This is a genomic window from Burkholderia sp. MSHR3999, assembly GCF_000833595.1.
GTDB lineage: Bacteria > Pseudomonadota > Gammaproteobacteria > Burkholderiales > Burkholderiaceae > Burkholderia > Burkholderia ubonensis.
The window spans coordinates 1423170-1479593 of the sequence record NZ_JRFO01000007.1; the positions used below are offsets into that span (position 1 = coordinate 1423170).

The 56424-nt window shown below is 65.8% G+C and carries 53 protein-coding genes (2 of these 53 running past the window's edge); 21 read left to right on the top strand and 32 right to left on the bottom strand.

What is annotated here, in order from left to right; translation table 11 throughout:
• Nucleotides 1–382, top strand: partial view of a hypothetical protein gene (locus KY49_RS29770; RefSeq protein WP_042587920.1) — the final stretch only. The gene continues 668 nt to the left of window position 1, outside the view; the window shows 382 of its 1050 coding nt (coding positions 669–1050); its start codon lies beyond the left edge, outside the window; the stop codon is at nt 380–382.
• A gap of 81 nt (nt 383–463) precedes the next feature.
• Here KY49_RS29770 and KY49_RS29775 read toward each other — a convergent pair whose 3' ends face one another.
• From KY49_RS29775 to KY49_RS38855, 18 genes are all read right to left on the bottom strand, one after another.
• Complete coding sequence (locus KY49_RS29775; RefSeq protein WP_042587921.1) at nt 464–1909, bottom strand: NAD-dependent succinate-semialdehyde dehydrogenase; 1446 nt, start codon at nt 1907–1909, stop codon at nt 464–466.
• A gap of 85 nt (nt 1910–1994) precedes the next feature.
• Nucleotides 1995–3314 carry a c-type cytochrome gene (locus KY49_RS29780; RefSeq protein WP_042587922.1) on the bottom strand — a complete coding sequence of 440 codons (1320 nt, stop codon included), beginning with the start codon at nt 3312–3314 and terminating at the stop codon, nt 1995–1997.
• Between the two features lie 14 nt (nt 3315–3328).
• Nucleotides 3329–5548 carry a xanthine dehydrogenase family protein molybdopterin-binding subunit gene (locus KY49_RS29785; RefSeq protein ID WP_042587923.1) on the bottom strand — a complete coding sequence of 740 codons (2220 nt, stop codon included), beginning with the start codon at nt 5546–5548 and terminating at the stop codon, nt 3329–3331.
• Nucleotide 5549: 1 nt separating this feature from the next.
• Nucleotides 5550–6005, bottom strand: coding sequence for a (2Fe-2S)-binding protein (locus KY49_RS29790; protein ID WP_010093993.1), 456 nt, complete (start codon nt 6003–6005; stop codon nt 5550–5552).
• A 62-nt stretch (nt 6006–6067) separates the two neighbouring features.
• Nucleotides 6068–6370: a putative quinol monooxygenase gene (locus tag KY49_RS29795; protein ID WP_042587924.1), complete on the bottom strand. Its 303-nt coding sequence runs from the start codon at nt 6368–6370 to the stop codon at nt 6068–6070.
• Between the two features lie 78 nt (nt 6371–6448).
• Nucleotides 6449–7492: an NADP-dependent oxidoreductase gene (locus tag KY49_RS29800; protein WP_042587925.1), complete on the bottom strand. Its 1044-nt coding sequence runs from the start codon at nt 7490–7492 to the stop codon at nt 6449–6451.
• Between the two features lie 137 nt (nt 7493–7629).
• The gene (locus KY49_RS29805) at nt 7630–8250 is read right to left on the bottom strand and encodes a TetR/AcrR family transcriptional regulator (RefSeq protein ID WP_042587926.1); all 621 of its coding nucleotides are present in this window, start codon (nt 8248–8250) and stop codon (nt 7630–7632) included.
• A 126-nt stretch (nt 8251–8376) separates the two neighbouring features.
• Nucleotides 8377–8814, bottom strand: coding sequence for an Lrp/AsnC family transcriptional regulator (locus KY49_RS29810; protein ID WP_042588844.1), 438 nt, complete (start codon nt 8812–8814; stop codon nt 8377–8379).
• Entirely contained in the window at nt 8814–9740 is a 927-nt protein-coding gene (locus KY49_RS29815) for a homocysteine S-methyltransferase family protein (protein ID WP_042587927.1), read from the bottom strand. Before KY49_RS29815 ends, KY49_RS29810 begins: the two co-directional genes overlap by 1 nt.
• 104 nt (nt 9741–9844) lie before the next feature.
• The gene (locus KY49_RS29820; protein WP_042587928.1) at nt 9845–11014 is read right to left on the bottom strand and encodes a trans-sulfuration enzyme family protein; all 1170 of its coding nucleotides are present in this window, start codon (nt 11012–11014) and stop codon (nt 9845–9847) included.
• Between the two features lie 44 nt (nt 11015–11058).
• A complete protein-coding gene (locus KY49_RS29825; protein ID WP_080403982.1) occupies nt 11059–11754 on the bottom strand; it encodes an ABC transporter permease in 696 nt (231 codons plus the stop codon).
• 13 nt (nt 11755–11767) lie between these two features.
• The gene (locus tag KY49_RS29830; RefSeq protein WP_042587930.1) at nt 11768–12445 is read right to left on the bottom strand and encodes an ABC transporter permease; all 678 of its coding nucleotides are present in this window, start codon (nt 12443–12445) and stop codon (nt 11768–11770) included.
• Nucleotides 12446–12517: 72 nt separating this feature from the next.
• The gene (locus tag KY49_RS29835; RefSeq protein WP_042587931.1) at nt 12518–13297 is read right to left on the bottom strand and encodes a transporter substrate-binding domain-containing protein; all 780 of its coding nucleotides are present in this window, start codon (nt 13295–13297) and stop codon (nt 12518–12520) included.
• Nucleotides 13298–13328: 31 nt separating this feature from the next.
• The gene (locus tag KY49_RS29840) at nt 13329–14126 is read right to left on the bottom strand and encodes an ABC transporter ATP-binding protein (protein ID WP_042587932.1); all 798 of its coding nucleotides are present in this window, start codon (nt 14124–14126) and stop codon (nt 13329–13331) included.
• Between the two features lie 80 nt (nt 14127–14206).
• A complete protein-coding gene (locus KY49_RS29845) occupies nt 14207–15637 on the bottom strand; it encodes an aldehyde dehydrogenase family protein (RefSeq protein ID WP_042587933.1) in 1431 nt (476 codons plus the stop codon).
• Entirely contained in the window at nt 15634–16713 is a 1080-nt protein-coding gene (locus KY49_RS29850) for a homoserine dehydrogenase (protein WP_042588845.1), read from the bottom strand. The genes KY49_RS29845 and KY49_RS29850 overlap by 4 nt, the downstream gene beginning before the upstream one ends.
• 151 nt (nt 16714–16864) lie before the next feature.
• The gene (locus tag KY49_RS29855; RefSeq protein ID WP_042587934.1) at nt 16865–17362 is read right to left on the bottom strand and encodes an Lrp/AsnC family transcriptional regulator; all 498 of its coding nucleotides are present in this window, start codon (nt 17360–17362) and stop codon (nt 16865–16867) included.
• A 31-nt stretch (nt 17363–17393) separates the two neighbouring features.
• Nucleotides 17394–17759: a hypothetical protein gene (locus tag KY49_RS38855; protein ID WP_231636540.1), complete on the bottom strand. Its 366-nt coding sequence runs from the start codon at nt 17757–17759 to the stop codon at nt 17394–17396.
• 189 nt (nt 17760–17948) lie between these two features.
• Here KY49_RS38855 and KY49_RS38860 point away from each other — a divergent pair, with 189 nt between their 5' ends.
• On the top strand, nt 17949–18326 hold the full coding sequence (locus tag KY49_RS38860; protein ID WP_231636542.1) for a hypothetical protein: 378 nt from the start codon (nt 17949–17951) through the stop codon (nt 18324–18326).
• On the opposite strand, the gene KY49_RS29865 is transcribed toward KY49_RS38860, so the two are convergent.
• Complete coding sequence (locus tag KY49_RS29865; RefSeq protein ID WP_042587936.1) at nt 18302–19222, bottom strand: LysR family transcriptional regulator; 921 nt, start codon at nt 19220–19222, stop codon at nt 18302–18304. The genes KY49_RS38860 and KY49_RS29865 overlap by 25 nt on opposite strands.
• Before the next feature lie 81 nt (nt 19223–19303).
• Between KY49_RS29865 and KY49_RS29870 the strand changes: the two genes are divergently transcribed.
• The 8 genes from KY49_RS29870 to KY49_RS29905 all read left to right on the top strand — a co-directional run bounded on the left by KY49_RS29870 (nt 19304) and on the right by KY49_RS29905 (nt 26782).
• Complete coding sequence (locus KY49_RS29870) at nt 19304–20254, top strand: ketopantoate reductase family protein (protein ID WP_042587937.1); 951 nt, start codon at nt 19304–19306, stop codon at nt 20252–20254.
• A complete protein-coding gene (locus tag KY49_RS29875; RefSeq protein WP_042587938.1) occupies nt 20251–20643 on the top strand; it encodes a VOC family protein in 393 nt (130 codons plus the stop codon). Before KY49_RS29870 ends, KY49_RS29875 begins: the two co-directional genes overlap by 4 nt.
• A gap of 2 nt (nt 20644–20645) precedes the next feature.
• Nucleotides 20646–21104: a MaoC family dehydratase gene (locus KY49_RS29880; protein ID WP_042587939.1), complete on the top strand. Its 459-nt coding sequence runs from the start codon at nt 20646–20648 to the stop codon at nt 21102–21104.
• Nucleotides 21104–22327 carry a CaiB/BaiF CoA transferase family protein gene (locus KY49_RS29885; protein WP_042587940.1) on the top strand — a complete coding sequence of 408 codons (1224 nt, stop codon included), beginning with the start codon at nt 21104–21106 and terminating at the stop codon, nt 22325–22327. Before KY49_RS29880 ends, KY49_RS29885 begins: the two co-directional genes overlap by 1 nt.
• On the top strand, nt 22324–23157 hold the full coding sequence (aroE, locus tag KY49_RS29890; protein WP_042587941.1) for a shikimate dehydrogenase: 834 nt from the start codon (nt 22324–22326) through the stop codon (nt 23155–23157). The genes KY49_RS29885 and aroE overlap by 4 nt, the downstream gene beginning before the upstream one ends.
• A gap of 19 nt (nt 23158–23176) precedes the next feature.
• Nucleotides 23177–23620: a type II 3-dehydroquinate dehydratase gene (aroQ, locus tag KY49_RS29895; protein ID WP_010094012.1), complete on the top strand. Its 444-nt coding sequence runs from the start codon at nt 23177–23179 to the stop codon at nt 23618–23620.
• Nucleotides 23621–23966: 346 nt separating this feature from the next.
• Nucleotides 23967–25394 carry an MFS transporter gene (locus KY49_RS29900; protein ID WP_042587942.1) on the top strand — a complete coding sequence of 476 codons (1428 nt, stop codon included), beginning with the start codon at nt 23967–23969 and terminating at the stop codon, nt 25392–25394.
• Between the two features lie 137 nt (nt 25395–25531).
• Nucleotides 25532–26782, top strand: a complete 1251-nt coding sequence (locus KY49_RS29905; protein WP_042587943.1) for an MFS transporter — start codon at nt 25532–25534, stop codon at nt 26780–26782.
• A gap of 8 nt (nt 26783–26790) precedes the next feature.
• Here KY49_RS29905 and KY49_RS29910 read toward each other — a convergent pair whose 3' ends face one another.
• The 4 genes from KY49_RS29910 to KY49_RS29925 form a co-directional block, all read right to left on the bottom strand.
• Nucleotides 26791–27819 carry a DNA-binding protein gene (locus KY49_RS29910; RefSeq protein ID WP_042587944.1) on the bottom strand — a complete coding sequence of 343 codons (1029 nt, stop codon included), beginning with the start codon at nt 27817–27819 and terminating at the stop codon, nt 26791–26793.
• Between the two features lie 173 nt (nt 27820–27992).
• On the bottom strand, nt 27993–29177 hold the full coding sequence (locus KY49_RS29915) for a porin (RefSeq protein WP_042587945.1): 1185 nt from the start codon (nt 29175–29177) through the stop codon (nt 27993–27995).
• Nucleotides 29178–29232: 55 nt separating this feature from the next.
• Nucleotides 29233–31650, bottom strand: a complete 2418-nt coding sequence (locus KY49_RS29920; protein WP_042587946.1) for a glycoside hydrolase family 31 protein — start codon at nt 31648–31650, stop codon at nt 29233–29235.
• A 19-nt stretch (nt 31651–31669) separates the two neighbouring features.
• Nucleotides 31670–32965, bottom strand: a complete 1296-nt coding sequence (locus KY49_RS29925; RefSeq protein ID WP_042588846.1) for an MFS transporter — start codon at nt 32963–32965, stop codon at nt 31670–31672.
• Between the two features lie 471 nt (nt 32966–33436).
• On the opposite strand from KY49_RS29925, the gene KY49_RS29930 reads away from it, so the two are divergent.
• Complete coding sequence (locus KY49_RS29930) at nt 33437–34945, top strand: sensor domain-containing diguanylate cyclase (RefSeq protein ID WP_042587947.1); 1509 nt, start codon at nt 33437–33439, stop codon at nt 34943–34945.
• 22 nt (nt 34946–34967) lie between these two features.
• Here the strand turns inward: KY49_RS29930 and KY49_RS29935 are convergent, their stop codons facing one another.
• Nucleotides 34968–35636, bottom strand: coding sequence for a hypothetical protein (locus KY49_RS29935; protein ID WP_042587948.1), 669 nt, complete (start codon nt 35634–35636; stop codon nt 34968–34970).
• A 379-nt stretch (nt 35637–36015) separates the two neighbouring features.
• Between KY49_RS29935 and KY49_RS29940 the strand changes: the two genes are divergently transcribed.
• On the top strand, nt 36016–36471 hold the full coding sequence (locus KY49_RS29940) for a CHRD domain-containing protein (RefSeq protein WP_042587949.1): 456 nt from the start codon (nt 36016–36018) through the stop codon (nt 36469–36471).
• Between the two features lie 56 nt (nt 36472–36527).
• On the opposite strand, the gene KY49_RS29945 is transcribed toward KY49_RS29940, so the two are convergent.
• Entirely contained in the window at nt 36528–39281 is a 2754-nt protein-coding gene (locus tag KY49_RS29945; RefSeq protein WP_042587950.1) for a UPF0182 family membrane protein, read from the bottom strand.
• A gap of 225 nt (nt 39282–39506) precedes the next feature.
• Here KY49_RS29945 and KY49_RS29950 point away from each other — a divergent pair, with 225 nt between their 5' ends.
• Entirely contained in the window at nt 39507–39926 is a 420-nt protein-coding gene (locus KY49_RS29950; RefSeq protein ID WP_042587951.1) for a DUF1810 domain-containing protein, read from the top strand.
• 34 nt (nt 39927–39960) lie between these two features.
• On the opposite strand, the gene KY49_RS29955 is transcribed toward KY49_RS29950, so the two are convergent.
• From KY49_RS29955 to KY49_RS29965, 3 genes are all read right to left on the bottom strand, one after another.
• Complete coding sequence (locus KY49_RS29955; RefSeq protein ID WP_042587952.1) at nt 39961–40413, bottom strand: hypothetical protein; 453 nt, start codon at nt 40411–40413, stop codon at nt 39961–39963.
• A 70-nt stretch (nt 40414–40483) separates the two neighbouring features.
• Nucleotides 40484–40690 carry a hypothetical protein gene (locus tag KY49_RS29960; RefSeq protein ID WP_042587953.1) on the bottom strand — a complete coding sequence of 69 codons (207 nt, stop codon included), beginning with the start codon at nt 40688–40690 and terminating at the stop codon, nt 40484–40486.
• A gap of 44 nt (nt 40691–40734) precedes the next feature.
• Complete coding sequence (locus tag KY49_RS29965; protein ID WP_042587954.1) at nt 40735–41313, bottom strand: class I SAM-dependent methyltransferase; 579 nt, start codon at nt 41311–41313, stop codon at nt 40735–40737.
• A 432-nt stretch (nt 41314–41745) separates the two neighbouring features.
• On the opposite strand from KY49_RS29965, the gene mdtD reads away from it, so the two are divergent.
• The 3 genes from mdtD (at nt 41746) to KY49_RS29980 (ending at nt 45932) form a co-directional block, all read left to right on the top strand.
• Nucleotides 41746–43149: a multidrug transporter subunit MdtD gene (mdtD, locus tag KY49_RS29970; protein WP_042587955.1), complete on the top strand. Its 1404-nt coding sequence runs from the start codon at nt 41746–41748 to the stop codon at nt 43147–43149.
• 11 nt (nt 43150–43160) lie between these two features.
• On the top strand, nt 43161–44354 hold the full coding sequence (locus KY49_RS29975) for a tyrosine-type recombinase/integrase (RefSeq protein ID WP_156162637.1): 1194 nt from the start codon (nt 43161–43163) through the stop codon (nt 44352–44354).
• Between the two features lie 516 nt (nt 44355–44870).
• Nucleotides 44871–45932 (top strand): extracellular catalytic domain type 2 short-chain-length polyhydroxyalkanoate depolymerase, encoded by a 1062-nt coding sequence (locus KY49_RS29980; protein WP_230380814.1) that lies wholly within the window; start codon nt 44871–44873, stop codon nt 45930–45932.
• Between the two features lie 117 nt (nt 45933–46049).
• Here KY49_RS29980 and KY49_RS29985 read toward each other — a convergent pair whose 3' ends face one another.
• Together KY49_RS29985 and KY49_RS29990 are read right to left on the bottom strand one after the other, a co-directional pair.
• Entirely contained in the window at nt 46050–47177 is a 1128-nt protein-coding gene (locus tag KY49_RS29985) for a pepsin-like aspartyl protease (protein ID WP_060208770.1), read from the bottom strand.
• 821 nt (nt 47178–47998) lie between these two features.
• Nucleotides 47999–49585, bottom strand: coding sequence for an isocitrate lyase (locus tag KY49_RS29990; protein WP_042587958.1), 1587 nt, complete (start codon nt 49583–49585; stop codon nt 47999–48001).
• Between the two features lie 442 nt (nt 49586–50027).
• On the opposite strand from KY49_RS29990, the gene KY49_RS29995 reads away from it, so the two are divergent.
• The 5 genes from KY49_RS29995 (at nt 50028) to KY49_RS30010 (ending at nt 54148) form a co-directional block, all read left to right on the top strand.
• Complete coding sequence (locus tag KY49_RS29995; protein ID WP_042587959.1) at nt 50028–51716, top strand: purple acid phosphatase family protein; 1689 nt, start codon at nt 50028–50030, stop codon at nt 51714–51716.
• Nucleotides 51717–52047: 331 nt separating this feature from the next.
• Entirely contained in the window at nt 52048–52338 is a 291-nt protein-coding gene (locus tag KY49_RS37840) for a hypothetical protein (protein WP_143134536.1), read from the top strand.
• 189 nt (nt 52339–52527) lie between these two features.
• Nucleotides 52528–53286 carry a hypothetical protein gene (locus KY49_RS30000; protein ID WP_042587960.1) on the top strand — a complete coding sequence of 253 codons (759 nt, stop codon included), beginning with the start codon at nt 52528–52530 and terminating at the stop codon, nt 53284–53286.
• An 81-nt stretch (nt 53287–53367) separates the two neighbouring features.
• Nucleotides 53368–53628: a hypothetical protein gene (locus tag KY49_RS30005; protein WP_010094057.1), complete on the top strand. Its 261-nt coding sequence runs from the start codon at nt 53368–53370 to the stop codon at nt 53626–53628.
• A gap of 220 nt (nt 53629–53848) precedes the next feature.
• Nucleotides 53849–54148 carry a DUF4148 domain-containing protein gene (locus tag KY49_RS30010; RefSeq protein WP_042587961.1) on the top strand — a complete coding sequence of 100 codons (300 nt, stop codon included), beginning with the start codon at nt 53849–53851 and terminating at the stop codon, nt 54146–54148.
• A gap of 80 nt (nt 54149–54228) precedes the next feature.
• Here the strand turns inward: KY49_RS30010 and KY49_RS30015 are convergent, their stop codons facing one another.
• Together KY49_RS30015 and KY49_RS30020 are read right to left on the bottom strand one after the other, a co-directional pair.
• On the bottom strand, nt 54229–55989 hold the full coding sequence (locus KY49_RS30015) for a diguanylate cyclase domain-containing protein (RefSeq protein WP_042587962.1): 1761 nt from the start codon (nt 55987–55989) through the stop codon (nt 54229–54231).
• Nucleotides 55986–56424, bottom strand: partial view of an ABC transporter substrate-binding protein gene (locus KY49_RS30020; protein WP_042587963.1) — the 3' end only. It continues 686 nt past the right edge of the window; only the last 439 of its 1125 coding nucleotides appear in the window; its start codon lies beyond the right edge, outside the window; the stop codon is at nt 55986–55988. Before KY49_RS30020 ends, KY49_RS30015 begins: the two co-directional genes overlap by 4 nt.

The window sequence follows — 56424 nt, forward strand, 5'->3', positions numbered from 1 at the left end:
CAATCTCGAGAACTACATGCTGATGGACCTGGCCGACGTGAAGAAAGCCACGCCGGAGCAAATCATCGGGGGCCACTGCGTGCCGAATGCCGGGTCCTGCCAGAACCGCGGCGAGTCGCAGAACGGCAAGCACCCGATCGCGTGGGGCGGAGCGCAGGAAACCATGATGGTGAACGGCTGGGGCCAGGCGGCAGGCGCCAATAGCCCCTTCGGCATGACGTTCGAAGGCAATCTGTCGTCCGAGTGGGCGGTCGCGAAAGGAAAGGCCACAAGCGCGAAGGTCGCCCAATGCGGCGCAGTTCCGCCAACCTACGGAAATCTGCCCCCCGACCAGCAGAGCGCAGTGAGAGCCGTCTTCGAGGGCATTCTGCCGACCCGCTGAGGTTCGCCGCCGGTCGACGCGCCAAGAAAACGCCGCCGCCCCCTACGCGGAAGCGGCGGCGTCACCACGCTCGACCGGTTGTCAAACCGCCATCACCGTCACCGACTTCGTCACGAGATACGGCTCGAGCGCCTCCGGCCCGCCTTCGGACCCATAGCCCGAATCCTTCACGCCGCCGAACGGCATTTCGGGCCACGGCGTCGCCGGCTGGTTGATCCACAGCATCCCCACTTCGAGACGCTGCGTGAGCAGATGCACGTTCGCGAACGAGCGCGTGAACGCATACCCGGCGAGCCCGTACCGCAGCCGGTTCGCTTCCGAGATCGCGTCGTCGAGCGAATCGAAGCCGCGAATCGCGGCGACTGGCCCGAACGGCTCGTTGTTGAACACGTCCGCGTCGAGCGGCACGTCGGCCAGCACCGTCGGCGCGAAGAAGTTGCCTTCCGTGCCGATCCGCTCGCCGCCCGTCTCGACGCGTGCGCCGACCGCGCGCGCGTTCTCGACGACCGACGTCATCGCGGCGATCCGGCGCGCGTTCGCGAGCGCGCCGAGCGTCGTGCCCTCGTCGAGCCCGTTGCCGACCTTCAGCCCTTGCGCATGCTTGACGAGCGCGCGCGTGAATTCGTCGCGGATGCTGTTGTGCACCAGGAAGCGGGTCGGCGAGATGCACACCTGCCCCGCGTTGCGGAATTTCGCGCCGCCGGCGGCCTTCACCGCGAGCGCGACGTCCGCATCCTCGGCGACGATCACCGGCGCATGCCCGCCGAGCTCCATCGTCGCGCGCTTCATGTGCTGGCCCGCGAGCGCGGCCAGGTGCTTGCCGACCGGCGTCGAGCCGGTGAACGTCACCTTGCGGATCACCGGATGCGGAATCAGGTACGCGGAGATCTCGGCCGGATCGCCGTACACGAGGCCGATCACGCCGGCCGGCACGCCCGCATCGACGAACGCGCGCAGCAGCGCGGCCGGCGACGCCGGCGTCTCCTCCGGCGCCTTCACGAGGAACGAGCAGCCGGTCGCGAGCGCGGCGCTCAGCTTGCGCACGACCTGGTTGACCGGGAAATTCCACGGCGTGAACGCGGCGACCGGGCCGACCGGCTCCTTCACGACCGTCTGCTGCGCGCCGAGGTTGCGCGGCGGCACGATGCGGCCGTACACGCGCCGCCCTTCGTCGGCGAACCATTCGATGATGTCCGCGGCCGCCAGCACTTCGAGGCGCGCCTCGACGAGCGGCTTGCCCTGCTCCTGCGTCATCAGCTGCGCGATGCCGTCCGCGCGTTCGCGCACCAGCGCCGCCGCCTTGCGCATCGTCGCCGCACGCTCGTGCGCGGGCACCCGGCGCCACTGCTCGAAGCCGCGCTGCGCGGCGGCCAGCGCGCGGTCAAGGTCGGCGATGCCCGCATGGGCCACCTTGCCGATCACCTTGCCGGTCGCCGGGTTGACGACGTCGATCGTCTTGCCGCTCGCGGCATCCGTCCATTCGCCGTTGATCAGGAGTTGCGTATCCGTATAAGTCACGTGAGCCATCCAGACACCCCTACGTTTGCGTCGAAAAAGGTGCGCCGCCTCGCGAACGAGCGCGCACCGGTTAACCGAAATCCGACCCGCGCGCTCAACGCGCCGCCTGGGTCGCCTTGCGGAGCTTCGCGACATCCGCCGCCTGCACGGCCGGCGCGCCGTTGTTCCAGCCGGCGCGCATGAACGTCAGCACGTCGGCGATCTGCCGGTCGGTCAGCACGTTCGAGAACGCCGGCATCGGGTACGCGGACGGCACGCCGTCGATCACCAGCGTCTCGCTGCCGTTGAGCGTCACGTTGATCAGCGACGCCGCATCCTGCTCCAGCAGGTTCGGATTGCCGGCGAGCGGCGACAGCAGCGGCGCGTAGCCGCGCCCGTCGACGCCGTGGCAATGCAGGCAGTAAGCGTTATACACCTTCGCGCCCGGATCGTTCGCCGGCCGGCCCAGCGCGACCTGGGTCGCCTTCGGGTCGTAGCGGTACGGCGGCGCGCCGTTCCCGCCCGCCGCCGGCAGCGACTTCAGGTAGCGGGCCATCGCCGTCAGGTCCTCGTCGGTGAGCGCCTGCGTGCTGTGGTTGATCACGCTCACCATCGAGCCGAACGCGGTCGCATGCCGGTTCGCGCCGGTCTTCAGGAACTGCGCGACGTCCGCCTCGCTCCAGCGGCCGAGCCCCGTATTGTGCTCGCCCGTCAGGTTCGACGCGAACCAGTTGTCGATCGGCGCGCCCGACAGGAACGCCGCGCCGCCCTCGTCGAGCGCCTTCTCCTGGAACCCGACGCCGCGCGGCGTGTGGCACGACCCGCAATGCCCGAGGCCCTGCACGAGATACGCGCCGCGATTCCACATCGCGTCCTTGCCCGGCTTGTCCGCATAGGCAGCCGTGTCGAGGAACACCGCGTTCCACAGCTTGAGCGGCCAGCGCAGGTTCAGCGGCCACCGGATGTCGGACGCGCGGTTCGGCTGCTTCACGGGCTCGACGCCGTTCATGAAATACGCATAGAGCGCCTTCACGTCGTCGTCCTTCAGCTTCGCGTACGACGGATACGGCATCGCCGGATACAGGTTGTGGCCGTCCTTCGCGACGCCTTCGCGCAGCGCGCGCACGAAGTCGCCTTCCGTGTAGCGGCCGATGCCCGTGTCCGGGTCGGGCGTGATGTTGGTCGTGTAGATCGCGCCCATCGGCGTGTCCATCTTCAGGCCGCCGGCGAACGGCGCACCATCGTGCGGCGCGGTGTGGCAGGCCACGCAGTCGCCCGCCTTCGCCAGATACGCGCCGCGCGCGACGAGCGCCGCGTCGGGCGTCGCGGCCGGTGCGGCCGGTGCGGCGGTGGCGGCCGCCAGCGCGACGGCGACTGTGACGGCGGCCGCACCGAACGCCTTCGCGGCGCGCGCCAGGGGTGTGATTTGAATCATCCGGGTCCTCGATGTCAGGCGGTTTTCAGCTGGTTGCCGACCGGCAGCTTGCGCACGCGCTTGCCGGTCGCGGCGAAGATCGCGTTCGCCAGCGCGGCCGCGAGCGCCGCGGTGCCGGGCTCGCCGATCCCGCCCGGCGCTTCGCCGCTTTTCACGATGTGCACGTCGATCGGCGGCGTCTCGTTGATCCGCAGCATCCGGTAGTCGGTGAAGTTGCTTTGCGCGACGCGGCCGTTCTCGATCGTGATCTCGCCGTACAGCGCGCCCGTGATCCCGAAGATGATCCCGCCCTGCACCTGCGCGTCGATCGTGTCCGGATTCACGGCCATCCCGCAGTCGACCGCGCACACGACGCGCTTGACCTGCACGTCGCCGTCGTCCACCGCGACGTCCACGACGATCGAGAAGAAGCTGCCGAACGCGTGCATCACCGACACGCCGCGCCCCTGGCCCGTCGGCAGCGGCGTGCCCCAGCCCGCGGCCTTCGACGCGACGTCGAGCACGTTGCGCGCACGCGGCGACTTGCCGAGCAGCGCGCGGCGGTACTGCACCGGGTCGGTCTTCGCTTGCGCGGCGAGCTCGTCGATGAAGCTCTCGACGACGAACGTGCCGCGCGTCGGCCCGACGCCGCGCCAGAACGCCGTCGGCACGTGGCGCGGCTCCTGCCGCACGTAGTCGACGAGCTGGTTCGGCAGGTCGTACGGCAGCTCGGCCGCGACCTCGACCGCGTCCGGATCGACGCCGTCCTTCACCGCGGGCGGCGCGAAGCGCGCGAGGATCGACGAGCCGACGATCCGGTGCCGCCACGCGATCGGCCGGCCGTTCGCGTCGAGGCCGGCCGAAATCCGGTCGTAGTAATACGGCCGGTACATGTCGTGCTGGATGTCTTCCTCGCGGGTCCACACGACCTTGACGGGCGCATTGACCTGCTTCGCGATCTTCACCGCCTGCGCGACCATGTCGATCTCGAGCCGGCGGCCGAAGCCGCCGCCGAGCAGATGGTTGTTCACGACGATCTTCTCGCGCGGGAAGCCGGTGATCTGCTGCACGGCGTCGAGCGCGCGCGTCGGCACCTGGGTGCCGACCCAGATCTCGCAGCCGTCGGGGCGCACGTGCACCGTGCAGTTGACGGGCTCCATCGTCGCGTGCGCGAGCAACGGCTGCTCGTAGACGGCGTCGACGCGCGTCTTCGCGTTCGCGAATGCGCGGTCGACGTCGCCGTCCTTGCGCGCGACGGCGCCCTTGCCGCTGTCCGCCGCCCGCGCGTGATCCGCGGCGATGTCCTTCGTCGACACTTTCGCGCCCGCGCCTTCGTTCCATTTCACGACGAGCGCCGACGCGCCGCGCTTGGCCGCCCACGTGTGGTCGCCGACCACCGCGACCGCGTCGTCCGCGCGCACGATCCGGCGCACGCCGCGGATCTGCCTGGCCGCCGTGTCGTCGACGCTCGCGACCGTGCCGCCGAACACCGGGCTGTTGACGATCACCGCAACCAACATGCCCGGCAGCCGCACGTCGAGCCCGAACCGCGCGGTGCCGTCGACCTTCTCCGGCGAATCGAGCCGCTTGACCGGCTTGCCGACCAGCTTGAAATCCGCGGGCTTTTTCAGCGCGACGTCCTTCGGCACCGGCAGCTTCGCCGCGGCGTCCGCGAGCTGGCCGTACGACGCGCGCCGTCCGCTCGGCGGGTGCAGCACCTCGCCGTTCTCCGCGCGGCAGGCTGCCGGATCGACGCCCCACTGTTTCGCCGCCGCGCTGACGAGCAGCGTGCGCGCGGTCGCGCCCGCCCGGCGCATCGGCTCCCACGCGTAGCGGATCGACGTCGAGCCGCCGGTGAGCTGGCCGCCGAGCAGCGGGTCGAAGAACAGCTTCTCGTTGGGCGGCGCGTGGTCGAGCGTCACGTTCGACAGCGGCACTTCCAGTTCCTCGGCGATCAGCATCGGCAGCGACGTGTAGACGCCCTGCCCCATCTCGACCTTCGGCATCACGAGCGTGACCTGCCCGTTGCGGTCGATCTGCACGAACGCATTCGGCGCGAACACGCCGGGGCGCGGCGCTTCGTTCGCATCGCCGCCGATCACCGAGCGGCGCGCGTCGCCGCCCGCCGCCGGCACGCTGAAGCCGAGCAGCAATCCGCCGCCCGCCGCCGCGCCGAGCGTCATGCCGAACTTGAGGAACGTGCGGCGCGACACGCCCCCGCCTGCCTGGCCTGCTTCGATCAGTCCTCGTGACATGTCAGGCCTCCTTCGCGGCCTGCTTGATCGCCGCGCGAACCCGGTTGTAGGTGCCGCAGCGGCAGATGTTGCCGGCCATCGCGGCGTCGATGTCGGCGTCGCTCGGGTGCGGGTTCGACGCGATCAGCGCGGCGGCGGCCATCACCTGGCCCGACTGGCAATAGCCGCACTGCACGACGTCGAGCTCGCGCCACGCCTGCTGCACCTTGCGCCCGGCGGGCGTCGCGCCGACCGCCTCGATCGTCGTGATCCTGCGCTCGCCGACCGCCGCGACCGGCAGCACGCACGCGCGCGCCGCGACGCCGTCGAGATGCACGGTGCACGCGCCGCACTGCGCGATGCCGCAGCCGAATTTCGTGCCGGTCAGGCCGACGAGATCGCGCAGCACCCAGAGCAGCGGCATGTCGGCGGGCGCGTCGACCGCATGGACTGCGCCATTGATGTTCAGGTTGATCATTCAGCCTCCGGGCTGGCGTAGTGTGGGGACGGCGCGCCGCGCGCGCCGGGGGGGCGGACAGCTTACGACTGCACGGCGTCGAGCGCCGCCAGCACCTTCACGACCGGCGGCTGCGCGAGCCATTCGCCGGCCTTGGCACGATAGGCGATGTAGTGCGGGCTCGCGCGGTGCGCTTCGAGCGCCGCCGCGTCCTCATAGACCTCGAACAGGTCGAAGCCCGGCGAACCGTCCGCCTGGCGGAACAGGTCGTAGCGCAGGTTGCCCGGCTCGGTACGCGTCGCGGCGACGAGGCTGCGCAATTCGGTCTCGACCGTCTGCGCATGTTCGGGTTTCGGGATCAGGCTGGCGATGACGTAGACAGGCATGTTGTTTCCTTCTTTCCTTCGTTGAATCGGGATGGACGATACCGCGCGCCGGGCCGGCGCGCGGCGTGGGACATGGGTTCAGGCCAGCTCGTCGGGGCCGACGCGCACGACGACCTTGCCGAAGTTCTTGCCGGCGAGCAGGCCGATCAGCGCCTCCGGCGCGGCGGGCAGACCGTCGACGACGTCCTCGCGCGCCTTCACCTTGCCGGCGGCGACCCACTCGCCCATGTCCTTCAGGAACGCGGCATAGCCCTCCGCAAAATGATCGAGGATGATGAAGCCCTGCATCCGGACGCGCTTCCTGAGCAGCGTGGACGTGAGCAGCGGCAGGCGATCCGGGCCCGCCGGCAGCGCGGTGTCGTTGTAATGCGCGATCAGCCCGCACACCGGCACGCGCGCGCCGATGTTGAGCAGCGGCAGCACCGCATCGAACACCGCGCCGCCGACGTTCTCGAAATAGACGTCGATGCCGCCCGGGCACGCGTCCGCCAGTTTGCGCGCAAAATCCGCGTCGCGGTGATCGACGCACGCGTCGAAGCCGAGCGTCCCGGTGACGTACGCGCATTTGTCCGCGCCGCCGGCGATGCCGACCACGCGGCAGCCCTTCAGCTTTGCGATCTGCCCGACGACGGCGCCGACCGCGCCGCTCGCGGCCGCGACCACCACGGTTTCGCCGGCCTTCGGCTCGCCGATCTTCAGCAGCCCGTGATACGCGGTGAAGCCCGGCATCCCGAGCACGCCGAGCGCGTACGACGGGTGCGCGAAGTCGCGGCCGAGCGGGAACAGGCCGGCGCCGTCCGACAGCGCGTAGTCCTGCCAGCCGCCCATGTCGACGACGAGATCGCCCGCGCGGTACGCCGGCAGGTTCGACGCCACGACCTGGCTGACGGTCCCGCCGACCATCACGTCGCCGAGCGCCACCGGCGGCGCATAGGACGGCGCGTCGCTCATCCGGCCGCGCATGTACGGGTCGAGCGACAGCCAGATCGTGCGCAGCAGGACCTGGCCCGGCCCGGGCGTCGGCACCGCGCCGGTTTCGGTGCGGAAGTTGTCCGGCGTCGGGGCGCCCGCCGGGCGCGAATTCAGGACGATCCTGCGGTTTGCGGTCTTGCTTTGCGACATGAAACCTCCGTCAATGGGGATGCGTGCTCTCGCACGATCCGGTCAGGAAAGGGACCCGGCGACATCGCCGATTCAGGTAAAGTAGACCAGTCGTCTATTATCGGGACATAAAACAAGGCGCGCAATGCGCGCCTCGCTTACTGCCACGCTCCGTTGCCGGCCGACTGCGGCAGATTCAGCATCCGCAGCGTCGCGGCCATCGCGGTTTCGAGCGGCTTGCGGTCGCGGTGGATCTTCTCCAGCAGCGTCGCGCCGAGCCACAGCTCATACAGCGTCGCGGCGGTGTGAGACGGATCGTCGATCCCGTGCAGCGAACCGTCGGCGAGCCCCGTTTCAATGCCGGCCGCGAGCCGCTCGATGATCTGCCCGGTGCCGCGCCGCAGGACCGAACGCATCGCTTCGGACAGATCCGCCACCTCGGCGCCGAGCTTCACCGCGAGGCACTTGCCTTCCGGATCGTCGTTGCACTGCGTGCGCAGCCAGTTGTTCCAGTAGGTCATCAGGCGCGCGGCGCCCGTGCCCGGCTGCCGCACCAGCAGGTTGTCGAGATGATCGAGATAGCCTTCGAAGTACGCTTCGAGCAGCGCTTCCCCGAACGCCTCTTTCGAGCCGAAGTAATGATAGAACGAGCCCTTCGGGATGCCCGCCGCGGCGAGAATCTCGTTCAGACCGACCGCCGAAAACCCCTTGTGGAGCATGATCGGCTTCGCGATATTCAGGATGTGCTGGCGGACTTCCGCGCCTGAAGATGCATTCATGATGGCGTATGGTAGCAACGATTAGACCGGTCGTCTAGCAATGTGCAACCGGCATTTTGAGTCGCACTTTACCTGATCCCCGATGGGTTCCCAATGCCCGGCGCCGTTCTTATTGCGCCGGTTTAGTCACCGCTTGTGGACAACGGAGTCGAGCACGAAGCTAGTCGTCATGTTTTGCACACCGTCCATCGCACTGATCGTCGCCCAGATGTCGCTGATGCGCTCGTGCGTAGCCGCCTCTATCTGCACCAGCAAATCGACCTCGCCGCTGAGGACCGCGCAGTCGCGCACCTCGGCGATCCGCTTGAGTGCGGCAAGCACGTCCGCGCCGCGCATCCGGTCCTTGCGATAAACGAGCATCACGGCACGCACGGGCACGATATCGTCGGGCAACGCGAGCCGCACCGTATAGCCTGCAATGATCTTCAGCGCTTCGAGCCGGTCGATCCGGTTCCGGACCGCCTGCCGGGACAGACCGATCCTGTCGGCCAGCACCGCGAGCGGAATCCGCGCATCGGCACACAATGCGTCGATTATTTTCTGGTCCAGACCGTCGATCTTCATCAGCCGCACCCGGTGTGCCCGGCGCCGCGCGCGTCGACCGCGCCGCGCAATGCCGCGATGTGGTCGGGGCCAATTCCGCAACACCCGCCGACGATCCGCGCGCCCAGCTCAAGCCACTGCTCTGCCCATCTTGCATAACCGGGCGGATCGATGTCGCCGCGCAAACCGTGGAGCTCCTCGTTCGCGCGCGCGTCGGCGCGCTGAGGCGGAAACGCATTCGCATATGCGCCGATCACGAGCGACGTTCCCGTTCGCGCGAGCATGCGCTGCACCGTCCCCATCGCCGCACCCATCGCTTCCGGCTGGCTGCAATTGAACAGCAGCGCGGTCGCGCGCGCGGACACGGCGGCGTCGATCGCTTCGTCGAGCGTCTGTCCCGATCGCAGTACCGGCGTGGCGCCCGCGTCGACGTCGTCGCGCAGCGTGAACGAGACCCAGAGCGGCTTCGGATTTTCACCTAGCGCGCGCCGGACCGCGCCGATCTCGTCGGTCAGGCTCTGCGTCTCGGCCAGCCAAAGGTCGACGTATGGATCGAGCCCATCGACGAGCGTCGCCAAGATCGCATCCGCGCGCGCCGCGTCGAACAGGTCGGGCCGGTAGGAGCCGCCGGTCGGCGGAAGCGATCCTGCGACGCGCACGGGCCGCCCCGCGCGATCGGCGGCTTGCCGCGCGAGTTGCCCGGCAAGTGCCGCGAGCGCGACACCGTCGCAACGGAACCGCTCCTCGCCGATATGGAACGGCACGACCGCATAGCTGTTCGCGGTGATCACGTCGGCACCCGCCGCGACGAATGCGTCATGTGCAAGGCTGACGTAATGCGGCGCTTCCATCAGCGCGAGCGCTGACCACTCCGGCTGTCTGAATGGCGCGCCCATCCGCGCCAGTTCGCGCCCCATGCCGCCGTCGAGTACCGTGATGTCATGCATAGTCCGTGCTCCGTCGTTGCAATCCGCGCATCTCGCGCCCGAATCGATTCAAAGGCCGACGCGCCGCGCGTGGGGCGTCGATCGAGCGTGCGCGCGGGTCCGTGTCAGATCTGCTCCAGTGCTTGCGCGATATCGCCAATCAGGTCGTCGATATGCTCGATGCCGACCGAATAGCGGATGAAATTGAGCGGGATGTCGGCCGCGCGCATCTGCTCCGCCGACATCGTGCCCGCCCACATGGATGCCGTATGGATCGCGAGCGAATCGACGCCGCCGAGATTGCCTGCATTCAGCGGCAAGCGCAGCGCCTCGACAAAGCGCTGCGCTTCGTCATAGCCTCCCCGCACGCCGAACGCGACCACGCCGCCGAAACCGCGCATCTGCCGGCATGCGAGCCCATGCTGCGGATGGCTGCGCAGGCCCGGATAGAACACGCGCTCGATCTTCGCGTGCGCTTCGAGGAATTCGGCGAGCGCCTGAGCATTCGCGTTGATCCGCTCGATGCGCATCGGCAGCGTGCGCAGCCCGCGCAGCAGCAGCCACGCGTCCATCGGGGACAGCACCGAGCCGAGCGTAATGTGCGTATGCCAGATCTGGTCGGCGAGCACGCGGCTCGTGCAGATCACGCCGCCGGTCAGGTCGTGATGGCCGCCCAGATACTTGGTCGCGCTGTGCACGACGATGTCGACACCGAGCCGGTGCGGCTGCTGGTTGACCGGCGACGCGAACGTGTTGTCCGCGAGTGTCAGGATGCCGCGCGCCCTTGCGATTTCAGTCACCGCGGCGATGTCGGTCACGAACAGCAGCGGATTGACCGGCGACTCGAGCACGATCAGCCGCGTGTTCGGCCGAATCGCCCGATCGAACGCGGCCGCATCGGTCTGGTCGACGAACGTCACCTCGACGCCGAACCGGCGCAGCATGTCGTCGAGCATTTTCGTCGTGCTCATGTAATGACGCGTCTGGCCGACGACGTGATCGCCGGCCTTCACGACACTGAGGATCGCGGTCGCGATCGCGCCCATGCCGGATGCCGTGACGAGCGCGGTCTCGGTGCCCTCGAGCTCCGCCATGACCGCCTTCACGCGCTCGTGAACCGGATTGCCGTAGCGGGTGTAGTTGCGCGGATGCTGCGGCACGCTCGACATCTCCGCGAATTCCTCGCTGCCGGCTGCCTTGAACACCGCCGAATAGTGGATCGCCGGCGCGACCGACTTCTCGTCGGTCACGTCGCGGTCCGCAGCCAGAGCCAGCGTTTCAAGCCTGTATCCCATTTCGTCCTCGGATCGTTCGTTGTGTCGCGTTCATGCGGCGCCCGTCAAGCACGCACGCTGCCCAGATGGCGATTCAGCAGACCTTCGACGCGTTTGAGCACGGTCGAAAGCACAGCCGTGATACCGACGTACACGATGCCGGCCAGCATCAGCGCGTCGGTCGTGTAGGTTTCGATGGAGATGCGTCGCGCGACACCGGTCAGGTCGAGCACGGTGATCGTGCTGGCGAGCGCAGTCGACTTCAGCTGCAGCACGATCTCGTTGCCGAGCGTCGGTGCGACAATGCCGATCGCGCGCGGGACGATCACGAACCAGGTGAGCATGAAGCGGCTCATCCCGAACGCGAGCGCGGCTTCCTTCTCGCCGGCGGGGACGCCGGCGATCCCGCCCCGGATGTCTTCCGCCATGTAAGCCGCGAGGTTGAGCGTCAGCGCGCACAACGCACACGAGAACGATCCGCCGACCAGCAGCCACAGAGGCGATGCACGCACGAAAGAGAACTGCGCAAGCCCGTAATACAGCACGAAAATCTGCACCAGCAGCGGCGTGCCGCGAAACACCGACAAGAACAGGCGGCTCGGTGTCGACAGCCACCGGCTCGCTGACGTACGCGCGACAGCCAACGGCACCGCGAGCGCGAACGCGAGCGTGCATGACAGCACCAGCAGCTCGAGCGTGATCCATATGCCGCGCGCGACGTCCGGGCCGGACTGCACGATGAGGGAAAGAAAGTCGTTCATCACATGGCCCTCGTCAGGTGCGTTTTGCGTAACCGCGGCCCGCGATACGCTCGAGCCACGCGAACACGGGGTTTGATGCGGCGAGAAAGCCGAAATAGACGATCCCGACCGTCACGTAGAAGACGAATGGCTGCTTGGTGAACTGCGCGGCGATGTTGGCCTTGCGCAACATGTCCTCGAGCCCGACGATGGATACCAGAGACGTGTCCTTCAGCAAGTTCTGCCACATGTTGTTCAGGCTCGGCAGGCAGATGCGCCACGCCTGCGGCAGACGCACGTACCACAGTGCCTGCAGGCGTGTCATCCCGTACGCGCGCGCGGCCTCGATCTGTCCGGCCGGCACCGCGATGAACGCGCCGCGGAACATCTCCGACGAGTAGGCGCCGAACACCACGGCGAGCGCGATCACGCCGGCGGAGAACGGGCTGATGACAAAGGCGCCATCGAATTGCGCGTTGAGCAGATGCGACAGCCCGAAGTAGCAGATCAGCAGGATCAGGAACTCGGGAATGCCGCGCAGGAAATTGGTCAGCGCATACGTCGCATGTCTGAGCCAGCCCATGCTCGACAATTTTGCCGATGCCCCGGCGATGCCGAGCAGCATGCCGACGCACAGCGCGGCGACTGCAAGCTCCAGCGTGACGAGCGCGCCGGCCGCGATCTGCGCGCCGTAGTTCACCAAGATGTCCATCGTGATATCGCTCCGTGTGAGGCCGGAAGCGCGCAGGTCGCCGTGCGGCGACCGCGCGGTCCCGATGCGCGGTTATTGCGGCGCGATGCTGAACGGGAAATAGCGCTTGTTGGCGGCGGCGAACGTGCCGTCCGCCTGCACCTGCGCGATGCCCTTGTCGAACAGCGCCTTCAGCGGCGCGTCGCCCTTGCGTACCGCGATCGCCGTACCGTCGCCGAAGATCTCCGCATCGGCGATCGGCTTGCCGACGAAGTCGAAGCCTCCCTTCCTGCCGGCCTTCGTCAGCCAGTCGTACGCGACCGTGTTGTCGGCAATCACCGCGTCGACACGCCCCGCCTCGAGATCGAGCCACGCCTCGTCGAGCGTCTGATAGACCTTCACGTTGATCCCCGACTTGCTCGCCGGCAGGCGGCGGCGCAGATAGGATTCGTGCGTCGATGCCGTCTGAACGCCGATCGTCTTGCCACGCAGCGCGGCGGCGTTATCCGTGATACCCGAGCCTTGCTTCGCGACGAGCTGCACGGGCGCCGTCGTGAAAATGCGCGTGAAGTCCACCGACTGCTCACGCTCCGGCGTCTTCGACATTTGCGCGAGTACCGCATCGATCTGCTTCGCCTTGAGCGCCGGAATCAGCGCGTCGAAATCCATCGTCACCCACTGACACTTGACCTTCATCGTGTCGCACATCCTCTTGCCGATGTCGATCTCCATGCCCTGCAGCTTGCCGGACGCATCCTTGTATTCGAACGGCGCGTAATCGGCGAGCGTGCCGATCCGCACGACCTGCTCGGCATGCGCGCCCGATCCGAGCAGCGCCGCGCCCACGCACAGCGACTGAAGCAGCTTCTTCATGGTTTCCCCTCCGGTTGGCATTGAATCCGCATCAGATGATGCTGGACAGAAACTTCTGGAAACGCGGCGATTTCTGGCTCGCGAACACCTCATCGGGACTGCCGTCTTCCTCGATTCGTCCCTGATGGACGAACACGACGCGGTTCGCGACTTCGCGCGCAAACCCCATCTCATGCGTGACGACGAGCATCGTGCGTCCCTCATCGGCCAGCGAGCGCATCACTTTCAACACTTCGCCGACGAGCTCGGGATCGAGCGCGGACGTCGGCTCGTCGAACAGCATCACGTCGGGGTCGGTCGCGAGTGCACGTGCAATCGCGACGCGCTGCTGCTGGCCGCCCGAAAGCTGGTTCGGATAGTGATCGCACTTGCCGGCGAGGCCGACCCGTTCGAGCATCGCGATCGCCTTGTCGCGTGCGTCGCGCTTCGGCACGCCGAGCACGCGCACCGGCACGAACATCACGTTCTGCAGCACCGTCATGTGGGCCCAGAGATTGAACTGCTGGAACACCATCGCGAGCTTGCGGCGCACGCGCATCACCTGCTGCGCATCGGCCGCGACGAGCCCGCCGTCGCGGCCTGCCTGCTTCAGCGCGAGCGTTTCGCCGTCCACGCAGATCCGGCCACGGTCGGGCATTTCCAGCAAGTTGATGCACCTGAGGAACGTACTTTTGCCCGACCCGCTGCTGCCGAGGATCGACACGACCTCGTGATTCTTCGCGGTCAGCGAGATGCCCTTCAGCACCTCGACACCGCCGAACGACTTGTGAATATCCTCGACCACCAGCGCGTCCGCCGCCGGCTTGCATGCAGGAATTGCTGCTGGCATCCTCGACTCCTTCCTCGATACGTTGCTCACACTGCTCCGGTTCGCGCCGCGCCGGCGCGCCAGGCGCCGGCGCTTGCGCATCAGCTCGACAGCCGCCGGTTGCGCCTGAAGCAGACCACCTTCGGCTGCGTCATTTCCGTCATCGCGAACCGAACGCCTTCGCGGCCCAGCGACCCATGCTTGAATCCACCGAACGGCATGCCGTCGAAGCGGTAATCAGACGAATCGTTGATCATCACGCCGCCCGCCTGCAGGCGCTCGGCCGCGCCGAGCGCCACCTCCAGGCGGCTGGTGAACACGCCTGCATGCAGGCAGCTCTCCGACGCGTTGGCCGCGTCGAGCGCCTGCTGCAGGTCGGTGAATTTCTCGATCGTCACGACCGGCGCAAATACCTCGTCGGTCCATACACGCGCGTCGTGCGGCACATCCGCGAGCACCGTCGGTTCATACAGCGCCCCGCGCCGCCGATGGCCGCTCAGCACTGTCGCACCGCCCGAGACTGCTGCGTCGACCCAGCGTTCGATACGGATCGCCTGTTCCTCGCCGATCATCGGCCCCATGTCGGTCGCATCGTCCAGTGGATCGCCGACGACCATCCTGCCGGTCAGTTCGACGAAATACCGGACGAACGGCTCGTACGCGGCCTCGGCGACGAAGATCCGCTGCGTGCCGATGCAGTTCTGTCCCGCCGCCCAGAACGCGCCCGACACGCAGGATTCGGCGGCATCCTTCAGGTCGCAGTCGGCCATGACGATCACCGGCGCATTTCCGCCCAGGTCCATCGCGACCTTCTTGAGTCCCGCATCGCGCGTGATGGCTTCGCCGGTCTGCGGGCCGCCGGTAAAGGTCACCATCCGGATCCGCCGGTCGCGCACCAGAGCGGACGCGATATCCGCGCCGCCATGCACGATCTGCAGCGCGTCGCGCGGCGCACCGGCTTCCCACATGACCTCGACGAGCGCCTGTGCGGACAGCGGCGCGAGCAACGAGGGCTTCAGGATGACCGCATTGCCGGTTGCGATCGCCGGCCCGAGCTTGTGTGCGACGAGGTTCAGCGGGTCGTTGAAGGGCGTGATCGCGAGAATCACGCCCAGCGGTTCCAGCGTGTAGTAGCCACTGCGATCCTCGGAGCCCGGATACCCGTCGAACGGGATCGTCTCGCCGGTGAGTCGTTTCGCTTCCTCGCCTGACAGGCGCAGCGTGTTCACGCAGCGCGCGACTTCCTTGCGGGCCTGCCGCAGCGGCTTGCCCGCTTCGAGCGCGATCGTGCGTGCAAATTTCTCCGCTTGCGCCTCCACGCTCACGGCTGCGCGAAACAGGATGTCGGCCCGGCGGCTGCGTGGCATGGACGCGGCTGCACGCGCGCCTTCGAGCGCGCGCTCGACGAGGACCGGCGCCGCGTCGGCACGCGACAGGCGAACCTGGCCGACGATCGAGCCGTCATACGGCGACCGAACATCGGCTACGCCGGCTCCCGTGCAGTCGGTTATCACCACATCGCGCGCGCTCATGCGGCCACCTCGTGCGAGGCTGCGCCAATCCTGTCCGCCAGCTCGATCAGGTCGGAGAGGATCGCAAACGCCGTTTCCTCGCGCCCCGCACCGGGCCCGCTGATCGTCACCCCGCCGAGCACGTCGGTGTCGAACGTGATCGCGTTCGTCACGCCGCTCGCGGCAAGCAACGGATGGCCGGCCGGCAGCTTGCGCGGTTCGACGCTCGCGGTGACGGTGCCGTCCGGATGGCGCATGGCCGATCCGATCAACCGCCAGGACATGCGCTCCGCCGCCGCCGCGCGCACGTCGTGCTCGGTCAGCTCGACGATGCCGCGGCACCTCACGTCGCCACGCTCGAGGCCGGCATTCCACAGCGCGTTCGCCAGAATGACGACCTTCAGCTGTACGTCCGAACCGTTGACGTCGGCCGCCGGGTTCGCCTCCGCATAGCCGCGCTGCTGCGCATCCCGGATCGCCGCATCGAAGCTCGCGCCGGCCTCGACCTCACCGAGCACGAAATTCGACGTGCCGTTCAGGATGCCGGCGAAGCCGTTGATGTCGCAGCCGCGCAGCGCCGTCGCGAGCTGCCGCAGCACCGGCGTGCCGCTCATCACCGTGCCCTCGTACATCACACAAGCACCCGATTGCGCGGCGATCCGCGCCAGTGCCGGCTGTGCGAGCGCGATCGGCCCCTTGTTGGTCGTGATCACGTGCTTGCCGCATTCGAGCGCGGTACGGCAATGCGACAGCGCCGGCTCACCGGTGTTCGGGTCAGTGAAGGTCGCCTCGATGACGACATCCACGTGTTCCGATGCAATAGCCTTCAGCACGGCGCCGAGACCGACATCCGGCGACACCAGCGTGCCGGGATCGCGGCGCAGTGCCTCGGCGTCGACGCCCCGCCGAGCGGTTTCGTCGAGGACGTCCAGCGCGATGCCGCGGGGATTCGTCGCGATCCCGAGCCGCAGGTCGGCGACCATCGTCACCGACACGTCGAGTCCCGTCGCACACAGCATCGCGCGTTTCTTCTTGAGCAGTTCGACCAGTCCCTGATTGACTCCGCCGAAACCGACCAGTGCCAGTTTGAGTTCCATCTTGATCATCTCCTGTTCATTGACTACAGGACATAGATTAGTTATGCGAATCGATCATCAAATTAGACGTTTTGACCAATTCAGGTGCTCACCCGTTGCGGTTTGTCACGCGGGACGGGCGGATCGGCCGTCGCCGCGCGAACCGCCCGCGTCAGGCGGCAGACGGATCGTCGTCGCTGTCCTTGTCGACCGGCACGAACATCCCGACCTTGACCGCGCTCAGCACGACATTCGTGTTGATCCGCCGGATCATCGGATTGCTCTGCATGATCCGCGCGGACAGCCGGTCGTACGCCTCGACGTCGGGTGCGGTGATGATCGCGATCAGGTCGACGGAGCCGGTCACGTAGTAGATCTGCTGGATTTCGTCATGCGCCTTCGACCACTCGCGGAACCTGGCGACCGTCTCGTAGTTTTCGCGTTCGATCTCGATCGCGGCGATGAATGTCATGGGTCGGCCGACCGCCGCGCGATCGACCACCGCGATTTCCGCCGAAATGATCTTTTCGGTGCGCATGCGCTTCAGCCGCTTCTGCACGGCCGACGTGGACAGACCGATCCGTTCGGCAATGGCATCCGCAGTCGCGGTGCAATCGCGTTGGACGATAGTCAGGATCTTGCGGTCGAAGGTGTCGAGTGCGTCGGTCATGGCGTGGCCTGCCGGAGAACGGGTGCTTGCGTCAAAGATAGAAAGGTCGGACCGATCTGAGCCCGACCAGATGCCGGACGCGGTCGAACGCGGTGACGAGCGTTTCGCGCCACTGCGCCACTGGCCCGCGGATGCATACGGGTGCGAAATGGATCGTATCCACACCTGCGGGAATACGGAACGGTCGCTCGATGCCATCGTCCGATTCGGTCACGAGTGCAGTGCCGTCGACTTCCGTCAGGCTCATCAACAGATGAGCGGGTGCAGTCGCACCAAGCAGGTCGCGCAGAGGCGACACGTTCGCGGACAACTGCTCGAGCAGCGGCAGTTCGTACGCGCCGGGCCACCAGGTGTCGTGCTCGTCCAGCCACGGGCCGACGCCCGGCATTCCGACCATCTCGAGTATCCGGTCCGCGCCGAGATGCGCATAGGCTCGACACCGACCGGTCCCGTCGGTCGAAGAACGCGCCAGCCAACCGCCGGCGCTCGCGACAGGGTCCGTCAACACGACGTTCGCAGGCTTCAATCGACCGAGCATTCCAGCCGCGCTTGCAGCGGATCGGTGTCCTTCGCAGGACCTCTGCGCGTGATCCGGGACGATCCGGCACACCCACTTGGGCCCATCCTGCAAGGCGGCGGGGACGTCGCCGGCCCGGACTTGAGCGGTTCGCCTGCGGGCGTGTTCAACGATGACGATTGGCGTGTCCGGCATACGACTCTCTCGTGCTTGCGGGGCCGCGTCGCAGCGATGCTGGCGCGCTTCGCGGATTGGCTGACGATGTTGGGGCTGGAGAAATCATATCGTCTCGATGCGACCAAAAAAATCTCAACCGCATGGAACATCGACGCAAAACGTCGAAAAACACGACTCTCCGGACGTTTCGCATCCAATCAGACGCCGGCCGGTCCGGCGTCTATCGCGAACGCCGAAGCCGCAGGTCAATGCGAAGCACCGAACAGTTGAATCACGACGCCGCGCAGCCACCGGTTGCCCGCCTCATGGTGATATCGCGCATGCCAATGCTGCCGTACCGCGAAACTGTCCACCGGGATCGGGCACGCATGAACCGCCAGATCGCTGGCCTGAGCCAGTGTCTCGCCGATATGACGGGGTAGCGTCGTGATCAGGTCGGTCGTCTGGACGATCGCCCCCAAACCCAGAAAACCCGGCAACTCCAGCACCACGTCGCGCTCGATGCGCGCCTGCCGCAGCGCCTGCTCGAGAAGTTGCGCGCCCGTTCCCGCCGTAATGGCGACATGTCCTTCCGAACGATACTGCTTTGCCCCGAGGCGACCGTGAATCCTCGGGTGATGCCGGTTGGCCAGGCATACCCAGTCCTGGTCGTACAGCTTCTGCTGGTAAATGCCGCCGCCGAGCCACGGCACATAGCCGATCGCGAGATCGGCTTCGCCGGATTCGAGCGCGCGTTCCGTATTGCCGTCGATCCGTGCGGCTTCCAGCCGGACGCCGGGCGCCTGCGCACGGACATGGGCCAGCAGCCGCGGAAGCAGCGTGACGTGGCTCGCGTCGGTCATGCAGATGCGAAACCGTCGCTGGGCCGTCGCAGGATCGAACGCGATCTCCCACGCGGTGAAGCGCCGCAGCGACTCGAGAATTTCCCGACATGGCCCGATCAGCGCGTCGGCTTGAGGGGTCGGCGCCATGCCGCCGGGCGTTCGGATGAAGAGCGGATCGTGCAGGTATTCCCGCAAGTGCCCGAGCCAGATGCTGACCGTCGGCTGGCTCTGGCCCAGTTGCTCGGCTACGCGCGTGACGCTGCGCACGTCGTACAGGAGATCGAAAAGCTGAAGCAGCTTCAGGTCGGGGAGGTCGGCGGGCATCGTGGCGTTATTGTCCATGGCAATGACGCCATTGTATCCATTGCATTGTCGACATGAACGGCGACTCTTATCGTGAGGCCATACGTCAAGGAGAAGCCATTGAAAATCGCGATTCTGGGGGCTGGCGCATTGGGCTGTGCGATCGGCGCCACCCTCACCCAAGGCGGTCACGAGACCTGGTTGATCGACCGCTCGCCCGCGCACGTCGATGCGATGCGTCGTGACGGCCTGCGCGTCGACGACGCCGTCGGCACCCGCCACGTACGCGTCCACGCGACGACTCGGGCTGCCGATGTCGGCGTGGCCGACCTGGTGGTGGTGCTGGTCAAGTCGTTCCACACCGACGCGGCCATCCGCGGCGCCCAATCGCTGGTGGGGCCGGATACCGCCGTGCTGTCGCTGCAGAACGGCCTCGGACACGAGGACATCCTGATCGACGTCGTCGGACGCGAGCGCGTACTCGCGGGCAAGACCTACGTCGGCGGCGTGCTGCGCGGCGCGGGTCACATCGAATCCGGCGTGATCGGCAAGTACACGTATATCGGCGAACTCGACGGCCGCATCACACCGCGTGTCCAGGCGATCGCCGACGCGTTCAATGCCGCCGGCCTCGCCACGACGATCAGCGACAACATCGTCGGCACGATGTGGGACAAGCTGCTGGTGAATGTCGCGACGGGCGCGCTGACCGGGCTCACCGGCCTCACCTACGGGCAGCTTTACGACGAACCGCTGCTGAAGGCAACGTCGCTCGCGGCCGTGGCCGAGGCGATCGCGGCGGCGCAGGCGGCCGGCGTGAAGCTGTCGATGACCGATCCCGAGCAGGCATGGACGCTCGCCGCCGAGGGGCTGCCCGCGACCTTCAAGACCTCGATGCTGCAAAGCCTGGAGAAAGGCTCGATCACCGAGATCGATTTCATCAACGGTTCGGTCGTCCGGTGGGGGCAGCGCTACGGCGTGCCGACCCCGGTCAATGCAACGCTCGTCGCCTGCATCAAGGGGCTGGAACGCGCGATGGCCGATCGCCAACGGAAGGAGGCCGCCGCATGAATGCCCCGAAAGCCTATCTCGAACACGTTGCGATCTGGGTGAAGGACATCCGCTGGCACATCCGCTTCTTCGAGGAAGTGCTCGGCATGACCCTGCGCGAAGTGGACGGCACGCTCGACGCGCCGCGGCAGTACTGGACGCTCGGCGGCCTGCAGTTCATCCACGCGCCGGAACACGATGGCCCGGAAGGTCGGCTCGCCCATCTCGGCGTGATGTGCGAAGACCTGGAGGCCGCGCTGGCCGCGGCACGACGATTCGGCGTGACGGAAATGCCGCAGGGGCGCAACTGGCTTCGCCTGCCCGACGGGCTCGCCGTCGAACTGATCCAGGCCAGACCGGCATCAAGCGTCGCGCAGGTGCTGGCAATCAACCCACGCGCGGAGGCGTGACCATGACGATCGTCGAAAAATACTGGGACGACGCCCGCGAGGGTGACGTGTGCACGAGTCCGAGTTACATCGTGACCAAGGAGCGCATTCTCGCGTACGCCGACCTCACCGGCGACCATACGCCCGTCCACGTGGACGAGGACTACGCGAACGCCAGTCATTTCGGCTGCCTCGTCGCGCACGGGCTGTTCGGCCTGTCCATCGCCGACGGCCTGAAGACGCAGAGCGACTATCGCTTTATGCCGGGCATGTCGCTCGGCTGGACCTGGGATTTTCTGCTGCCGATCAAGGTCGGCGACGTGCTGCACGTGAAGTTCCGCGTCGGCTCGATGCGGGCCAGCAAGAGTCGCCCGGACTGGGGCATCGTGGTGCTGCCGTCGGAGCTGATCAATCAGGACGGTCAGGTCGTTCAACGCGGCGAGCATCGCCTGATGGTGCCGCGCCGCCCGGAGGCACTGTAATGCAGGCTCGCCCACTCGAAGGCATTCGCGTCGTCGACTACAGCCATTTCCTTGCCGGTCCGTATGTCGGCCGCTGTCTCGCCGCGCTCGGCGCCGAAGTCATCAAGGTCGAGCGTCCCGGCGCAGGCGACGCCGGACGCCAGCACGCGACCGTGCTCGACGACCAGCAAAGCGGCTACTTCCTGCAGCTCAACATGGGCAAGCGCGGCGTGAGCGTCAACATGAAGGATGCGCGCGGCAAGGCGTTCATGCAGCGGCTGTGCGACTCCGCCGACGTGTTCATCGAGAACTATCGGCCGGGCGCGCTGGACAAGCTCGGGCTCGGCTATGCCGAATTGTCGGCGCGCAATCCGGGCCTCGTCTACTGTTCGATCTCGGCGTATGGGCACACCGGTCCCGATGCGCATCGCGCAGGCTTCGGGCTGATCGCGGAAGCCAAGAGCGGAATCATGCAGATGGTGGGCACGCCGGGCGAGCGGCCGCCGCTGCTGCGCATCTCGCTCGGCGACATGTACACCGGCATTCATGCGGTCGCGGCCATCAACGCCGCGCTGCTGGGGCGCGTGAAGAGCGGCCGCGGACAGCACGTCGACATGGCGCTGTACGACACGCTGGTATCGATGCACGAATATGCGGTGCAGTGCTACACGCTGCAGGGCGTGCTGCCCGAGCAGACCGGGCACGACATGCCGACCTCGACGCTCTATGGCGTGTTCCGCGCCGCGGACGGCGATCTCGTGATCGCCGCGCAAGTCGACGACGCGTGGAAGCGCTTTGCCGAGCTGATCGCGACGCACGGCGGCCCGGCGGGCTTCGGCGCCGACGCACGGTTTCACGACAGCACCGGCCGCAACGCGCACCGCGCGGAGATTCTGTCGGTGGTCGAGCCGTGGGTGGCTGCACGTTCCGTCGCGTCGGTGCTCGAACTGCTGGACGGCATCGACGTTCCCTGCGCGAAAGTGCAGCGCATCGACGAGGTATTGAACGATCCGCAGATCCAGGCCAGAGGCATGGTCGTCGAGCAACAGCATCCGCGCTACGGGACACTGCGCCTGCCCAACCTCCCGTTCCGGTTTTCCGATTGCGATACGACGATTCGCGACGTCGCGCCCGATCTCGGGCAGCACAACGCGGAAGTCGCTCGTTCCCTGGGTTTCGATTCGGCCGAAATCGACGCGATGCAGGCCGACGGCGTCCTCTATTCAAAGGCGAACCAACGATGACTGACAGGTACGCAGTGATCGGCAATCCGATCGGGCACACGAAATCCCCGCTGATTCACGGCCTCTTCGCGCAGGAGACGCGGCAGGACATCAGCTATACGGCCATCGAGGGGCCGATCGAGCCGGCAGGCGCTTTTGCTGCCGCGGTTCGTGCGTTTTTCGAGGACGGCGGCAAGGGCATCAACGTCACCGCGCCGTTCAAGCTCGACGCGTTCGCGATGTCGGACGAGCGAAGCGAGCGCGCGATGCTGGCGGGCGCGGCCAACGCGCTCAAGTTCGACGGCGGCCGCATCCTGGCTGACAACTTCGACGGAATCGGACTGGTTCGCGATATCGAAGCGAACCTTCATCTTCCGATGGCCGGCAAGCGTGTATTGGTGCTCGGTGCAGGCGGCGCGGCACGCGGCGCGCTTTTGCCGTTCCTTGAAGCCGCGCCGGCTGAACTGGTCATCGCGAATCGCGACGTCGACAAGGCGCGCGCACTGGCCGGGCAGGTTGCCGGACGCGGTTCCCTCGTTGCCGTCAGCTACGCGGACCTCGCGCGGATGGGGCGTTTCGACCTGGTGGTCAATGCGACGTCGGCCAGCCTGACCGGTGACCTGCCGCCTGTCCCGCCGAGCGTGTTCAGTCCGGCCGGCACGGCCTACGAACTTGCGTACGGCAAGCGTCTGACGCCGTTTCTCCGGCTCGCGAAAAATGCGGGGGTGCACGGGATCGCGGATGGCGTCGGCATGCTGGTCGAGCAGGCTGCCGAGGCGTTCGCGTGGTGGCGCGGCGTACGCCCCGAGACCAGTTCGGTGATCGATCGGCTGGCCGTGCCGTTTGATTGAACGCGCGATGGAGATTTGCATGAAGAAGATCCTGATGCTGCACGGCATCAATCACAACATGTTCGGCAAGCGCGATCCGGCGCAGTACGGGACGATCACGCTCGCGCAGATCGATGCGCGGCTGCAAGGGCTCGCCGCGGAACTGGGTGTACAGGTGGAATCGTTCCAGACAAACAGCGAGGGAGCGATGTGCGAGCGCATTCATCGCGCTTTCGAGGAACGGCAGGATGCGGTGCTGATCAACGCGGGGGCATGGACGCATTACAGCTACGGCATTCGCGATGCCCTTGCCATCCTCACGTGCCCGATCGTCGAACTGCACATGTCCAACATTCATGCACGCGAGCCGTTCCGGCATCACTCCGTCCTGGCCGAGATCGTCAGCGGGCAGATTTGCGGCTTCGGCGTCCAAAGCTATCTGCTGGCGCTGAGGGCCGCAGTCTCGGCGCTCGGCGAGGATTAGGGCCTGTTCACGCTAATAACGGGCTTGCGCTGGCCGCCAGAAGGGCCGAGCGCGAGGAATGGGACGAAGCGAATACCGAGCGTATTCGCAAGGAGCATGACGCGGCGATCGGCCCTTCTGGCGGCCAGCCCCACAAATGAATTTTTTTAATCACGGGAACGTGCCTTGCCGGCCGTATTGCGGCGTCGGGCGTCGCTTGTTTGGCTCGGCCAAACGGCGCTCCTTCCTCCTTGCACTCCGACCGGCAAGGCACGTTCGCAAGCCCGTTATTAGCGTGAACAGGCCCTAGGCCGATTCCCGCATCGGCTGCATTGCCCGGCACGCATATCAATATCTGGAGACGACGATGACCACGACCTTGCGAGACGAGCCCCGGGGCAGGCACCAATCGAGAAAGGCCGCCGTCAGCGGCTGGATCGGCTCGGTGCTCGAATACTACGATTTCTTCATCTACGCCACGGCATCGGCGCTGATCTTCCCGCAGATATTCTTTCCGCACGGCAGCCCGACGACTGCCATCATCGCGTCGCTGGCCACTTACGGTGTCGGCTATGTGTCCCGCCCGATCGGCGCGTTCGTGCTGGGTCATCTCGGCGACACGCGCGGACGGAAAACCGTCCTGCTTTTCTGCATGTTCCTGATGGGTTTCTCGACCGTCGGAGTCGGCCTGCTGCCGACCTATCAGCAAGCCGGGCTGATCGCGCCTGCATTGCTGGTGACGCTTCGCCTGCTGCAAGGTTTCGCCGTGGCCGGCGAGATTACCGGCGCGAGCTCGATGATCCTGGAACACGCGCCGTTCGGCCGACGTGGATACTTCGTCAGCTTCACGCTGCAGGGCGTGCAGGCAGGACAAGTGCTGGCAGCCGCCGTGTTCCTGCCGCTCGCCTACTACATGCCGTCCGCGCAATTCGACAGCTGGGACTGGCGCATTCCGTTCCTGCTGAGTGCGCTGGTCATCGTTGCGGGCTGGATCATTCGCCGCGAGGTCGACGAGTCGCCGGCCTTCGACGAAGCGGTACGCAGCCGGCCGCAAGCCGGCTCGCCCGTTGCCGACGCTTTCAGGCATCACTTTCCCGACATGGTGCGCGTTGCCTGCATGTCGATGATGAACGTGATTCCGGTCGTCGCCACGATCTTCGGCGCAGCCTATGCAGTCCAGCCGGCATACGGAATCGGGTTCTCGAAAGACGTCTATCTGTGGATCACGGTGGTGGGCAATATCGTTGCGATGATCGTGATTCCGTTCGTCGGCAACCTGTCCGACAGGGTCGGCCGCAGGCCGCCGATCATCGTCGGCTCGCTGGCGGCCGGGCTGCTCGCGTTTGCCTACCTGTATGCGATCAGCATCCGGAACGTGCCGCTTGCATTCGTGATGTCGATGCTCATGTGGGGTGTCGTGTACCAGGGCTACAACGCCGTATTTCCCGGCTTTTATCCGGAACTCTTCCCGACCCGCACCCGCGTCTCGGCAATGGCGATCGCGCAGAACCTCGGTACTGCAGCCACGGCGATGCTGCCGGCTCTGTTCACGGCGGTCGCGCCGCCCGGCGGACACCACGTCTGGCTGATCGTCGGTGCGATCGCGTTCTGCATCACCGTGATTGCGTCGCTTGCGGCATTGAGCGCACGCGAGACCTATCGCGTCCATATGAACGACCTGGGGCGAGCACACGCGCAACCAGTCGACAACGCAGAATACGAACGACCGCGCGTCGAAGCGATGTCGCGCAATCGCATCGCGCGCGAACCCGTGCCAGGATCTTTGAGCGGCTAGCCAGCGTTCGGCGGGGCGTCGGGTTCGACGCCCCTTGCGCCGAGCATCTCCGGCTTGCTGCCGCCCCCCTCACCGGCAGAGCGATCTTGCGTTGCCGCTGTCTTCACCCGACGCCCGATACCATGCCGAAATCCGTCATGCCGGACACCACGCGCCCCGCTCGCCTGAACTTTGCGCTCCTGTTGCCGCTTCTGCTGGCGGCCCAGCCGGTGGCGACCGACAGTTACCTGCCGGCGCTGCCTGAAATCGCCGCAACGCTGGGCTCCGCCAGCGTCAGCCTCACGGTTTTCGCACTGATATTCGGTATCGGGCAATTGCCGATGGGCAGTCTTTCCGACCGATTCGGCCGCCGTCCCGTCTTGCTGACCGGTCTTGCGCTCTATGCGCTGGCAGCGCTGGCAGCTGCGCTCGCTTCAAGCGCAGCCATGCTGGTGGCCGCTCGTGCAATGCAGGGCTTTGCAATGGCCGCGATACTGGTATGCGCACGCGCGACGGTGCGCGACCGGTATTCGGCGGCCGATGGTCCGTACGTGATGGCGCGAGGTTTCATGGGAATGGGGATGATGGCGTTCCTCGCGCCGATTCTCGGTGCGTATGTCACGCAGCAGGCCGGATGGCGATGGGTGCTTGCAGGGATGAGCCTGTATGCGTTCGGGCTGCTCGTCATGTGCTGGTACGGCTTCGAGGAAAGTTTCTCCAGAATCGCTTCGAGCCGGGGCTCGACCCGGGACGTGCGCGAGATATTCGGCAATGCCACGTTCAGGGTGTGGGCGCTGCTGGCCGCCTCGACGTACACCGGCATGTTCTGCTTTCTATTGCTTTCTCCCGCAATCTACATCCGGCATCTCGGCCTGTCGCCCCAGCGATATGGCTGGATACCGGCGAGCGGTACGCTCGTCTATGTCCTGAGTACGTATGGCTGCCGCCTGTTGCTGCGGCGTCAAAGCATGCTGCGAACGGTGCGACAAGGTGCAACGTTGAGCCTTTCCGGCGCGGTGATTCAGGCATTGGGGTGTGCGCTGCTTCCCGGAAGCATCTGGCCGCTGCTCGTGGGGCATGGCGTGTATTGCCTCGGCCACGGAATCCATCAGCCATGCGGCCAAGCAGGAGCGGTCAGCGGTCTGCCCCATCTTGCAGGCCGCGCGGTATCCTGGTCCGGCTTCATCATGATGTTCTTCGCTTTCAGCGTAGGACAGACGGCGGCGGTTTTCACCGATCCGCGCTATCAACTGGGCGCGTGGCCAATGGTGGTGCCGATGCTCATCGTCGGCGTGACGCTGGTAGCGATTGCGTTTGCCTGGCTGCCCGAAATCATCCACGCGACTTCGGTCGCTACAACGGTTCCGGCACGTGCGGCCGCGCCGGCGCGCGCATTGAAACAACGGTAGCCACGCCGTCAGCTCGACGCTTCGTCGACGCGCTTCCTCGCACGCGGCTTGCGCTTGCCCTCGGCCGCGGCGGGCGTTTTCCTGGCGGCACGCCCCGGCGGCGTGCGGCTCGCCATCGCCAGCGCCCCGATCTCCCGCCTCAGCGTATCGAGTTCGTTCCCATATACCGCATTGGTCGCCTGCGCGCCGTCGAGCTGCCCCTGAAGCACCCCGCATCGATGCAGCGCATCGCCGAGCTGCGCCTGCAACGCAGCCACGTCGTTCCGATACTGGACGTCGCGCTGCTCGGCGCGCGCGGACAGCGCGTCGAGCTCCTTCTGCAGCCGCGCGGCCGTCACACGCTCGCGGTCGATCTCCTGCAGCGCGCGCTTCTCCGACGCGCGCAGGCGCTCTTCGGCACGATTCGCGTCGTCGCGCAGCCGGTCGAGCTGCGCGGTGAAATCCGCACGCGCCTGCGCAAGCGCGCGATCGCCTTCCGCGTTGTCGGCCTTCACGCGCTCGATCTCGGCCGTGAGCGCGCGCTGCGATGCGCTGTCGGCCGCACGGGCCTGCTCGAGCTCCTGAATCCGCACCTGCGCCGCGAGCAGCGCGGCCGTGCGCTGCTCGAGCGCCGTCTCGGTGCGCGCGAGTTCGGCCTGCAACGCGGCGACCTCGTTCTTCGCGGCGGCCCGCTCCGCCTCCACCTCGGCGCGCAACGCATCGAGCGACGTCGTGGCCGCGGCCGTCGATCGGCTCCACAACGCCGCCACCAGCTCGCCCGCCGCCGCCTGCAGGTCGGCCGGCAAGTCCGGATGCTCGATCCGCACGCGGCTCTTTTCCCGCAGCTCCGCCCAGAACTCGCCGAGCACCGCCGTCGGCGTGCTCATGCTGCCCCTGCGCACCAGCTGATACAGCCGGTTGGCGGTCGGCGTGATGCCGAAGCGGAAGAACAACAGGGCACACACCTCGCGGTACAGCTCGCGGGTTTTCGGGAAGTCAGTCTTGAGCCGCTCGATTTCTGCGGCGACGCGAGTTTCGTCAGGGGCGAGGTCGGACATGGTCGGGATTTGCGAGAGATTTTGTTAATAATATAACGTAAACCGTCATATATCCAACTAATCACCCACACATATTTGACATTATTTCTATAGTGTCAAATATTGACCTCCACACCTCGGGATGAAGTTGCCCGTGTAACGATGGCCGGCCAGCCCGCTGCGTCATGCGTGCTTCAGAATGCGTGGCGCAGCCCCACCATGCCCACGAACTGCGAGGGCCCGGACGACGGCGTCGTATTCTGGGAATCACCGACGACCGCCACCGCGTCCGCGATGCTGGTGCCCGCGCCCGACGCGATCAGCGACTTGCCGCGCGCGTGTTGATAGGCCTCCAGCGCATAGATCGTCGTGCGCTTGGACAGGCTATAGGTCTGCTCGAGCGAAATCTGGTGATAGCGCGCCGGGTCGGTGATCCCGTTCGACTTGCTCGCCATCGTGTAGCTGTATCCTGCACCGACCGTGATTGCGGGCGTGAAGCGGTACGTCGCGATCACGCCGTACGTGTTGAACACGGCCTCGCTCGCGAACAGCGACTTCGAGCCCGGCGCGTACTGCACGTTCGAATAGTTCACGCCGACCATCAGGCTGTTCATTTCGTAGCGGGCCGCGGCGGCGATCAGCTGCACGCCGCGTGCCGTTGCATAGCCGTTGTTGACCGGCGAATTGGCCGCGAAGCTGCCCAGCGCCTGACTCGTCGCAATGTCTTTCAGCTTTACGTAACCGGCCGCCACCGAAAAGGGCCGGTAGTCATAGCGCAGCGCCGCGCTGAAATTGCTGCCGCTCGCGACGCTGCCCGGCACGCCGCCGAGCGCGTACTGGCCGCTGAACACCAGGCCGCCGAAGGTCGGCGACACGTAGGTGATCGAATTGTTGAAGCGCAGCGTCGTATCGAGCGCGTCGACATCGCCCGGGTGCGCGCCCGTCGCGCCGGTCAGCACGCCTGTCGGCCCCAATGCGCCGACCATATTGAAGTACGGCGTGTACTGGCGGCCGAGCGTCACCGTGCCGTACTTGTTGTCGCTCAGGCCGACATAGGCCTGCCGGTTGAACATCACGCCCGCGCTGCTTTGCGCGCCGGTCAGCGAGTTGAAACCGCTTTCGAGCCGGAAAACGACCTTCGTGCCGCCGCCGAGATCCTCCTCGCCAAGCAGGCCGAACTTGCTCGCCTGCAGGTTGCCCTGGCTCATGTAGAAATTTGAATGGCCGCGCTGGTTGCTCGAATAGGCGAAAGCATTGTCGACGACACCGTACAGCGTCACGCTGCTTTGCGCGAATGCGCCCGTCGACAACGGTGCACCGGCCAGCGGCAGGCACGAGAGGACAACCGCACGCGCACGCGTGCATCCGATTTTTTTCATGGCTCGAAGATCTCCAAAATGTCATGCGGCCGGCCGATCCGGCCGGTCGATGTTGTTATCGACGGGAAAGAGGAATGCTCAGGTGGCGCCAGCCGTCGGCCACGCGCTCGTCGGCGATGTCGCCGTGCGTGCAAACGGCGTTACGCCGGTCGGCCGACGGCACGCTCACCCGCACGTGCGTCTGGTTGCTGCGCATCGGGCCGGCGCGATCGACCGAGATGCGCAACGTGGCCGTATCGCTCGCCACGGTGACGTTCCATCTCCCCTGCTCGCCGCCGCGCCACGCTTCGGTTTCGCCGTCGTCCTCGACACAGCCGCCCATCGCAACGCCGCTGCCCGCATGCGGCACGACGACGAATGCGCGCTCGTCCGCGGGGCGATTGAAATGCTGTTCCGCGATGTTCAGCGGCAGCACGGCGCCCTCGCGCAGCAGCATCACGGGCTGCTCGAACGGCGCCGGCAAGGTGACCGTCCGGCCGCCGTCGAACGCCTCGCCGCTCCAGTACGACACCCAGCGCGTGCCTGCCGGCAGATACACTTGACGCTCGCGCTGCCCTTTCTCGACCACGGGCGCGACGAGCAACGACGGGCCGAGCATCATGTCGTCGCCGTCGACGAGGCACTGCGGATCATGCGGAAACTCGGCGAACGTCGGCCGCAGCACGGGCTCATATGCGCTGTGCGACTGCCACAGCAGCTCGTACAGGTAAGGGATGAGTCGATAGCGCAGCTTGATCAGCCCGGCGATCTGGCCGGTCACGTCCGGATACATCCACGGCTCGTTGACGGTGCCGTCGTCGTTCCACGAGTGAATGCTGAAGCGCGGCAGGAAGCAGCCGAACGCGACCCAGCGCAGCAGCAGTTCCGGTTCTGGCGCCGGGCCGGCGAAGCCGCCGATGTCGTGGCCGCTGTTCGACACGCCCGACATCGCGAGGCCGAGCCCCATCTTCAGGTTGTAGCGCAGCGTTTCCCACGACGTGTAGTTGTCGCCGGACCACGTCTGCACGTACCGATGCATGCCGACGCCGCCCGAGCGCGACACGAGGAACGGGCGCCGTTGCGGCGCATGTTCGCGCTGCGCGTCGCGCGACGCGCGCATCATCAGCAGGGTCTGCAGCACCTTCGCCTCACGCGCCGGGAACGGCCGGCCGAAGCCCTGCGCGATCGCGTCGGGCGACCAGATCTCGAACTCGTTGTTGTCGTTCCACGTCGCGGCGATGCCGTGACGCAGCAGGCTTTCCTTCACGCGCGCCTTCCACCAGTCGATCGTCGCGCGATTCGTGAAGTCGAGATAAGCGCCCACTTCGTCCCAGAACTGCACCCACGCGGGATCGCCGTCGCGCGCTTCGATCAGCAGGCCCGCTTCGGCGGCCTCGCCGAAAGCCGGATGGTCCTGCAGCAGGCACGGCTTGATGTTCGCGCACAGCCGCACGCCGTGATCGAGGTAGCGCCGCACGAAGCCGTCGACGTCCGGGAACTTGTCGCGATTCCAGTGGAATACGTAGCGTTTCGGGCCGATCGACGTGTAGCCCGACGACAGGTGAAACGAGTCGCACAGGATGTCGTGCTCACCGCACCGCGCGAGGAATTCGCCCATCCGCTCCTGCGCGTCGGGCGCATCGGTGTAGCTCATCGTCGAGCCGGAATAGCCGAGCGCCCATTTCGGCATCAGCGCCGGCCGGCCCGTCAGCCACGTGAAGCGCCGGACCGCGTGCAGCGGCGTGCCCGGCGACGCGATGAAGTAATAGTCGAGATCGCCGTGCTCGGCGACGAAATGGCGGTAGTGCCCGTGATAGTTGTCCAGCTCGCGCCCCATGTCGAAGCGGCAATCGGCGAGCGTGTCGTAGAACAGGCCGAACCCTGTCGCCGCCTGAGGCTGCCACGTCACGTAGAACGGGATGTGCTTGTAGAGCGGATCGCTCGTGCGCGCGCTATAGCCCATCGCATCGATATTTCGCATTTCGAAGCTCTGGTTCGCGCGATCCAGCGCGCCCGCACGCTCGCCGAGGCCGACATACATCTCGCCCGGGCGGCGCTCGACGTAGTGATACGCGCGCGCGTCCCACCAGCCGAAGTTGTATGCCTGCGTCTTGCGATCGTTCATCACGCGCTGCCATGCGCCGTCGTGCAGGATGTCCCACGCGCAGAAGCCGCCGTCGAGCGCGACCGTGAGCCGCACGCGCGCGGTTTCGATCGTCACGCGATCGGCATCGACCGCCGTCGCGTACGGCACCGCGTCGAAACCGCTCATGTCGCGCCGGTCGCGCCCTTCGAGCGGCACGTCTTCCATGCCGGGCGCGATCGCCCACGTGCGCGGCCCGCGCAACGCGCCGTCGGGCAACACCAGGACGCGGATGATGTCGTCGGCGAGGACGAACAGTTCGATCCGGCAGCCGTCGGCGGCCGTCAGAACGAGGTGATTGCCCTGTCGGGCGGACAACGCGAAGCGCGGTCGATTCTTCAAGGTGGCCATGATGGATGTCGAGGTCTGGTCAGGCGGCGGAATGCGCGCCGTTGTCGATCTTTTGCGGGCTCGGGTCGCGCGTCACGCCGCGCATCAGGAGCACGAGCAGCGCCGCGCCGATCAGGTCGAATGCGCCGAGCGCCCCGAACAGCGGCCCGTAGCCGAGCTTGTCGGCCAGCGCGCCGACGAGCAGCGAGAAGCCGAGCCCGCCGGTCCACGCCGCCATCCCCGCGAAGCCCGCGGCGGTGCCGACTTCGCCGGGCTCGAAGACGTCGGCCGCCAGCGTGTTCACGAGCGCCGAAATCATCTGGTGCGCGAAGCCGCCGACGCAGAACAGCGCGATCGCCTGGTACGGCGACGAGACGAGCCCGATGCAGGCCGGGCCGATCATCATGAACGCGCCCAGCACGACGCCGGCGATCCGCGACCAGATCAGCGGCATGCGGAACCGCTTCATCAGGAACGGCGACAGGTAGCCGCCGAACAGCCCGCCAAGGTCGGCCGCGAGGAACGGCAGCCACGCGAACAGCGCGATCTGCTTCAGGTCCATGTGCCGTTCGGTCGCGAGATACAGCGGAATCCAGAAACTGAACGTCTGCCACGCCGGCTCCGCGAAGAAGCGCGCCTGCGCGATCGCCCAGAAGCGGCGCGTGCCCAGCACTTCGCGCACGCGGCGCTTGTCGCGCGCACCGGACGCCACCGGCGTCTGGCCGCCGACGATCGCGTCGCGCTCCGTCGTGCTGATGCGCGCATGATCGGTGGGCGAGCGGTAGAACAGATACCAGATCGCGGCCCAGACGAACCCGAGCGCGCCCGTAACCGCGAACGCGCTCTGCCAGCCGTAGCGCAGCGAAAGGAACACGACCAGCGGCGGCGCCAGCAGCGAACCGAGCGAGGTGCCGGCATTGAAATAGCCGACCGCGACCGACTTCTCGCGGTTCGGAAACCATTCGGCGACGACCTTCATCCCGGCTGGAATCGCGACGGCCTCCGATAGCCCCATCAGGCCACGCAGCGCCGCGAGCGACAGCCAGCCGCCCGCGAAACCGTGCAGCACGCCCGTCAGCGACCAGAGACACGCGAACACCGCAAAACCGATGCGCAGGCCGATCAGGTCGATGATCAGTCCGCACACCGGTTGCATGATCGTGTAGCCGACCTGAAATGATGCGACGACATATGAGTATTGCTGCGTGTTCATGTGCAGCAGGGTCTTCAATTCGGGCGCCATCACACCGAGCGCGTTGCGCGACAGGTAATTGACGATGGTCCCAACGCATACGAGCGCGATGATCCACCAGCGCAAGCCCATGATTTTTCGCAAGATTGTCTCCATCCATATACGGGACTGCGGCCGGCCCCGCTCGGCGACGTGGGATCGTCCGATGCTCGAATTCGAACATCGAATCGATATCCCACGTCGGTCATCGTATCACTTGAAAACTCGGCCGACATCAGGGAAAACCATGCCGGAAAGCCGGCGGATGGCCGGCAGGCCTTGCTGGATTGGACAATCGTGACGTCTGGGCCGAGCGGCGGTCGGATCTCGCATGCCCCAAGGCTTGTTCGTTTTGATGTTCGAATCCGGCTTCATGTGCGAATTGGAACTTATTCGAAATGTAATGCCCCGGGTTGGCGTGGCGCGGGGGGCCAATTTGATGCAAAAAGCCTTTGCATCAATTTGTTCTTCCAGCTCGCAACCGTGCGCCTCGATTTTCCACCGGACCTGCCGTTAACTCGGCTTTCGCCTCCCCGCCCGGACTAACCAGACCGACCACCCGACACCCGTTCAAGCATGTCCGCATCCATTTCAATCGAGAAAATTGCCGACTGGGCCGGACGGCACCATCTCGTCGTCGGCGCGCTGGGTACGTTGATGTCGTTGGCTGCCGTCGGTGTCAGCGTGATCACGCTTTGGGCCGCGAGAAGCGAAGTCGTCGCGCACGCGCACGAGACGTCCCGGAACGTCACCGCCGTCCTGGTCAGCGAGATCGAGCGGACCGTGGAAACGGCCAATAGCGCCCTCGTCGTCCTCGCGTCCGAAGTCGACAATCCCGCCGTTCGGCGCATGGATCCTCTATTGCGGCACGATTTGCTGTTCCAGCGCACCGCCGCACAATACGTTACCGGGATGGGCGTAACGGACCTCTACGGTCAGCTGATCGACGGCTGCTGCAGCACACCGCATATTTGGGATTTCAGCGATCGCGACTATTTCACCGTCCATCGCGCGTCGGCGGACGTCGGTCTTTACGTATCGGAGGCCTATCGGGCCCGTTCGCGCGACGGCAAGGCATCCATCGCGCTGTCCAGGCGAATCAACCGGCCGGATGGTTCATTCAACGGCATAGCGGTCGTCGCCATCGACCTGAACTACTTCGGCCGACTCCTTTCCAGGCTGAACGTAGGGCCCCACGGCATCAGCGCAATCATGCGTGCGGACGGCACCATCCTGGCCAGGAATCCTCCTCTCAGCGAGCACCAGTCGAACCGGCTGCGCAACTCGAAGGCATTCGAGCGCATGGTCAGCCGCGATTCCGGGTTCTATGCCGCCCACTCGCCCATCGACGGGATCTTGCGGCTGTATACGTTCCAGCGCGTTCCGGGTACGCCGCTCATCGCCGTCGTTGCGCCGGCCGAGCGGGACGTGCTGGACAACACCACGCGCATGTCCTGGAAAGTCGGCATTTCCGCTTCCCTGATCGCGGCATTGTTCTGCGCGGTGGTCTGGTTGCTGGCATTCGCATTGCGAGACAACCTTCGCAAGCAGCGCCTGTTGACGGATCTCACCCGGACCGATCCGCTGACCGGCCTGCGAAATCGCCGCGCACTCGACGCGGCTCTCTCGGACGAGTGGGAAAGACTCCGTCGCAGCAGCAGCGGCTGCCTGTCCCTGCTGTTTATCGACGCGGATCATTTCAAGCAATACAACGACCGTTACGGACATGCGCAAGGCGATACGGCATTGAGATATCTCGCCGAATGCATCCGGAAGCATACGCGGCGCCGCAGCGATATCGCAGCGCGCTACGGCGGCGAGGAATTCGTCGCCGTCTTGCCGGACACCGACGAAATCGGGGCCGCGAAGGTTGCAGAGGCCATTCGCGACGAAGTCGAACGCAATCGGCTGTCCGGATTTCCTGACGCCGTGCCCCCTTTCACCGTCAGCATTGGCTGTGCGACCGCCCGCAACTCATGGCCTGCTTCGCTCGACGCGTTGGCGAGTCACGCGGATTCAGCGCTGTATGCCGCCAAGCGCGAGGGAAGAAACCGGGTTTCGAGCAGCAAAAACACACTATCCTGAACCCCGGAAAATCGAGAGCGGATTACGACGCAGGTTCGCAATCCGTCCAATACGCAAAGGGATCACGATGATCGGGGTAGTGCTCGTCCAGCCATTTCAGCAATGTCGTTCGCGCACGGTCCAGATCGGCTTTCAACGACGAACTCGTCATTTCATGCACTTCGCCGGATTTCTCCCGATCGATCACGAAGCAGTGCCAGTCGGGGCCGTCCAGTTCAGGATCATCGGCAGCGATCGATGATCGTCCCCAGGCAAACCCCTTGCGTGCGTCGATATAGTATCGAGGATGCACTTTCAGATAGGACATCTCGCCACCCTGCAAGCTGCTCTCCGCTCGCAGTACGTCGTGCCTGTCGACGATCTGCGTGACGCCCGGAAGCTGGCGGAATCGCCATCCGGCAGGCAGCCTTGCCACGGCCTGAACGCTGTCATATGCGCCCCACTCCAAGCCCCAGGCTTCGGCCATGCGCTTCATGAACGCGTCCGCATTCGGGTAGCCGCGCAGCTGAATTCTTGTCGACAGCGCGACTTCGACTCTGCCGCGAACGCCTGGATCGACATCGGCGCTGTCATCCGGCGCGTCGAACGGACTGCCGGAACGTGACGCGCGATTCGCTTCCCCGGGCGGAACGCCCGAAAACAGCTGGTCAAGTGCCGCGCGTGCTTTTGCCGACTTGTCTGACCGATCCATCACTCACCTCTCGCTCACATGGGGAATCTCGCTTCGAAACACTAGCACGCATTTCCGTCCGGGCGTCTCAATGCGGACCTTGCAATGCCCCCTCCGGCGGCGGCTGCCTGAACCATCGCGTAAGCCACGCCAGACAGGCGACCCCGAGCACGAACCACGCGACCCCGAGCACGATCGCCGCACCCGCTCGCCGCAGGCAAACCCGACCGGCTGACCTAGAATGGTTTTCGGGCTTTGTCCCTTTCTCGCGGTCGTGCCGTTGCCGTGGCAAAGCCTGCATTTCCCTTTCCACGTGTTCTTGCTTCCGGTGCTCGCGCCCCGGTCGAACGACGGCGAAGGGTCGCCGTCCGGCCCGGCGGAACCGGATCGGAGATAGCAGATGCCTACTTCAATGTCGCGGCGCGCCTCCGTGGTACTCGCCGGGCTCGCGTGCGCGGGATCGATGACGCTCGCGCAGGCGGCGCCGATGTCGTTTTCCGTGCCGCTGGCCGGCTCGCAGGAAGTCCCGCCCGTGCAGACCCAGGGCACGGGCACGGCCGACCTGACCTACGATCCGGACACCCGCGTCGTCAAGTGGACGGTCACCTTCAGCGGCCTGTCGAGCGCCGCCATCATGGCGCACTTCCACGGCCCGGCTCCGGTCGGCAAGAATGCGTCGCCCCTGGTCTGGCTGTCGCAGAAAGGCGCGATGTCGGCCGAGAGTCCGCTCACCGGCCAGGCGACGCTGTCGCCGTCCGACGCGCAGGCGTTCCTGGCCGGCAACCTGTACGTCAACGTGCATACCAAGGATCACCCGGCCGGTGAAATCCGCGGTCAGGTGGTGCCGCCGAAGTGAAGCCGAAAGGCAACTGACGGCCGCGGCGCGGGAATCGCGCATTCGACGCGTGCCGCTCACTTGCGCGTTGCGGCAGGGCCGCCCCCCATCGATTCGAGCAACGGCCGCAGCGCGTCCAGCTCGGCGCCGAAGCCGGCCCAGTCGCCCGCCTTCAGCCGTTCGAGCGCGCGCGCGTAATGCGCGAGGGCCTCGCGGGCGCGCGCATCCGCCGCGCCCGGCGGCGGCGCGCCCGCCGACGCCGTCTCCTTGAACAGCGCCGCGAGCGCCGCGCTCAACGTGTCCTCCATCACGACGCGCTCGCCGTACGCGGCGATCACGCGCTTCAGTTCCGGCAGTTGTCCGGACGCCGCGCGCAGATAGAGCGGGGAAACGTAGAGGATCGAGTGCTCGATCGGAACCACGACGAGATGGCCGCGAATCACGCGCGAGCCCATCTGGTTCCACAGCGAGATCTGCTGCGAGATCTCGGTGCTCTGCTGGATGCGCGCCTCGATCTGAAACGGCCCGTAGACGAGCTTGTCCTTCGGGAACGTATAGACGATCAGCTTGCCGTACTCGGGCGGATCGCAACGCGCCGCCAGCCACGCGATCATGTTCTCGCGCTGGCTCGGCACCATCGGCAGCATCAGCACGAACTCGGCGCCTGCGTCGCCCGGCAGGCGCATCATCGTGTAATACGGCGCCATCCGCGTGCCCGCGGCATCGCCGCCGTCGATATCGCTCAGCTCGCGCGGGAACTGCCACAGGTCCTCGCGGTTGTAGAAGACTTCCGGCGTATCCATGTGGTACGCGCGGTACAGGTTCGCCTGGATCAGGAACAGGTCCTCCGGGTAACGGACATGCCGCCGAAGGTCCTGCGGCATCGCCGCGAGCGGCTTGAACATGCCGGGGAAGATGCGCGCGTAGGTCCGCACGAGCGGGTCGGCCGGATCGCTGACAAAGAAGTCGACCGTGCCGTTGTACGCATCGACCACCACCTTGACCGCGTTGCGGATGTAGTTGTCGCCGTCGCCGACGCCCGGCGGCGCATACGGGAACCAGCGGCTGGTCGTGTAGGCATCCTGAATCCAGAACAGGCGCCCGTTGCTCACGACCGGATACGGATCATGGTCGAGCGATAGAAACGGCGCGATCGTGCGAATCCGGTCGCGAATGTTGCGATGAAACAGGATCCGGCTGTCACGCGTGACGTAGCGGGTCAGCAGGATGTTGGGATCGTCGAACTGCCACGCGAACAGGCTGCGCCGCGCGATGCCGCCGATCGCGACGCCGTCGCGCCCGCCGTACGTCGTGTAAACGTTGCCGTCCCCTTTCGGGTAGTCGAATTCGGGCACGCTGCCCTTCACGATCACATAGCCCTGCTCGCCTTCGCCGAAATAGACGCGCGGCTCGCTGATCGCCGGCCCGCCGTCGGCGACGGGCGGAATGTCCCGCAGATAGAGCGAAGGCAGGCCTTCCGCGGATTTCTCCGTGACCGGCGACATCACGACGCCGTTGCCGTGCGTGAACAGCAGGTGCAGGTTCACCCAGATGCGCGCGTTCCCCGCGAGCATCGCCGGCTCCAGTTCGCGCGCCGACAGCATCACCTGCCGGTAGCCGGACGCGAGCGCGTAGCGGTCGATATCGACGGAGAAGAACTTGTAGTAGGTGCGAATCTCCTGCAATTGCGCGTAGGTATCCATCAGCGGCTGCGCGTCCCACAGCCGGATGTTGTCGATGGTCGCGCGATTGGCCGCGAGCGACGCGGGATTCAGGCCCTGCCCGGCGTCGAACGGCTGGACTGCGATCTGCGTGAGGCCGTAGGCCTGCCGCGTCAGCGCGATGTTGTGCGCGAGATACGGCGTCTCGAGCTGCAGTTCGCTCGGCTTCACGTAGAAGCGCTGGAACAGCGCGGGATAGACGACCCCGAGCGCGAACCCGCCGCCGAACACCAGCAGCGCGGCGGCGGCCGGCAGCCGATAGCCGGGTCGCCGCAGGTTGACCGCCAGCGCGGCGGCCGCCGCGATCGCCACGCCGATGAGCAGCCACAGCACCGGCAGCACGACGTGGACATCGGTATAGCCCGCGCCGACCACGACGTCGTTGTTGTCGTAGAGCAGCAGGAAACGGTCCAGCCACCACGACCACGCCTTCAGCAGGAACAGGAGCGCCAGCAGCACCGAGCCGTGCACCGCTGCGGCCGACGCCATCCCTTTCGGCGCCCGCAGCACGAGGTCGCCGCGCAGCCAGTAGACGGCGCCCGCGACGAGCGCGCTGCACACGAGCAGCTGCAGCAGCCAGTTCCTGATCGCGATCCACGCTGGCAACGAGAACAGGTAGAAGCCGATGTCCTCGCCGAAGATCGGATCGCGTTCGCCGAACGGCACCTGATGAACGAAGCGCAGCGCGATCGGCCAGTTCGACATCTCGTTGCCGGCGATCGCCAGCGCCAGCACCGCCGCGGCGACCGCGATCACGAAGCGCCACGGAATGCGCGCCAGGACTTGCCCGGCCAGCGCCCGGACGGCCTCCTCCGCGCGCGTCGACAACGCCTCCTCCACTTGCCAGATCTCGATGCGCGTCGCGTATCGATGCGCGAGCAGGCCCGACGCGCCGATCGCCGCCGCCGATGCGGCGAACGCGACGACGAACAGCAGCACCCGGGTGAGCAGGATCGTCCAGAACACGCCCGTGTAGCCGACCGACGCAAACCACAGCCAGTCGACCAGCACACCGGTGACGCGCCCGACGGCGATCAGGCCGGCGACGACGATCGCGGCCGCGATCGCATAACGTCTGACGCGTGACGCGGAAGTCGCTTGCGGGCGCATCGAGGCTCCTTTGCCGGCCCGTCACGCGCGGCCGGCCGCGACCGGTCCGTGGTGCACGGCTGCCCCGCCAGGATCGCGGCTGGCCGGATTCCTCATGCTACGCCTGTCGCCGGCGCGCGGCCATCGGGCGGGACGCGGGGCGCGGCGCGCAATTGCATGCCCTCCGGACCCGGATCACAATGAACGTCGCCACGGCTTGCCGCGGCGGGATGGACGGAGGGAGACATGGACGATCCCTATGACCTTCAGCGCTTCGTCGATGCGCAGGATCCGGTGTATGCACAGGTCTGCGACGAACTGCGCAGCGGGCGCAAGCGCAGTCACTGGATGTGGTTCGTCTTTCCGCAGATCGAAGGGCTCGGCGACAGCGTCATGGCGCAGCGCTACGCGATCGCGTCATTGCGCGAAGCCGACGCGTATCTTCGGCATCCGGTGCTCGGCGAACGGCTGCGCGAATGCACGCGGCTCGTCAACCACGTCGACGGCCGCTCGATCCAGGAGATCTTCGGCTATCCGGACTATCTGAAATTCCGGTCGTCGGTCACGCTGTTCGCGCACGCGACCTCGGACAACGCGGTGTTCGTCGAAGCGCTCGAAAAATACTACGGCGGCGAAGCCGACCACGGTACGCTGGCGCGGATCTAGGCTTCGCGCCTTCTCGCGCCAGCCGCGACACACGCTACGCCGCGCACTGCTCCATCTCGCCCGCGGCGTCGCGCGACCTGCCCAAATACGCATCGACCCGTTCGGCGACCTGCGCCACCGTCGCGCGCGGCGCAAGCCGCAACTGGCGATCGTAGAGCGCCAGCAGGCCGCCGATCGCGTCCGATGCCGCAGCGCTCGCCGGCGCGCAGGCGCCGGCCACGGCCGCGGCCGGATCGCACCGGTTGATCGCGTCCTGGGCCGCGTCGAACGTCGCGCGGCGCTCGCGATCGTCGCTCACCCCCGCCTCCAGCAGGAAGTGCGTCGCGACGAGCGCGTGCGTCAGCACGGTCAGCGTATGGCAATCGCCCCGGCCGGAGCGGAGCGTGCACAACGCCATATAGCATTCGAGCGCGATCCTGTCCCGTTCCGCGGCGGGGATGGGCAGCAGATCGCCCTTGGTTCGAACGGCGGTCTTCAACGGTCTCATGTGAACAGAATGGCGGGCGCTATCAAACGTTTGCGATAGCCGGTGATAACGGCAGGTGCGCCCCACAGCTTTAGGGTCGCTTTACCGTCGTCATCGTATGGTCATGGTCGGCCGTCACGACGATCAGCGTGCTCGACAGATCGACCTTCGACAGCGCAACGCGAATCGCATCATCGAATGCGGCCGTCGTGCCGGGCGTCGGTCCGTCGCCGCTGCCGCAGCCCGCCAGCGCGAAGGCGCTTGCACACAGCAGCGCCGCCAGTCTCGTTCCCTTCATGTTTGCGGCGATGAACCTGCGCCCGGTCGCGCTCCCGTGCGGTTCTACAGGACTTGCTTGTGCATCACGTCAATGCGCGCGGGCGGGATGTTTCTCCAGACGATAGGGCTGCGCGTGACCACGAAACCCGGGTATCGGGATGGGCGGTAAGCCGGCGACCGCAAGTCGTAGGTGAACTGAATCATGACGCCGTCACTGGACAGCGCCTGGTGGCATTGCCCGACGATGGTCGACACCACCTGACGCGGCAGCGAGCGCAGCGGCAGGCACGACACGATCGCGTCGACCCGCGTATCGGGCGGCAGCAGGCGATCGAGCTCCGCCGCGTCGCCGTGCGCGATCGTCACGGCTGGAAACCGCGCCTGCAGGTGTCGTGCGAACACGTGCGAGCGCTCGACCACCACGAGCCGCTCGGGGGCGATGCCGTGCTCCAGCAAGGCGCGCGTCACCGCGCCGGTTCCTCCGCCGAGTTCGATCACGAGCCCTTCGCCGGCCGGCACCGCGGATGCGATCTCGCAGGCGAGACGCGGCGAACTGGGGCACAGCGCCCCCACCGCGGCGGGACGGTCGACCCATTCGCGCACGAACAGCGCGGACACGCGCCATGCGTTCGGCCAGATCACCGGATGTCCTTGGTCAGCCTGACCTTCACCTTCGTTGCGGAGCCCATGCGAGCGGGAACGGCCAGAGCAAGCGCGATGAATGTCACTTTCATGGGAGTCCTCCGTGATGAACAGGTCGCGCGCCGGGGGGAGCGGCGATCGAGCGAATTCTAGGAAACGCAAACTTAAGCCCACGTGAAGACGTCGCGCTGCCATGGTTGGGCGACAACCTCCGTCTCGAATGATAGCTTGCGACCGCGCGTCGACTTGCCCGGGTATGTCCGGAGAAATTGCCGCTTGCCGCCCGACGGATCGGGCGCGCCAACCTTCAGACGACTTCACGATGACCGTGCAACCCGCTAACATCGCTCGTGGCACGCTCTTCCGGCCACGCCGCAAAAAGCTGACATAACGCTTTCAAATGGCGCGGCCGCGCGTCAATGAATCCCCGCCATGACCCGCACCACATCACACCCCGCCCTGCTCTGGATCGTCGCGTCCGCGTTCTTTATGCAGACGCTCGACACGACGATCGTCAACACCGCGCTGCCTTCGATTGCGCAAAGCCTGCACGCGTCGCCGCTCGCGATGCAGCCGGTGGTGGTCGTCTATACGCTGACGATGGCGATGCTCACGCCCGCATCCGGCTGGCTCGCCGACCGCTTCGGCACGCGCCGCGTGCTGTCGGCCGCGATCGTGCTGTTCGTGCTCGGCTCCGTGTGCTGCGCGGCCGCCCGCAGCCTCGACCAGCTCGTCGTCGCGCGGGCGCTGCAGGGCGTCGGCGGCTCGATGCTGCTGCCGATCGGCAGGCTGTCGGTCCTGCGCGGCGTGCCCGGCGAACAGTACGTGTCGGCGCTCGCGTTCGTGTCGATCGGCGGGCAGCTCGGCCCGATCTTCGGGCCGACGCTGGGCGGCTGGCTGTCGGAAGCCGTGTCGTGGCACTGGATCTTCCTGATCAACGTGCCCGTCGGCGCGGTCGGCTTCGTCGCCGTGCAACGTCATCTGCGGCACGATCACGCGACGCAGCCGCCGCCGTTCGATTTCATCGGCTGCGCGCTGCTGTCGGCCGCGATGATCCTGCTGTCGCTCGCGGTCGATCCGCCGGCGCAAGCGCGCCACGCCCTGTGGCCGGCGGGCTGCGCGGCGCTCGGCGTGGCCGCCGCGCTCGCCTACGTTCCGTACGCACGACGGCGCGCGCGGCCGTTGTTCAGGCTCGCGCTGTTCCGCGAGCCGAACTTCGGCGCGGGGCTGCTCGGCAACCTGCTGTGCCGGATCGGCTCGAGCGCGGTGCCGTTCATGCTGCCGCTGCTGATGCAGGTGCAGCTCGGCTACACGCCGACGCGTTCGGGCCTGATGCTGCTGCCCGCCGCGATCGCGGGCGTGCTCGCGAAGAACCGGGTCGCGCCGCTCGTGAAGCGCTACGGCTACCCGGCGTTCCTCGTCGTCAACACGGTGATCATCGGCGTGACCATCGCCGGGTTCGCGCTCGTGTCCGGCCAGTCGTCGCCGCTGCTGGAAGGCGCGCTGCTCGTCGTGTTCGGCGCGGCCAACTCGATGCAGTTCGCGGCGATGAACAGCGTGACGCTCAAGGATCTGTCGCACGCGGACGCCGCCAGCGGCAACAGCCTGTTCACGATGATGCAGATGCTCGCGATGGGGCTCGGCGTGTCGATCGGCGGCGCGCTCGTGAACCTGTTCGCCGCACGCTCGGGCTCGGCCGCGAGCGGGTTCATGCTGGCCTTCGTGTGCGTGGGCGCGATCACGCTGCTGTCGGCGTTCGTGTTCCGGCGGATCGGCCTGCCCGCGCCTCAGCGCGGGCGCGCGAGCCGGCTGTCGGGCGGCACGACGGCGAAATAGGCCGGACTCCCATGACCACGCCCGTCCCCACCGATTCCGCGCTGCGCCCGCTGCCGATCGACGCGCTGACCGTGCCGGCCGCGCTCGACGGACGCGCCGGCGCCAACCGCTCGCGCACGGGGCACGCGCAGATCGCCGCGACCAACGACCTCGACGCGGTGCGCGCGTGGCTCGCACGCTTCGTCGACACGCCGGCCACGTTCCAGAACTACCGGAAGGAAGCCGAGCGCCTGCTGCTGTGGGCCGTGATCGCGTGCGGCAAGCCGCTGTCGTCGCTCACGCACGAGGATCTGCTCGTCTACCGGCAGTTCCTGCTCGCGCCCGCGCCGGCCGACGTCTGGTGCGCGAGCGGCGGCCGCAAGCATCCGCGCGGCGATCCGCGCTGGCGGCCGTTCTACGGGCCGCTGTCGCCGGCCAGCCAGCGGCAGGCGATGGTGATCCTGAACGTGATGTTCGCGTGGCTCGTGCAGGCCAGCTACCTCGCCGGCAATCCGTTGTCGCTGTCGCGGCAGCGCATGCGCAAGCCCGCGCCGCGCGTCACGCGCCACCTCGGGCCCGCGCTGTGGCAGTCGGTCAAGGATGCGATCGACGCGATGCCGCGCGACGATGCACGCGCGTGCTTTCACTACGACCGCGCGCGCTGGCTGTTTACGCTGCTGTATCTTGGCGGGCTACGGATCGCCGAAGCCGCCGACAACACGATGGGCGGGTTCTTCTGTCGCCGCGACGCCGAGGGGCGCGATCGCTGGTGGCTCGACGTGACCGGCAAGGGCGGCAAGCAGCGGCTCGTGCCGGCCACCGACGAGATGATGGCCGAGCTCGCGCGCTACCGGCGCGCGCATCAGTTGCCTGCGTTGCCGGGCCCCGGCGAGGATACGCCGCTCGTGCTGCCGGTCGGCCACGCGCGCAAGCCGCTCACGCGCGCGGCGCTGCATACGATCGTCAAGAGCGTGTTCCGGCACGCGGCCGACCGGCTGCGCGCGCAAGGCGACGCGGGCGAGCAGCAGGCGCGCGTGCTCGAACAGGCGTCCGCGCACTGGCTGCGGCACAGCGCCGGCTCGCACATGGCCGACGGCCGGCTCGACCTGCGCATCGTGCGCGACAACCTCGGCCACGTGTCGCTGACCACGACGAGCCAGTACCTGCACGCGGACGACGACGTGCGGCATCGGGAGACCGAGGAGAAACATCGGATCGGCTGGTGAGCGGTGATGGCGCCTGAGCCCCCGAAGCCGTCTGGCCGGATCGGCAGAAACTTGAAAACCGCACGCAATAAAAATGTCAGCTTCTGCGGCCCGCTTATCCATCGCGCAACATTTTTCAATGCTTTCATAAATGATGGTCCTGCACATATAGATCGCAAATGTTTCAATTGCCGATCATTCGCAAAACATGTGCCAAAAACCATCTTCGTTCTGCCCGGGAAAATACCGACCGTATTGAGAAAATACAGCCACTAATCTTAATTCCAATCACGGAATCATAAGAACAAGAGACTGTTACCGGACCACTGAACTGCCATCTCACGGTTCCTATTCAGGCGACGTCGTTCGCTCGTCGAGCGACGCCCTCTTGCGTGCCCGCTCCCGTGAATTTGCGCGCCTGTTGATTGCGCGGTCTTCCGCGAAAGAGCCCAACACTCGGTGACGTGTTGAGGCGATGTCACGCCCAACCAGTCCACGCCGTGCGTGGATGTGTCACATAACCCAAGGAAGCGAGACATGTCGCATTGCACAGTCTTTCGGCGGGCCTTGTGTATAGGCGGTCTGGTCGCGGGTTTGGCTCAGTCCGTGCCGCTCGGCGCTCAAGTTGCGAAGCTGCCCGCATTCAACGTCGATATCAAACAAACGTCGGTTTCAGGCCTGTCGTCAGGCGGATTCATGGCGGTCCAATTCGACGTTGCCTACTCGTCGATCGTGAAAGGCGCCGGCATCATCGCCGGAGGCCCTTACGCGTGCTCCCAAGGAAGTCTGGTCCTCGCCATGATGGCCTGCATGAATGCCATCATGCCGACCGACATTCCCACCCTGATTCGGATAACGAAAGCGAATGCGCGCAGTGATGCGATCGATTCGACCGCCAATCTGGCCAACCAGAAGATCTGGATGTTCTCGGGGAGTCAGGATTCCGTCGTCAAGCAGTCCGTGATGAACGACCTGCGGACCTATTATCGGCACTTCATCAGCGCCGCCAACATCAAGTACGTAAAAAATGTCCCGGCCGAACATGCGATGCCCACGGATTTCTTCGGGAATACCTGTGATTTCAAGGGCAATCCGTTCATCAACAACTGCCACTTCGACGCATCGGGCGAGTTGCTGAAGTGGATCTACGGCCCCCTGAATCCCAGGAACACCGGCAGCCTCGACGATCAACGCTTTATCGAGTTTGACCAGAGCGAGTTCATCGGCAACCCCCGTCAGCACAGCATGGCCGACACGGGCTGGATCTACGTGCCCGCCAATTGCGCCAATGGGCAAGCATGCCGGCTGCACGTCGTGTTCCACGGGTGCTTGCAGTACCCCGCCTTTTCGGAAGGCGAAGCCACTTTCGGCACGACGTACGTCAGGAATACCGGCTACAACCGGTGGGCGGATACCAACAACATCATCGTGCTCTACCCACAGTTGTTCATCGGCCAAGGCGACCCGGAGACGTTCAACAATCCCAATGGTTGCTGGGACTGGTTTGCTTACGACGATCCGAACTTTGCCACCAAGACGGGAAATCAGATGAAAGCCGTAAAGGCAATGATCGACAGAATCTCGAGCGGAGCGCATTAAGCGTCGCGAACCAGTACAAGTCATCCATGGCAAGCGTTCCGGGCGCCCTCCCGAATCCTGCGCCGCCCTCGAATGGGCGAGCGCAGGGATTTGCGGCTTCAAACCGCCTTGAACGGCCTACTTGGGCGTTGCAAACTTGATAACTCCTAAGCCCGCGGTGCCGTCGAAGATCGTGTAGTAACCATTCATGAGCGGCAAACCAAGGATTGCCCCGCCATCCGCCTGCGCTGGCGAAATGGCGGCAATCGCTTGTCCTGCTTCGCCGGCGTCGAGTTGCCAGTAGTTCTCCGGCGGCACTTGCAGTGTTACGTCGTGCCCGCCGCTTATTCCCTGGAGCGTGAATGACAGCGTTGGCCACTTCGAAAGGTCCAGATCGGTGTTGGGTATCAACTTCCCGCCCATCGATCTCTTGAGCAACTCCTGCTGAGCCGTTGGCAGAACCGACAGGATACGGTTGATGATCGTCGGACCGAGGACGAGCGTGTTCGTGCCGCTATCGACAATCGAGTTTGTCGGCATACCTGCCTGGGGCCGCGATGAAACAGGGAATTGCTGATCGCCAATGCCCACCGACACGAGGTTTGTGCTGTACCAGTCGTCCGCCAGAACCGCAGCAGTTTGAAAAGTCCCGGAATAGAGATCGGTCGCCTCCTCTCCTCCTCCAAGGATAAACGTCCCCTCGTTCAAGGGATCCGTGCCTGGAGTGGGACCGACCCTCACGAATGAGCGACGTGTACGAAAGGCCATCTTCTCCAGCAGCAAGCCCTCGTTGGCCAGTTGCATCAGGCACGGGACAACGGTCGTCCGCTTGCCGTGCTCGATCTGTGACGGCGTGTACTTTTCCGGCCACGTGACGCCAGGTAGCAAAAACGCATCGTCGAGCCCCTGATAGGCCAGGCCCAGAATGCCATCCGCGCCGCGGAACATGGAATCCGTAGCGTCGTAGGCAACCGCAACCGGGACATTCGTACCGGCAACATCGCCGATTTGGACGGTGTCGCGTAGGACCGCGCCCGCAAAGCTGCTTCCATCACCGTAGGATTCGACCTGGCCCAGGTTCGTCGCTGCTGTCCCGGTGCCGAGTACAGGCGAATACTTCTTGTCGCTTACCGCCAAGGCGCTGCTACCCGTGTCAAGAATCAAATTCAAAGATCTGGCGCTCTCGCCGACACCGACCGTGACGACACCGGTATAGTCACCGCCCATGTTGATGTTGGTGATGGGTATCCGTACATAGCTTGGCATAATCGACTCCTCTCCGAACAAGTTTGAGGATCCGCGTCTCCGAGTCAGGTTCTTTCCCTCGACGAAGCCGGGAGTTGCACAGCAACACCTACAACAGATCTAAACAAGGGCGTGTCGCAAAACGCCTCTCCAATGCATCGTCCTTTTCGGAATTCATGCAGTCGTTGATGTCGTTCTTATAACCTCGCGACAACCCCGCACGCTGCTGATGCCTCATTGAAGTGCGTGTACGGCCGTATGCGTCGTTGACGGCCGACGACCATGCGTCCCTGGCGTCCGGGACAATGGACCCTCATTCCCATAGGGAGTAGAGACCGCGCAATCAACATGCGCACAAGTGCAATGGCGCGGGCGCACAAGGGAAACGTCCCTCGAAGCGCAAACGGCGTCGCAAAAATTGAAACCGAGAATGGAAGCCCCGTGGTCATGTCTAGTGGCCAATTAAAGTTTCTAATTCTTTCAGCCATGTATGGCGTAAAGATTAGCCCACGACCCTGGCATTTCTGTTGGTATTTTCCCGGATAAATGGAAGACGGCTATTTGGCATCGTTATTGCGCCGTCCGTTACCATGCCACCTTGCCGATGTCCAGCATACAGACTGTAAACACATTTTCATCCAATTTCGCTTTTTTAAAATCCCTCTATGCAATGGCCCTTCATATAAAAGCAGGCTCTGTCGCTCCAGTTAATTCGTCTAACTAGCAGAAATTTCCGGAACATATCGTTCCCCAAAGAACAGGACGATGCATGGGACCAACTCGCCGAATAAAAAAACGCCAACCCGTCATGGGTTGGCGTTTTGCTCTGGGTATGACCGGTATCAGGAGAACTGATTCATGGTGTTGTCCTTACCCGCCGCCTTCAGCGCCGCTTCGCCGCTGAAGTATTCCTTGTGGTCGTCGCCGATGTCCGAGCCGGACATGTTCTGGTGCTTGACGCACGCGATGCCCTGACGGATTTCCTTGCGCTGCACGCCGGCCACGTAGCCCAGCATGCCCTGGTCGCCGAAGTATTCCTTCGCCAGGTTGTCGGTCGACAGCGCGGCGGTGTGGTACGTCGGCAGCGTGATCAGGTGGTGGAAGATGCCTGCTTCGCGCGATGCATCGGCCTGGAACGTGCGAATCTTCTCGTCGGCGAGCGCGGCCAGTTCCGACTGGTCGTATTCCACGCTCATCAGTTGCGCGCGGTCGTACGCCGACACATCCTTGCCCGCGGCCTTCATCGCGTCATACGCCTGCTGGCGGAAATTCAGCGTCCAGTTGAACGACGGGCTGTTGTTGTACACCAGCTTGGCGTTCGGGATGACCTTGCGGATCTCGCTGACCATGCCGCCGATCTGCGCGATATGCGGCTTTTCGGTTTCGATCCACAGCAGGTCGGCGCCGTTTTGCAGCGACGTGATGCAATCCAGCACGCAGCGCGCTTCGCCCGTGCCGGCGCGGAACTGGAACAGGTTGCTGGGCAGGCGCTTCGGACGCAGCAGCTTGCCGTCGCGCTTGATGACGACGTCACCATTGCCCAGTTGGTCGGCCGACAGTTCTTCGCAATCGAGGAACGCGTTGTATTGGTCGCCCAGGTCGCCCGGCGTGTTGGTCACGGCGATCTGCTTGGTCAGGCCGGCGCCCAGCGAGTCGGTACGGGCCACGATGATGCCGTCGTCCACGCCCAGCTCCAGGAACGCGTAGCGGATCGCGCGGATCTTGGCCAGGAAGTCCTCGTGCGGCACGGTGACCTTGCCGTCCTGGTGGCCGCACTGCTTCTCGTCGGACACCTGGTTTTCGATCTGGATGCAGCATGCGCCCGCTTCGATGAACTGCTTGGCCAGCAGGTACGTGGCTTCGGCGTTGCCGAAACCCGCGTCGATGTCGGCGATGATCGGCACGACGTGGGTGACGTGGTTGTCGATCTTTTCCTGGATGGCGGCCTTGGCGGCGGGGTCAACGGCTGCGTCCAGCTCGCGGAACAGGCCGCCCAGTTCGCGGGCGTCGGCCTGGCGCAGGAACGTGTACAGCTCGCGGATCAGCGCGCTGACGGCGGTCTTTTCGTGCATCGACTGGTCCGGCAGCGGGCCGAACTCCGAGCGCAGCGCGGCCACCATCCAGCCGGACAGGTAAAGGTAGCGGCGCTCGGTGCTGTTGAAGTGCTTCTTGATGGAGATCATCTTCTGCTGGCCGATGAAGCCGTGCCAGCAGCCGAGCGACTGCGTGTACTTCGACGGGTCCGCATCGTAGGCGGCCATGTCGGCGCGCATGATCTTGGCGGTGTACTTGGCGATGTCCAGGCCCGTCTTGAACTTGTTCTGGGCGCGCATGCGGGCGGCATACTCGGGGTTGATGGCATTCCAGGCGCTGCCGTGGTTCTCTTTCAAACCAGCAACTGCCTTGATGTCGTCTTGATATTGGGACATGTCTATCTCCTGGGAACGAAGCGCATTTGGGTAAAGGGTTCAGCGTGCCCGCCTCGTCTGTCGAAGCGAACTGCATGACCAAATGGTAGCGCTGCTTCGCTGCATTGCGGCGAAGTCTTATATAAGACATAAGATATAAATTTCGCTTATTTTTCAATGATATAAGCGGCAGCTTTTGCGATGCAAAACATGTTTTCAGTCGATGAAAAGGCGGTGACGCGGGAATTCGAAGTGGATTCCGCAATGCGAAAAGCGCTTTCGGCTGCTGGAGGCCGGACGGGCACGTAGGCCGCCGCCCCACTGTCACAACGCGGCAAAACTCCCCGTCAACAATGCGTGTCGCCGGGATCCCGCTCGTTTCCGGCCCACGCATGCGCCAGCCCGTGTTGCGCGGACTGGGCCGCTTCCCGTCCTCGTGCTCCTTTCACCGAGAATCCCGACCATGTCGAACCAGGACAACGCCCCCGATCAACACAACGAACCGGTCGCCGCCGTCTCGCGCCGCGGCTTCCTGAAACTCGCCGGCGTGTCCGGCCTCGCGACCGCGGCGGGCGGCCTCGCGGCAGCCGGCAAGGCCGCGGCGTCGAGCCCGGACGGCACGCCCGAGCAGATCCACCTGACGTGGGGCGACGACCCGGCATCGGAAGTCGTGATCTCGTGGGCGTCGCTCGCGCCGGCGGTCAATCCGCGCGCGCGGATCAGCGCCGACGGCGAGCATCCGCGCGTCGTGCACGGCGTGCAGCGCCTGTATACGGACGGCCTCAACGGCGAGACGGTGTTCACCTATCACGCGCGCGTGCACGGCCTCAAGCCCGGCACCCGCTACCAGTACGTGCTCACGGCCGACAACGACGGCAACGCCGCGCAACCGTTCACCGCGAGCTTCACGACCGCGCCGCGCGGCCGCGCGCCGTTCCGCTTCACGAGCTACGGCGATCTCGCGACGCCGAACGGCGCATGGGTGCTGTCGTCGCCGCAAAGCCGCTTCGCGGTGCAGGCGGTCGAGCAATTCCAGCCGCTGTTCCACCTGCTGAACGGCGACCTGTGCTACGCGAACCTGAACCCGGCGCACCAGCCCGAGGTGTGGCGCGACTTCGGCAACAACAACCAGACGTCGGCCGCGAATCGCCCGTGGATGCCGTGCCCCGGCAACCACGAAGTCGAATTCAACAACGGCCCGCAGGGCTTCGATTCGTATCTCGCGCGCTACGAGCTGCCCGGGAACGGCACGCACTTTCCGGGCCGCTGGTACAGCTTCCGCGTGAGCTCGGTGCTGTTCGTCTCGCTCGACGCGGACGACGTGGTCTACCAGGACGCGGGCGCGTTCGTCGCCGGCCCGAACCCGCTCGCACCCGCGGCGAGCACCGGCCATCCGCCGATCGAGCCGGGCACGTCGTTCTACATCCGCGGCTACAGCCGCGGCGAGCAGACCCGCTGGCTCGAACGCACGCTGCACCACGCGTCGAAGGACGACGGCATCGACTGGATCGTCGTGCAGATGCACCAGGACGCGCTGAGCTCGTCGAAGACCGGCAACGGCTCGGACAAGGGCATCCGCGAAGCGTGGCTGCCGCTGTTCGACCGCTACGGCGTCGATCTCGTGCTGTGCGGCCACGATCACGACTACGAGCGCAGCTACCCGGTGCGCGGCTGCAACCACCGCGCGGGCGTCGACGCCGCGACGGGCGAAGTGGTCGACACGCTGCAGCCGCGTCCGGCCGTGCCGGCCGATCCGGCACGCGCGACGTTCGACACGAGCCACGGGACGATCCACCTGATCCTCGGCGGCGGCGGCACCAGCGCGCCGCTCGACGTATACGGCGAAAACCCCGCGACGGGCTTCGCGCAGGCGAAGGTGTTCACCAAGCCGAACCGGCCGGTGCCGGGCGCGGCGCCGAACACGTTCGTGCGCAAGCCGGCCGACGCACTCGAGGACGCGATCTGGTCCGCGCGCCGCGATACGGGCACCGGCTACGGGATCGCGGTGTTCGACCACGATCCGGGCACGCCGGGCGGCGACACGACGATCACGATGCGCTACTACCATGCGCCGGGCGCGGACCAGCAGCCGACCGCGCAGTACGAGCTGTTCGAGACGATCGTGATGAGCAAGAAGCGCCGCGAACGATAAGCAAGCGGCGTGCGGGTTGCGCGGCATCACGCGCGCCACCCGCCGGCGGGCGGCGTAGCGAATGGTTTCCGCGTCTTGCGGCGACGCGCGTCGACGGGTCGATTTCCAGACATGGAATGCGTCCCCCGATCATGCTGGCATTGATAAATAATCCACGCCGAAAAACGAAACGACCATCCTCTTCCATCAAAAATCCTCCAGACAAACACGACGGCACACCTGATAAGTCAGGCAGCTTGCTTGCCAAAAATTTCCGCGACGACAATACTCCATTGGCAGCAAATACACGGGACAGGCCAGCATTTCATGGACGACCAAACAGGAGCCGATAATGTCTCAACCTTTTGAAATCGCACATCCCGCGGAAAACGAGATCGTTGCTCCAGGAGCACTGCGCATCCGGGGCTCGGGCCCTGCCGACCACAAGGTTCAGGTTCGCCTCATGAAAGCGGGAAAAATCGTGACGGATGGCGAATGGAAATTGATGATCGACGCCGATGGCGAATGGAAAACAACTTATCCATCCGTCACCATTGGAGAGGATTGGAGCGTTCACGCATCGCTTATAACAAACATTCCAATCGCACCGGAAAATAGATCAGTTAATTTCAAGGTCATATAGCATTCCAATATCGGCGCGAGATGACTTCTTAACATTCGCTTGCGCGTGTCCTATGCTGACTGAGATCGAATGGAACATGCCGTTCGTTCGATTATTTTTCATCCCTTGACCGATATCGCACACGTGCTGGCCCGCGCGCCGCGCGCGGTTCGTCGTCGATGCGATTCATGAGCCATTCAGGAGCCGAACATGAACCGGACAACCCGGGCCGTGCTGTGGTGGCTGTGCCTTTTCATTGCGCCGCTCGTGCTGGCGACGATCGAACTGTTTCATCCCGCCGGATTCACGCATGACCCCGGCATGTTCGATTACCTGTCGAAGCCCGAATACGATCACAACCACGCCGCGCTGGCGTATTTCGGCCCCGCATGGTGGTTTGCGCTGCACATGATCCAGACGCCGTGCGTCGTGCTCGTCTGCATCGGGCTCTGGCTGCTCGTCGGCGACGATCCGGGCCCGGTCGCATGGCTCGCGCGCCTGTCGACCTTCGTTTTCCTGGTTGCCTACACGGTGCTCGACGCAGTCGGCGGCATCGGGCTCGGCCGCTTGCTGCAGATCGCCGCGCAGATGACGCCCGACCAGCACACGGCCATCGCGACGCTGCTGAACAACTTCTGGGTCGACCGCTGGACGGGCGGTGTCGGGTCGTTCATCAGCCTGACCGGGTCGTGGGCGGCGTTTTTCGCGACGGCGTTCGTCGGGCTCGAACGCTGGCTGCGCCGGCGCACGCGGGCCGCCGTGGTGCTCGGCCTCATGCTTGCAGCCGCGGGATACCTGCTGCAGATCAGCCATGCCGCGATGACGGGCCCCGCCGCGTTCGCGTTGCTGACGATCACCGCGCTGGCGATGCATTTCCTTGAAAGGCGCGAAAACGCGAAAGCGCCGCAAGCGGCCGCCGACACCCTCGCCGCGCCGCCCGACACGCGCCAGCCCGAGCTGGGAGCATGAGCGCATGCGGAACACGTCGCGGATTCTCGACCCTTTGTCTGCCGGGGTCGCGGCAACGCAAGACGCGTTAGACTGTCCGCCATGGACACATGCCGTTATTGCCAGAGAATCCGTGACGAATGGGACTGCCACGGGGACGAATGCCGCCGGGCAATCGCGAAGGCGCTGCGCCGGCAGCGCGCGGGCCTGCCGATGGTGGCCGACCGCATCCGCAACGAGCTCCCTTCCGGCGCCCCCACCCAGCAGGTGATCGCCGTGCTGTCACGCCAGCGCCTGCGGGCGCGCCGCGGCAACGAGGAGCGCCGCGAGCGCAAGGAAATCGACGACGCCGACAGCGTCTGACCCGCCGCGTCACCCTGGCCGCGCCGCCTGCCCCGATCCATTGCAAAACGCGCCCCAATCATTAGGGACAGACGGGATTTTTCTCGAAATTATTGACTTACGTGTAACTATCTTTCGCCAAAACTCGCGTTTACCCTGAATCCTCCGACGCCTACGATGTACTCAACCGCTTACGACATGGTGTCGAACGCGGAAAGCCAGACAAACATCGGAGGTCATCATGAAATCGCTCATCACCGCAGTCGTTGCCGCCGCCGCCCTGTCCGCCTCGTTCGGCGCATTCGCGCAAAGCACCGTAACCCGCGCGCAAGTGCGCAACGAACTGGTCCAGCTCGAGCAGGCCGGCTACAAGCCGAGCGTCGCGAGCCCGCACTACCCGGACGACATCCTGGCCGCGCAAGCCCGCGTGCAGGGCGCCGACAGCACCGGCTACGGCGCGCAGGCCGCACCGGTCGTCCAGGGCGGCGCCCCGGCGATCAACGCACGCAACCCGCGCGACTCGGTCTACTTCGGCCACTAAGTCCGTCGCTGCGCGCCCGGTGCGCAGCCCCGCTCCCGCGACGAGCCCGTCCGACGACGGGCTCGTCGCATTGGCGGCGCCTACGAAGGCACATGCCGCGCGCCATCCGCGCATGCGCCGGCGACCAGATCCTGGTAGCGCACGTACTCGCACTGCGCCGACGCCTTCGCCGCGTACATCGCGGCATCCGCCTTGACCAGCAGTTCCTCGGCCGACGCGCCGTCGACCGGATACTCGCTCACGCCGATGCTCGCGCCCACCGCCATGCGCCGCTCGCCGAACTCCAGCTCCTCGGCCATCACGGCCTGGATGCGCGACGCGATGTCGCCGACCAGCCCCGGCGAGCGCACCCCGGCGATCAGCACGATGAACTCGTCGCCGCCGAGCCGCGCGGCCATGTCGCCGCTGCGCAGCACCAGGTTCAGGCGCTTCGCCACCGCGACGAGCGTGCGGTCGCCGGCCGAATGCCCGAGCTGATCGTTGATCTGCTTGAAGCGGTCGAGATCGACGAACATTATCGCGAGCCCTTCGTTCGTCGACGCCGCGTGACGGATCGCGCCGTCGAGCCGCTCCATGAACAGCATCCGGTTCGGCAGGCCCGTGAGCACGTCGTGCCCGGCGAGATGGGTGAGTTCCTGCTGCTTCGCGCGCAGCATCGTCACCTGCGTGCGAATCTCCACGCGCATGCAGTCGAAGCAGCGCGCGAGAATGCCGATCTCGTCCGAGCGCCCGACCGGCAGCCGCTCGGCCGCGGGATCGTCGAACACGTGCATCGCCGCGCGCGCGAGCGCCTGCAGCGGCCGCGTGATCGCGCGCGCGAACAGGATCGCCAGGATCACCGCGAGCACGCTCGAGATCAGCACCATCCGCACGATCCGCTCGCCGAGCATGCCGGCCGGCGCCAGCACCTCCGACAGCGGCCGGGCGAGCCCGAGCACGACGAAGCGGTTGCCTTCGCCACGGCTGAACGGCGTGCGCGCGAACGCGAGCATCTGCCCGATCGCCTGCTCGGGATCCGCGAGGCCGTTGATCGTCGCATGCGTGCGCGCCTCGTCGAACAGCGGACGCGTGACCGGGAAGCTGTCCTGCATCAGCACGCGCCGCCCGCGGTCGAAGCCGAACGCCTGCGCGGGATCGGGATGAACCAGGAAATCCCCCCACTCGTTCGCGAGATACACGAGATAGCTTTCCGGCAGGTCGCGCTCGAGCCGCGCAAACACGCGCGTCAGGTCGATGTCGATCACGAGCGCGCCGACCGTCTCGCCGAGCGCGTCGACGACCGGCGTGCCGACGCGCAGGATCGGCTGCCCTTCGGCGGCGTGCGAGCCGATCTCGTGGTTGATCGCGATCGGCGACAGGTAGACGTGACCCGGTGCGGTCGACAGCGTATCGAATACGTAGGAAAACTGCCCTTTCTCCTGCAATGCGCTCCCCGGCAGCACCACGACGCCGCGCGCATCGCGATCGACGCGAATCCGCTCGATCCCGTAGTGCGCGCGCGCGATCAGGCGGATCTGCATGTATTCCGGATGATGCGTCATGAAACTGTAGTACACCTGCTCGAGCCGCAGGCGCTGCCCGTCGCCCGCCTCGTTGCCGCTCGCGACGTCCGGCGACGACGGCATCGTCGCGAGCACCAGCGCGTCGTCGGCGACGTCGCCGAGCGCGGCGGTAAAGCGCTGCCCGAGCAGCTGCGTCGACATCAGCAGGCTGTGCTGCGCCTCCTGCACGAGCATCGCGCGATTCGCGCGGTACGTGTAATAGCCGGTCGCGCCGGACGCGATGACGCCGATGCATGCAAGCAGCACCGACAGCTTCGACGTGAGGCCGAGCTTGATCATTTGTCGAAACGCTCCGGCCGGTCGCCCGACACGATGCGGCTCCACAGCGCTTCGCGGCGCGCGATGTTCTCGACCGGGTGGATCCACACCAGATGCTGCCGGCCCGCGTCGAGGCCCGGCGGCGGCGTGAGCGTATTCGCGAGCCCCTGGCGCTGCGTGAGCAGCGAGCCGATCGCCGGCTCGAGCATGTAGTTGATCCACGCGAGCGCCAGCTCCGGATGCTCGACGCCGCGCGTCATCGCCCAGCAGTCGAGCCACGCGAGCGCGCCTTCGTCCGGAATCACGTAGCCGACGTCCGCGCCGGCGCGGCGCAGCAGTTCGACCTGCTGCGTGCCGTAGTTGCCGAACATCAGCGCCGCGCGATGCAGGACGAACAGCGCGGTCGCCTCCTCGGGCAGCGTGTAATAGGTCAGCAGGTTGCGGCGCAGGTCGATC

What these genes read in the sequence shown, in the direction of transcription:
- KY49_RS29780 (WP_042587922.1), bottom strand. Translation starts at nt 3,314, where the DNA reads ATGATTCAAATCACACCCCTGGCGCGCGCCGCGAAGGCGTTCGGTGCG.
- KY49_RS29865 (WP_042587936.1), bottom strand. Translation starts at nt 19,222, where the DNA reads ATGGACAATAACGCCACGATGCCCGCCGACCTCCCCGACCTGAAGCTG.
- KY49_RS29830 (WP_042587930.1), bottom strand. Translation starts at nt 12,445, where the DNA reads ATGGACATCTTGGTGAACTACGGCGCGCAGATCGCGGCCGGCGCGCTC.
- KY49_RS29875 (WP_042587938.1), top strand. Translation starts at nt 20,251, where the DNA reads ATGAATGCCCCGAAAGCCTATCTCGAACACGTTGCGATCTGGGTGAAG.
- KY49_RS29805 (WP_042587926.1), bottom strand. Translation starts at nt 8,250, where the DNA reads ATGAATGCATCTTCAGGCGCGGAAGTCCGCCAGCACATCCTGAATATC.
- KY49_RS30005 (WP_010094057.1), top strand. Translation starts at nt 53,368, where the DNA reads ATGGACACATGCCGTTATTGCCAGAGAATCCGTGACGAATGGGACTGC.
- KY49_RS29960 (WP_042587953.1), bottom strand. Translation starts at nt 40,690, where the DNA reads ATGAAGGGAACGAGACTGGCGGCGCTGCTGTGTGCAAGCGCCTTCGCG.
- KY49_RS29900 (WP_042587942.1), top strand. Translation starts at nt 23,967, where the DNA reads ATGACCACGACCTTGCGAGACGAGCCCCGGGGCAGGCACCAATCGAGA.
- KY49_RS29980 (WP_230380814.1), top strand. Translation starts at nt 44,871, where the DNA reads ATGTCGCATTGCACAGTCTTTCGGCGGGCCTTGTGTATAGGCGGTCTG.
- KY49_RS29845 (WP_042587933.1), bottom strand. Translation starts at nt 15,637, where the DNA reads ATGAGCGCGCGCGATGTGGTGATAACCGACTGCACGGGAGCCGGCGTA.
- KY49_RS29930 (WP_042587947.1), top strand. Translation starts at nt 33,437, where the DNA reads ATGTCCGCATCCATTTCAATCGAGAAAATTGCCGACTGGGCCGGACGG.
- KY49_RS29855 (WP_042587934.1), bottom strand. Translation starts at nt 17,362, where the DNA reads ATGACCGACGCACTCGACACCTTCGACCGCAAGATCCTGACTATCGTC.
- aroQ (WP_010094012.1), top strand. Translation starts at nt 23,177, where the DNA reads ATGAAGAAGATCCTGATGCTGCACGGCATCAATCACAACATGTTCGGC.
- KY49_RS29795 (WP_042587924.1), bottom strand. Translation starts at nt 6,370, where the DNA reads ATGCCTGTCTACGTCATCGCCAGCCTGATCCCGAAACCCGAACATGCG.
- KY49_RS30010 (WP_042587961.1), top strand. Translation starts at nt 53,849, where the DNA reads ATGAAATCGCTCATCACCGCAGTCGTTGCCGCCGCCGCCCTGTCCGCC.
- KY49_RS29840 (WP_042587932.1), bottom strand. Translation starts at nt 14,126, where the DNA reads ATGCCAGCAGCAATTCCTGCATGCAAGCCGGCGGCGGACGCGCTGGTG.
- KY49_RS29790 (WP_010093993.1), bottom strand. Translation starts at nt 6,005, where the DNA reads ATGATCAACCTGAACATCAATGGCGCAGTCCATGCGGTCGACGCGCCC.
- KY49_RS29850 (WP_042588845.1), bottom strand. Translation starts at nt 16,713, where the DNA reads ATGGAACTCAAACTGGCACTGGTCGGTTTCGGCGGAGTCAATCAGGGA.
- KY49_RS29910 (WP_042587944.1), bottom strand. Translation starts at nt 27,819, where the DNA reads ATGTCCGACCTCGCCCCTGACGAAACTCGCGTCGCCGCAGAAATCGAG.
- KY49_RS29835 (WP_042587931.1), bottom strand. Translation starts at nt 13,297, where the DNA reads ATGAAGAAGCTGCTTCAGTCGCTGTGCGTGGGCGCGGCGCTGCTCGGA.
- aroE (WP_042587941.1), top strand. Translation starts at nt 22,324, where the DNA reads ATGACTGACAGGTACGCAGTGATCGGCAATCCGATCGGGCACACGAAA.
- KY49_RS29935 (WP_042587948.1), bottom strand. Translation starts at nt 35,636, where the DNA reads ATGGATCGGTCAGACAAGTCGGCAAAAGCACGCGCGGCACTTGACCAG.
- KY49_RS29920 (WP_042587946.1), bottom strand. Translation starts at nt 31,650, where the DNA reads ATGGCCACCTTGAAGAATCGACCGCGCTTCGCGTTGTCCGCCCGACAG.
- KY49_RS38855 (WP_231636540.1), bottom strand. Translation starts at nt 17,759, where the DNA reads ATGGTCGGAATGCCGGGCGTCGGCCCGTGGCTGGACGAGCACGACACC.
- KY49_RS30015 (WP_042587962.1), bottom strand. Translation starts at nt 55,989, where the DNA reads ATGATCAAGCTCGGCCTCACGTCGAAGCTGTCGGTGCTGCTTGCATGC.
- KY49_RS29810 (WP_042588844.1), bottom strand. Translation starts at nt 8,814, where the DNA reads ATGAAGATCGACGGTCTGGACCAGAAAATAATCGACGCATTGTGTGCC.
- KY49_RS30000 (WP_042587960.1), top strand. Translation starts at nt 52,528, where the DNA reads ATGAACCGGACAACCCGGGCCGTGCTGTGGTGGCTGTGCCTTTTCATT.
- KY49_RS29985 (WP_060208770.1), bottom strand. Translation starts at nt 47,177, where the DNA reads ATGCCAAGCTATGTACGGATACCCATCACCAACATCAACATGGGCGGT.
- KY49_RS29955 (WP_042587952.1), bottom strand. Translation starts at nt 40,413, where the DNA reads ATGAGACCGTTGAAGACCGCCGTTCGAACCAAGGGCGATCTGCTGCCC.
- mdtD (WP_042587955.1), top strand. Translation starts at nt 41,746, where the DNA reads ATGACCCGCACCACATCACACCCCGCCCTGCTCTGGATCGTCGCGTCC.
- KY49_RS29905 (WP_042587943.1), top strand. Translation starts at nt 25,532, where the DNA reads ATGCCGGACACCACGCGCCCCGCTCGCCTGAACTTTGCGCTCCTGTTG.
- KY49_RS29825 (WP_080403982.1), bottom strand. Translation starts at nt 11,754, where the DNA reads ATGAACGACTTTCTTTCCCTCATCGTGCAGTCCGGCCCGGACGTCGCG.
- KY49_RS29800 (WP_042587925.1), bottom strand. Translation starts at nt 7,492, where the DNA reads ATGTCGCAAAGCAAGACCGCAAACCGCAGGATCGTCCTGAATTCGCGC.
- KY49_RS29885 (WP_042587940.1), top strand. Translation starts at nt 21,104, where the DNA reads ATGCAGGCTCGCCCACTCGAAGGCATTCGCGTCGTCGACTACAGCCAT.
- KY49_RS29990 (WP_042587958.1), bottom strand. Translation starts at nt 49,585, where the DNA reads ATGTCCCAATATCAAGACGACATCAAGGCAGTTGCTGGTTTGAAAGAG.
- KY49_RS29940 (WP_042587949.1), top strand. Translation starts at nt 36,016, where the DNA reads ATGCCTACTTCAATGTCGCGGCGCGCCTCCGTGGTACTCGCCGGGCTC.
- KY49_RS37840 (WP_143134536.1), top strand. Translation starts at nt 52,048, where the DNA reads ATGTCTCAACCTTTTGAAATCGCACATCCCGCGGAAAACGAGATCGTT.
- KY49_RS29950 (WP_042587951.1), top strand. Translation starts at nt 39,507, where the DNA reads ATGGACGATCCCTATGACCTTCAGCGCTTCGTCGATGCGCAGGATCCG.
- KY49_RS29945 (WP_042587950.1), bottom strand. Translation starts at nt 39,281, where the DNA reads ATGCGCCCGCAAGCGACTTCCGCGTCACGCGTCAGACGTTATGCGATC.
- KY49_RS29880 (WP_042587939.1), top strand. Translation starts at nt 20,646, where the DNA reads ATGACGATCGTCGAAAAATACTGGGACGACGCCCGCGAGGGTGACGTG.
- KY49_RS29775 (WP_042587921.1), bottom strand. Translation starts at nt 1,909, where the DNA reads ATGGCTCACGTGACTTATACGGATACGCAACTCCTGATCAACGGCGAA.
- KY49_RS29995 (WP_042587959.1), top strand. Translation starts at nt 50,028, where the DNA reads ATGTCGAACCAGGACAACGCCCCCGATCAACACAACGAACCGGTCGCC.
- KY49_RS29785 (WP_042587923.1), bottom strand. Translation starts at nt 5,548, where the DNA reads ATGTCACGAGGACTGATCGAAGCAGGCCAGGCAGGCGGGGGCGTGTCG.
- KY49_RS29915 (WP_042587945.1), bottom strand. Translation starts at nt 29,177, where the DNA reads ATGAAAAAAATCGGATGCACGCGTGCGCGTGCGGTTGTCCTCTCGTGC.
- KY49_RS29820 (WP_042587928.1), bottom strand. Translation starts at nt 11,014, where the DNA reads ATGGGATACAGGCTTGAAACGCTGGCTCTGGCTGCGGACCGCGACGTG.
- KY49_RS29975 (WP_156162637.1), top strand. Translation starts at nt 43,161, where the DNA reads ATGACCACGCCCGTCCCCACCGATTCCGCGCTGCGCCCGCTGCCGATC.
- KY49_RS29815 (WP_042587927.1), bottom strand. Translation starts at nt 9,740, where the DNA reads ATGCATGACATCACGGTACTCGACGGCGGCATGGGGCGCGAACTGGCG.